This window comes from Zhenhengia sp. (genome assembly GCF_046966505.1).
Taxonomy (GTDB): domain Bacteria; phylum Bacillota; class Clostridia; order Lachnospirales; family Cellulosilyticaceae; genus Zhenhengia; species Zhenhengia yiwuensis.
In genome coordinates this window covers 230,687-288,357 of sequence record NZ_JBKVCH010000004.1, presented here as the reverse complement: position 1 = coordinate 288,357, position 57,671 = coordinate 230,687, and the positions used below count along the sequence as shown (strand labels likewise).

57 protein-coding genes, 1 riboswitch and 1 other annotated feature (2 of these 59 running past the window's edge) are annotated in these 57,671 nt (G+C 32.9%); of the genes, 49 read left to right on the top strand and 8 right to left on the bottom strand.

Annotated elements, in window-relative coordinates; translation table 11 throughout:
* The 5 genes from ACLTBU_RS06975 to hemZ all read left to right on the top strand — a co-directional run.
* A protein-coding gene (locus tag ACLTBU_RS06975) for a RelA/SpoT family protein (RefSeq protein ID WP_412218352.1) crosses the window boundary here: on the top strand, positions 1-1,174 show its 3' portion. It extends 1,061 nt beyond the left edge of the window; only the last 1,174 of its 2,235 coding nucleotides appear in the window; the start codon falls outside the window, past its left edge; the stop codon is at positions 1,172-1,174.
* Between the two features lie 9 nt (positions 1,175-1,183).
* Positions 1,184-1,633 carry a D-aminoacyl-tRNA deacylase gene (gene dtd / locus ACLTBU_RS06970; RefSeq protein WP_177668842.1) on the top strand — a complete coding sequence of 150 codons (450 nt, stop codon included), beginning with the start codon at positions 1,184-1,186 and terminating at the stop codon, positions 1,631-1,633.
* A gap of 72 nt (positions 1,634-1,705) precedes the next feature.
* Complete coding sequence (locus ACLTBU_RS06965; protein WP_412218350.1) at positions 1,706-2,134, top strand: hypothetical protein; 429 nt, start codon at positions 1,706-1,708, stop codon at positions 2,132-2,134.
* Positions 2,131-2,772 carry an MBL fold metallo-hydrolase gene (locus ACLTBU_RS06960; RefSeq protein WP_320649965.1) on the top strand — a complete coding sequence of 214 codons (642 nt, stop codon included), beginning with the start codon at positions 2,131-2,133 and terminating at the stop codon, positions 2,770-2,772. Before ACLTBU_RS06965 ends, ACLTBU_RS06960 begins: the two co-directional genes overlap by 4 nt.
* A 14-nt stretch (positions 2,773-2,786) precedes the next feature.
* Positions 2,787-4,232 (top strand): coproporphyrinogen dehydrogenase HemZ, encoded by a 1,446-nt coding sequence (gene hemZ, locus ACLTBU_RS06955; RefSeq protein ID WP_412218348.1) that lies wholly within the window; start codon positions 2,787-2,789, stop codon positions 4,230-4,232.
* Between the two features lie 73 nt (positions 4,233-4,305).
* Here the strand turns inward: hemZ and ACLTBU_RS06950 are convergent, their stop codons facing one another.
* On the bottom strand, positions 4,306-4,800 hold the full coding sequence (locus ACLTBU_RS06950) for a GNAT family N-acetyltransferase (RefSeq protein WP_177668835.1): 495 nt from the start codon (positions 4,798-4,800) through the stop codon (positions 4,306-4,308).
* Positions 4,801-4,958: 158 nt separating this feature from the next.
* Positions 4,959-5,165: a binding site (T-box leader), on the top strand.
* Between the two features lie 132 nt (positions 5,166-5,297).
* Between ACLTBU_RS06950 and hisS the strand changes: the two genes are divergently transcribed.
* The 5 genes from hisS to rlmH all read left to right on the top strand — a co-directional run bounded on the left by hisS (position 5,298) and on the right by rlmH (position 12,818).
* The gene (gene hisS / locus ACLTBU_RS06945) at positions 5,298-6,563 is read left to right on the top strand and encodes a histidine--tRNA ligase (RefSeq protein WP_177668833.1); all 1,266 of its coding nucleotides are present in this window, start codon (positions 5,298-5,300) and stop codon (positions 6,561-6,563) included.
* Positions 6,564-6,582: 19 nt separating this feature from the next.
* On the top strand, positions 6,583-8,388 hold the full coding sequence (aspS, locus tag ACLTBU_RS06940) for an aspartate--tRNA ligase (RefSeq protein ID WP_412218346.1): 1,806 nt from the start codon (positions 6,583-6,585) through the stop codon (positions 8,386-8,388).
* Between the two features lie 625 nt (positions 8,389-9,013).
* The gene (locus tag ACLTBU_RS06935; RefSeq protein ID WP_412218345.1) at positions 9,014-10,660 is read left to right on the top strand and encodes an ABC transporter ATP-binding protein; all 1,647 of its coding nucleotides are present in this window, start codon (positions 9,014-9,016) and stop codon (positions 10,658-10,660) included.
* The gene (locus ACLTBU_RS06930) at positions 10,654-12,300 is read left to right on the top strand and encodes an ABC transporter ATP-binding protein (RefSeq protein WP_412218342.1); all 1,647 of its coding nucleotides are present in this window, start codon (positions 10,654-10,656) and stop codon (positions 12,298-12,300) included. Before ACLTBU_RS06935 ends, ACLTBU_RS06930 begins: the two co-directional genes overlap by 7 nt.
* Positions 12,301-12,347: 47 nt before the next feature.
* On the top strand, positions 12,348-12,818 hold the full coding sequence (rlmH, locus tag ACLTBU_RS06925) for a 23S rRNA (pseudouridine(1915)-N(3))-methyltransferase RlmH (RefSeq protein ID WP_412218341.1): 471 nt from the start codon (positions 12,348-12,350) through the stop codon (positions 12,816-12,818).
* A gap of 132 nt (positions 12,819-12,950) precedes the next feature.
* Here the strand turns inward: rlmH and ACLTBU_RS06920 are convergent, their stop codons facing one another.
* Positions 12,951-13,352 carry a 23S rRNA (pseudouridine(1915)-N(3))-methyltransferase RlmH gene (locus ACLTBU_RS06920; RefSeq protein WP_412218339.1) on the bottom strand — a complete coding sequence of 134 codons (402 nt, stop codon included), beginning with the start codon at positions 13,350-13,352 and terminating at the stop codon, positions 12,951-12,953.
* Positions 13,353-13,860: 508 nt separating this feature from the next.
* Here ACLTBU_RS06920 and ACLTBU_RS06915 point away from each other — a divergent pair.
* From ACLTBU_RS06915 to ACLTBU_RS06905, 3 genes are all read left to right on the top strand, one after another.
* On the top strand, positions 13,861-14,538 hold the full coding sequence (locus tag ACLTBU_RS06915; protein WP_412218338.1) for a hypothetical protein: 678 nt from the start codon (positions 13,861-13,863) through the stop codon (positions 14,536-14,538).
* Positions 14,531-15,421, top strand: coding sequence for a DNA adenine methylase (locus tag ACLTBU_RS06910; protein ID WP_412218336.1), 891 nt, complete (start codon positions 14,531-14,533; stop codon positions 15,419-15,421). The genes ACLTBU_RS06915 and ACLTBU_RS06910 overlap by 8 nt, the downstream gene beginning before the upstream one ends.
* Before the next feature lie 80 nt (positions 15,422-15,501).
* Positions 15,502-16,107 (top strand): hypothetical protein, encoded by a 606-nt coding sequence (locus tag ACLTBU_RS06905; protein ID WP_412218335.1) that lies wholly within the window; start codon positions 15,502-15,504, stop codon positions 16,105-16,107.
* A gap of 607 nt (positions 16,108-16,714) precedes the next feature.
* Here the strand turns inward: ACLTBU_RS06905 and ACLTBU_RS06900 are convergent.
* Positions 16,715-17,035: a helix-turn-helix domain-containing protein gene (locus ACLTBU_RS06900; protein ID WP_412218333.1), complete on the bottom strand. Its 321-nt coding sequence runs from the start codon at positions 17,033-17,035 to the stop codon at positions 16,715-16,717.
* Positions 17,036-17,175: 140 nt separating this feature from the next.
* Between ACLTBU_RS06900 and ACLTBU_RS06895 the strand changes: the two genes are divergently transcribed.
* The 26 genes from ACLTBU_RS06895 (at position 17,176) to ACLTBU_RS06770 (ending at position 43,393) form a co-directional block, all read left to right on the top strand.
* The gene (locus ACLTBU_RS06895; protein ID WP_412218332.1) at positions 17,176-18,555 is read left to right on the top strand and encodes an S-layer homology domain-containing protein; all 1,380 of its coding nucleotides are present in this window, start codon (positions 17,176-17,178) and stop codon (positions 18,553-18,555) included.
* A 67-nt stretch (positions 18,556-18,622) separates the two neighbouring features.
* Complete coding sequence (locus ACLTBU_RS06890) at positions 18,623-18,958, top strand: hypothetical protein (protein ID WP_271013601.1); 336 nt, start codon at positions 18,623-18,625, stop codon at positions 18,956-18,958.
* 49 nt (positions 18,959-19,007) lie between these two features.
* Entirely contained in the window at positions 19,008-20,465 is a 1,458-nt protein-coding gene (locus ACLTBU_RS06885; protein WP_412218330.1) for a hypothetical protein, read from the top strand.
* 646 nt (positions 20,466-21,111) lie between these two features.
* Positions 21,112-21,648, top strand: a complete 537-nt coding sequence (locus tag ACLTBU_RS06880; protein ID WP_412218328.1) for an RNA polymerase sigma factor — start codon at positions 21,112-21,114, stop codon at positions 21,646-21,648.
* Positions 21,648-22,307 carry a DUF4367 domain-containing protein gene (locus ACLTBU_RS06875; protein WP_412218327.1) on the top strand — a complete coding sequence of 220 codons (660 nt, stop codon included), beginning with the start codon at positions 21,648-21,650 and terminating at the stop codon, positions 22,305-22,307. Before ACLTBU_RS06880 ends, ACLTBU_RS06875 begins: the two co-directional genes overlap by 1 nt.
* 86 nt (positions 22,308-22,393) lie before the next feature.
* The gene (locus ACLTBU_RS06870; protein WP_412218326.1) at positions 22,394-22,825 is read left to right on the top strand and encodes a hypothetical protein; all 432 of its coding nucleotides are present in this window, start codon (positions 22,394-22,396) and stop codon (positions 22,823-22,825) included.
* Positions 22,826-22,856: 31 nt separating this feature from the next.
* Complete coding sequence (locus ACLTBU_RS06865) at positions 22,857-23,384, top strand: hypothetical protein (RefSeq protein ID WP_412218323.1); 528 nt, start codon at positions 22,857-22,859, stop codon at positions 23,382-23,384.
* 251 nt (positions 23,385-23,635) lie between these two features.
* Entirely contained in the window at positions 23,636-24,538 is a 903-nt protein-coding gene (locus ACLTBU_RS06860; protein WP_412218322.1) for a hypothetical protein, read from the top strand.
* 6 nt (positions 24,539-24,544) lie between these two features.
* On the top strand, positions 24,545-25,048 hold the full coding sequence (locus ACLTBU_RS06855) for a hypothetical protein (protein WP_412218321.1): 504 nt from the start codon (positions 24,545-24,547) through the stop codon (positions 25,046-25,048).
* Between the two features lie 375 nt (positions 25,049-25,423).
* Complete coding sequence (locus tag ACLTBU_RS06850; RefSeq protein WP_412218320.1) at positions 25,424-25,609, top strand: hypothetical protein; 186 nt, start codon at positions 25,424-25,426, stop codon at positions 25,607-25,609.
* Positions 25,610-26,218: 609 nt separating this feature from the next.
* The gene (locus ACLTBU_RS06845; RefSeq protein WP_412218319.1) at positions 26,219-27,142 is read left to right on the top strand and encodes an amidoligase family protein; all 924 of its coding nucleotides are present in this window, start codon (positions 26,219-26,221) and stop codon (positions 27,140-27,142) included.
* A gap of 25 nt (positions 27,143-27,167) precedes the next feature.
* On the top strand, positions 27,168-27,665 hold the full coding sequence (locus ACLTBU_RS06840; RefSeq protein ID WP_412218318.1) for a gamma-glutamylcyclotransferase family protein: 498 nt from the start codon (positions 27,168-27,170) through the stop codon (positions 27,663-27,665).
* A gap of 131 nt (positions 27,666-27,796) precedes the next feature.
* Positions 27,797-28,672 carry a hypothetical protein gene (locus tag ACLTBU_RS06835; protein WP_412218317.1) on the top strand — a complete coding sequence of 292 codons (876 nt, stop codon included), beginning with the start codon at positions 27,797-27,799 and terminating at the stop codon, positions 28,670-28,672.
* A 336-nt stretch (positions 28,673-29,008) separates the two neighbouring features.
* On the top strand, positions 29,009-29,608 hold the full coding sequence (locus ACLTBU_RS06830) for a recombinase family protein (RefSeq protein WP_412218316.1): 600 nt from the start codon (positions 29,009-29,011) through the stop codon (positions 29,606-29,608).
* 237 nt (positions 29,609-29,845) lie between these two features.
* Complete coding sequence (locus ACLTBU_RS06825; RefSeq protein ID WP_412218314.1) at positions 29,846-30,685, top strand: hypothetical protein; 840 nt, start codon at positions 29,846-29,848, stop codon at positions 30,683-30,685.
* 5 nt (positions 30,686-30,690) lie between these two features.
* Positions 30,691-31,164 carry a hypothetical protein gene (locus ACLTBU_RS06820; RefSeq protein WP_412218313.1) on the top strand — a complete coding sequence of 158 codons (474 nt, stop codon included), beginning with the start codon at positions 30,691-30,693 and terminating at the stop codon, positions 31,162-31,164.
* A gap of 62 nt (positions 31,165-31,226) precedes the next feature.
* Positions 31,227-31,916: a TIR domain-containing protein gene (locus ACLTBU_RS06815; protein ID WP_412218312.1), complete on the top strand. Its 690-nt coding sequence runs from the start codon at positions 31,227-31,229 to the stop codon at positions 31,914-31,916.
* Positions 31,917-32,722: 806 nt separating this feature from the next.
* On the top strand, positions 32,723-34,336 hold the full coding sequence (locus ACLTBU_RS06810) for a recombinase family protein (RefSeq protein WP_412218311.1): 1,614 nt from the start codon (positions 32,723-32,725) through the stop codon (positions 34,334-34,336).
* 350 nt (positions 34,337-34,686) lie between these two features.
* Complete coding sequence (locus ACLTBU_RS06805) at positions 34,687-35,046, top strand: helix-turn-helix domain-containing protein (protein ID WP_412218308.1); 360 nt, start codon at positions 34,687-34,689, stop codon at positions 35,044-35,046.
* A gap of 122 nt (positions 35,047-35,168) precedes the next feature.
* Complete coding sequence (locus ACLTBU_RS06800) at positions 35,169-36,356, top strand: erythromycin esterase family protein (protein WP_412218306.1); 1,188 nt, start codon at positions 35,169-35,171, stop codon at positions 36,354-36,356.
* A gap of 197 nt (positions 36,357-36,553) precedes the next feature.
* A complete protein-coding gene (locus ACLTBU_RS06795) occupies positions 36,554-36,928 on the top strand; it encodes a DUF4440 domain-containing protein (RefSeq protein ID WP_412218303.1) in 375 nt (124 codons plus the stop codon).
* A gap of 384 nt (positions 36,929-37,312) precedes the next feature.
* Positions 37,313-38,248, top strand: coding sequence for an RluA family pseudouridine synthase (locus ACLTBU_RS06790; protein ID WP_412218301.1), 936 nt, complete (start codon positions 37,313-37,315; stop codon positions 38,246-38,248).
* 83 nt (positions 38,249-38,331) lie between these two features.
* A complete protein-coding gene (locus ACLTBU_RS06785) occupies positions 38,332-38,685 on the top strand; it encodes a hypothetical protein (protein WP_177668808.1) in 354 nt (117 codons plus the stop codon).
* A 230-nt stretch (positions 38,686-38,915) separates the two neighbouring features.
* A complete protein-coding gene (locus ACLTBU_RS06780) occupies positions 38,916-39,971 on the top strand; it encodes an ABC transporter substrate-binding protein (RefSeq protein WP_412218299.1) in 1,056 nt (351 codons plus the stop codon).
* Between the two features lie 206 nt (positions 39,972-40,177).
* Complete coding sequence (locus ACLTBU_RS06775; protein ID WP_412218297.1) at positions 40,178-41,416, top strand: NAD(P)-dependent oxidoreductase; 1,239 nt, start codon at positions 40,178-40,180, stop codon at positions 41,414-41,416.
* 119 nt (positions 41,417-41,535) lie between these two features.
* Positions 41,536-41,712: riboswitch (Lysine riboswitch) on the top strand.
* A 133-nt stretch (positions 41,713-41,845) separates the two neighbouring features.
* Positions 41,846-43,393 (top strand): Na+/H+ antiporter NhaC family protein, encoded by a 1,548-nt coding sequence (locus tag ACLTBU_RS06770; protein WP_412218294.1) that lies wholly within the window; start codon positions 41,846-41,848, stop codon positions 43,391-43,393.
* Positions 43,394-43,544: 151 nt separating this feature from the next.
* On the opposite strand, the gene ACLTBU_RS06765 is transcribed toward ACLTBU_RS06770, so the two are convergent.
* The gene (locus tag ACLTBU_RS06765; RefSeq protein WP_412218292.1) at positions 43,545-44,309 is read right to left on the bottom strand and encodes a 4Fe-4S binding protein; all 765 of its coding nucleotides are present in this window, start codon (positions 44,307-44,309) and stop codon (positions 43,545-43,547) included.
* Between the two features lie 2 nt (positions 44,310-44,311).
* A complete protein-coding gene (locus tag ACLTBU_RS06760; RefSeq protein ID WP_412218290.1) occupies positions 44,312-44,680 on the bottom strand; it encodes an ArsR/SmtB family transcription factor in 369 nt (122 codons plus the stop codon).
* A 183-nt stretch (positions 44,681-44,863) separates the two neighbouring features.
* On the opposite strand from ACLTBU_RS06760, the gene mscL reads away from it, so the two are divergent.
* Complete coding sequence (mscL, locus tag ACLTBU_RS06755; protein ID WP_412218287.1) at positions 44,864-45,352, top strand: large-conductance mechanosensitive channel protein MscL; 489 nt, start codon at positions 44,864-44,866, stop codon at positions 45,350-45,352.
* A 41-nt stretch (positions 45,353-45,393) separates the two neighbouring features.
* Entirely contained in the window at positions 45,394-45,567 is a 174-nt protein-coding gene (locus tag ACLTBU_RS06750) for a DUF6472 family protein (protein ID WP_177668798.1), read from the top strand.
* Between the two features lie 47 nt (positions 45,568-45,614).
* Here ACLTBU_RS06750 and ACLTBU_RS06745 read toward each other — a convergent pair whose 3' ends face one another.
* Positions 45,615-46,370, bottom strand: a complete 756-nt coding sequence (locus ACLTBU_RS06745; RefSeq protein WP_412218284.1) for an acyl-[acyl-carrier-protein] thioesterase — start codon at positions 46,368-46,370, stop codon at positions 45,615-45,617.
* Positions 46,371-46,470: 100 nt separating this feature from the next.
* Complete coding sequence (locus ACLTBU_RS06740) at positions 46,471-47,445, bottom strand: alpha/beta hydrolase (RefSeq protein WP_412218281.1); 975 nt, start codon at positions 47,443-47,445, stop codon at positions 46,471-46,473.
* 124 nt (positions 47,446-47,569) lie between these two features.
* Between ACLTBU_RS06740 and ACLTBU_RS06735 the strand changes: the two genes are divergently transcribed.
* The 7 genes from ACLTBU_RS06735 (at position 47,570) to ACLTBU_RS06705 (ending at position 55,596) form a co-directional block, all read left to right on the top strand.
* Positions 47,570-48,445, top strand: a complete 876-nt coding sequence (locus tag ACLTBU_RS06735) for a DMT family transporter (protein WP_412218279.1) — start codon at positions 47,570-47,572, stop codon at positions 48,443-48,445.
* Between the two features lie 184 nt (positions 48,446-48,629).
* Positions 48,630-48,854 carry a hypothetical protein gene (locus tag ACLTBU_RS06730; RefSeq protein ID WP_412218277.1) on the top strand — a complete coding sequence of 75 codons (225 nt, stop codon included), beginning with the start codon at positions 48,630-48,632 and terminating at the stop codon, positions 48,852-48,854.
* Between the two features lie 475 nt (positions 48,855-49,329).
* Positions 49,330-50,622: a hypothetical protein gene (locus ACLTBU_RS06725; RefSeq protein ID WP_177668789.1), complete on the top strand. Its 1,293-nt coding sequence runs from the start codon at positions 49,330-49,332 to the stop codon at positions 50,620-50,622.
* Positions 50,623-50,665: 43 nt separating this feature from the next.
* Positions 50,666-51,841, top strand: a complete 1,176-nt coding sequence (locus tag ACLTBU_RS06720; protein ID WP_177668787.1) for a BMP family lipoprotein — start codon at positions 50,666-50,668, stop codon at positions 51,839-51,841.
* Positions 51,842-51,955: 114 nt separating this feature from the next.
* Positions 51,956-53,485 carry an ABC transporter ATP-binding protein gene (locus ACLTBU_RS06715; protein ID WP_412218274.1) on the top strand — a complete coding sequence of 510 codons (1,530 nt, stop codon included), beginning with the start codon at positions 51,956-51,958 and terminating at the stop codon, positions 53,483-53,485.
* Positions 53,486-54,637 (top strand): ABC transporter permease, encoded by a 1,152-nt coding sequence (locus ACLTBU_RS06710; protein ID WP_412218272.1) that lies wholly within the window; start codon positions 53,486-53,488, stop codon positions 54,635-54,637.
* Entirely contained in the window at positions 54,637-55,596 is a 960-nt protein-coding gene (locus ACLTBU_RS06705; RefSeq protein WP_177668766.1) for an ABC transporter permease, read from the top strand. The genes ACLTBU_RS06710 and ACLTBU_RS06705 overlap by 1 nt, the downstream gene beginning before the upstream one ends.
* A gap of 46 nt (positions 55,597-55,642) precedes the next feature.
* Here ACLTBU_RS06705 and ACLTBU_RS06700 read toward each other — a convergent pair whose 3' ends face one another.
* Complete coding sequence (locus ACLTBU_RS06700) at positions 55,643-56,377, bottom strand: 5'-methylthioadenosine/adenosylhomocysteine nucleosidase (protein WP_412218270.1); 735 nt, start codon at positions 56,375-56,377, stop codon at positions 55,643-55,645.
* Between the two features lie 210 nt (positions 56,378-56,587).
* On the opposite strand from ACLTBU_RS06700, the gene ACLTBU_RS06695 reads away from it, so the two are divergent.
* Positions 56,588-57,671, top strand: partial view of an MATE family efflux transporter gene (locus tag ACLTBU_RS06695; RefSeq protein WP_412218268.1) — the 5' portion only. Its footprint extends 287 nt past the window's final position; 1,084 of the gene's 1,371 nt are visible here — the first part of the coding sequence; it begins with the start codon at positions 56,588-56,590; the stop codon falls past the right edge of the window.

Genomic DNA, 57,671 nt, shown 5'->3' with positions numbered 1-57,671 from the left:
TACAGAAGCTGTTGGTAGCGCTAAAGCTGAGGAAAAGCTTGCTTGGCTTAAGCAGATTCTTGAGTGGCAAAGGGATATGGATGATAATACAGAGTTCATGAATGCCCTTAAGCTAGACCTTGATATATATACAGATCAGGTATATGTATTCACACCAAAAGGTGAGCTGTTAACCTTACCAAAAGGTTCCACACCAATTGATTATGCATACTATATCCATAGTGATATTGGTAATAAGATGGTGGGGGCTAAGGTTAATAGCAAAATTGTCAAAGTTGACTATATTATTAAAAATGGTGATAGAGTAGAGATTTTAACTTCTCAAAATTCTAGAGGCCCTAGCCGTGACTGGCTTAACATTGTTAAGAGCACACAAGCTAGAAATAAGATTAACCAATGGTTTAGAAAGCAGTTTAAACAAGAAGATATTATAAGAGGTAAAGAACTTCTTGAAACATGTGCAAGACAAAGAGGTTATAGCTTATCAGCACTTTCTGACACGCAGTGTATAGAGAATGTTTACAAACGCTATGGACTAAAAAATTGGGATGCTGTATGTGCGTCTATAGGATATGGTAGCATTAAAGAAAAGCAGATTATACAGCGTCTTATTGATGAAAATATCAAGCTTAAGAAAATGCCAATTACACCACAGCAGATTTTAGATGCACATAGTGATAAAGACGGCTTTGTAGAAGAGAAGCAGCCTAAGAAGAGTAAGAGTGGTATTGTCGTAAGAGGAGTAGGCGATGTAGCTGTTAGATTCTCTAAATGCTGTAGACCACTTCCTGGTGATGATATTGTTGGTTATATTACAAGAGGACGAGGAGTATCCATTCACCGTCAGGATTGTACAAATATTGTGCATATGTGTGAAGAAGAGAAAGAGCGTCTTATCGAAGCACAGTGGTTTAATGAAGAAGAGAGCCACCGTACGTATATTACTGAAATTCAAATTACAGGTAGTGACCGTCTGGGTATTATTGTAGATATTTCAAAAATCCTAACGGATATGAAAGTACCTGTTAAATCACTCAACGCAAGAACAACTAAAAATCATGAAGCAATCTTCAATATTCGTATTGAAATTACGCATACGTATCAGCTTGATGAGCTTACACGTAAAGTTATGCAGATACCAGATGTTGTAGAGATTGAACGTGTTTCATCGTAAGGAGATAATATGAGAGCAGTTGTGCAACGTGTATTAGAAGCTTCCGTTACAATAGAAGGTGAAGTTGTAGGACAAATCAATAAAGGCCTTATGGTACTTGTTGGGATTAAGGCAGATGATACAGAAGTAGATATGGATTATATCCTCAATAAAATAAGCGGTTTACGTATTTTTGAAGATGAACAAGGCAAGATGAATTTGTCTGTTCAAGATGTAGAAGGTAAGCTTCTTATCGTACCTAACTTTACGCTTTATGGCAATGCTATTAAAGGGATGAGACCAAGCTTTACAGCTTCAGGTAGTGTGGAGGAAGCTAGAAAAAAATATGAGTGCTTTATGAGTAAGCTTGAGGAAAAAGGTGTGCCTTTTGAGGCAGGGCAGTTCCAAGCAGATATGAAAGTGGCACTTATTAATGATGGTCCTGTTACCATCTTATTAGATAGTAGTAAAACATTTTAGAAAGAAGAAGGATAGCGCCATAAAAGCTGCTATCCTCTTTTTTAAAGTATGAGTAGATAAAGGGGTGAAATTATGATTATTCGTCGTAGAAATACATGGAGTGATAAAGGGGTATCTTTTGTATGTATTATGACATCGGTATTGCTTATGAGTAATAATATTAAGATGTATCAAGTATTAGGGCATATGAATAGTGTGGATTTAATTTGTAGTATAGGGGGGATACTTTTTGGAGCGCTTTTCCTTTATACTTCAAGAATGAAGTACTTAGAATTGGAACATAACTACATAAGTTGGTATACTTGGTTTTTTGTAAAACATACGTTAAAACGGGAAGAAATTAAAGATATTAAGATGAAAACGTATTATATCATTGTGGTGAAACAAAATAATAAAGAAGTATGGATTCCTACAAGATGTGTGAAATTAAACGACTTAGAAGAAGGTAAGAAAGTTCTTAGAACTTATGCCATATCAGATTTAGAAGAGGTGGAAAAATGAAAATAGAACGTGTAACAGTAGGTATGCTTCAGGAGCAGACATACTTTGCTATTGATGAAAAAACAAAACAAGCTTTTATTATAGATCCAGGTGCAGATGAGTATGCACTCATTCATAAAATTGATACAGATGGACTTAAAGTAGAGAAGATTCTTCTTACACATGGTCATTTTGATCATATAGGAGCAGCTGCAGCTATTAAAGCGCACACAAACTGTGAAATTGTTATTCATGAAGAAGGTAAGCGTTACTTAGAAGATCCTCGCTATAACTTGTCTACAGCATTTGGTGATGGAGCTATGACTCTTCAAGCTGACCAATATGTGAAAGATGGTGATGTCGTACAAGTAGAAGGTACTGACCTTAAGTTTGAAGTTATTCATGCTCCAGGGCATACATTAGATGGTGTAGCTTACTACAATGATGCACATAAAGCAGCCTTTGTAGGGGATATTATTTTCAAAGGTTCTATTGGTCGTACTGATTTTATAGGTGGGGATATGGCTACACTTATAAGAAGTATTAGGGCAGGAATTTTCACACTTGAAAGAGAAGTGACACTTTATCCAGGACATGGAGACCCAACGACAGTAGGCTTTGAAGTACTCAATAACCCATACTTTAATATGTTTGAATAGATAGGAAAGTTAAAATGATAAATTTAAAATGTATAAATCATGATACAGAATATGAGATTAATAATATTATCCATCTCTTTGAGCCTTATATAGAAGGTGACTATGAGCTTGAAAGCGTTTATGAAAAAAATCTTGCCACAGCCAAGCTCATTAAAGAAGACAATGTGATTTTTGAAAAACAAAGCCCTATAGATGAGGCCGATACAGAGCTTAAAGCTAAGAAAAATATGAAACTTATGCTTAAAGAGACGGTTTATGAAGTCCTTTACCAACTTACAGGCAAAGCTATGCCGTGGGGGATGCTGACAGGAATTAGACCGACTAAGATTGTCCATGATTATCAAAAACAGGGTATAAATGAAGCTACTCTTAGAGAGAAGTTTGATAAAGTCTATCATATTTCACAGGATAAAGTAGACCTGATGATAGAGGTAGCTAAGGCAGAAGAAGAGATTTTAAGTAAGAACAAGCAAGATGAAATCAGTATTTATATTGGGATTCCATTCTGCCCAACACGATGCGTATACTGTTCCTTTACAGCTTATTCTTTAGAAGCTAAGAAAAATCATGTAGAAACTTATTTAGATGCCCTTTGCAAAGAAATTAGCTTTATTGCAGAGGCTCAAAAAGGTAAACCAATTCGTAGCCTTTACATTGGTGGGGGGACACCTACAAGCTTAAATGAAGCGCAGCTTGAAAGACTCCTTAATCATATTCAAAATGTATTTGAACTTGAACAGATTGAAGAATATACAATTGAAGCGGGTAGACCAGATACTATTACAAGAGAAAAACTTGAGATTATGAAACGTATGAATGTAGGACGTATTTCAATTAATCCTCAAAGTATGAATCAAAAAACATTAGATGCTATTGGGCGTCACCATACTATAGAAGAAATTAAAGAAGTCTTTAAAATAGCTAGAGAGTTAGGGCATGACAATATTAATATGGATATTATTTTAGGTCTCCCAGGTGAAGAGGTAGAAGATGTAGCCCATACATTAGAAGAGCTTAAAAAATTAAATCCAGAGAATATTACAGTGCATACAATGGCTATTAAGCGTGCGTCTCGATTAAAGGAAGAGCTTAGAAAGTCTGATGAAATGGCTTACCAACTTGCACAAGCTAAGAAAATTGAAGCCATGCTAGACTTAAGTCAACAAGCATGCAGAAGCATGGGTCTTAATCCTTATTATATGTACAGACAAAAAAATATGTTAGGTAATTTTGAGAATGTAGGCTATGCTAAGCCAGGTTATGAATGTATTTACAATGTAGAAATCATGGAAGAAAGTGAAAGCATTATTGCTGCAGGGGCAGGTGCAATCACAAAGATGGTTTACCAAAATGGTGAGCGCATTGACCGTATTGCTAATGTAAAAAGTTTAGAAGACTATATTACACGCATTGATGAAATGATAGAACGCAAACGCGAAGGATTTATGAAATATAGATAATAAAAATAAAAAAGTTGGAAATAAAAAGGGGGAGTACTGGCAATAGGCTGTCAGTGCTACCCCTTATTTATCATTAAATTGTTTTATGGAAGCAACAGAATGGTTCATTTTTTCTTGGGAACATTACATCTCCAATATACTCGAAGCCAGCTTTTTTAAATAAAGCCTGTGCACGGTGATTTTGGTAGAAAGTATCAATACGAAGGTCGTGGATACCTTCTTTTAATGCAAGTTCTTCTGCAAAGTTAATCATTTGAGAAGCATACCCACGTCCACCACATTCAGGATGAATGGCAAGGCGATGGATTACATAAGCATCATCTGGACTATGCCAGTCTAAGTTTTTATATTCAGGAGCTTGCTTTTGATCGATGCAAGCAAAGCCACAAATCATATTATTTTCTTCAATTACATATAAAGTCCCGTTCTCTATATCTTGCTCGAAATGCACAGCAGTAGGATATGCATGATCCCACTGAAAGATATTGTACTTAGCCATATCTGTAATAACAAGGTCTTTTATCATTAATAAACTTTCAAGGTCAGTTAACATAGCACGTCGAATCATAAAATCCCTCTTTCTGTAAAAAATTAATGTTTTTGTAAAGTACGAGCGATAGAGGTATTATAGCATAGGTTAATTAAATTGCAATAGACTTGAATTTATTCCAAAATGCATCCTTGACAAAATACAAAAGCAGCTATAAAATAACAAATAATTGATAAAATAAAGCGAAGATGAGAAGGAGTACGATCTATCCCCGCAGAGAGAAGGCCTTGGCTGAAAGCCTTCACTAGATCTGAAGACATCTCGGAGTGTGTATCTGAACCCTAAGTAGGATACAACGGGTGGCTACGTTATAGGCTCTTAAGGTGCAAAGTTTAGGTTTTAAACTTTGAATCAGGGTGGCAACGCGACATATCGTCCCTGGCATTATGCTAGGGGCGTTTTTTATTGCTAATCGTATAGACAATTCACATACTTGTGTGTAATATTTGAGTAATTGTGTATAATTTAAAGAAATAAAATAAAAAATGTGTACAATTTTAGAAAAGGAGATGCTTATGGAGATTCGTGCATTAAAAGGTACCAAAGATATCTTTGGTGAAGAAATGAGAAAATGGCTCGATATGGAAGAGACCATTAGAAACTTATGTAATGACTTTGGATTTAGCCAAATTCGTACACCAATCTTTGAGTTTACAAATTTATTTCAAAGAGGTGTAGGAGAGACTACAGATATTGTTCAAAAAGAAATGTACTCTTTTGTGGATAAAGGGGATAATGCTATTACCCTTAAACCAGAAAGTACAGCGCCAGTAGTACGTAGTTACCTTGAACACAATATGGGAGCAGACGTACAGCCTATTAAGCTTTACTATATGTCTCCAACCTTCAGATATGAAAGACCACAAGCAGGGAGACAAAGACAGTTCCACCAATTTGGTGTAGAAATGTTTGGTACAGATTCACCTACAGCAGATGCTGAAATTATCAGTATTGGCTATGAACTTTTAAGACGTATCGGCCTAAATAAAGTAGAACTTCATATTAACTCATTAGGGGATACAGAGTGTCGTAAAAAATATAATGAAACACTTAAGGCTTTTCTTGAAAGTAAAAAAGAGGGTCTTTGCCCACTTTGTAATGAACGTCGTGAGAAAAATCCACTTCGTGTACTTGACTGTAAAAATGAAGCATGCCAAGAAATGTTCAAAGATGCGCCAACTGTACTTGATACATTAGGGGATGAGTGTAAAGCTCACTTTGAAAAAGTACAAGAACTTTTAACAGCTATGGAAATTCCATTTGTAGTAGATCCTAAGATTGTACGTGGACTTGACTACTATACAAAAACAGTATTCGAATTTGTATCGAATGAAATTGGTGCACAAGGTACTGTATGTGGTGGTGGTAGATATAACCGCTTAGTAGAAGAAATTGGTGGCAAACCAACTCCAGCTGTTGGGTTTGGTGCAGGTATGGAACGTCTTATTCTTGCGAAGGAAGCAGAAAATGGTAATACACTTCCACCAGCAACAAGAGATTTATTTTTAGGTTACAGAGGTGAAGGTGCTACTGTATGGGCTTACAAACTTGTAAATGAATTAAGAAAAGAAGGCGTTAGTGCAGAAAGTGATCACCTTCAAAGAAGTGTTAAAGCACAAATGAAATATGCTAATAAAATTGGGGCCAAATACTCAGCAATTATTGGTGAGAGTGAGCTCGAAAACAAAGTGATTAATCTTAAAAACATGCAGACAGGTGAAGAAAAAGAAGTAGCTTTTGACGCGCTTGTAACTGTTATGAAACAAGAATTAAATAAATAATCTACAGGAGGGATATACAATGTCAGAATCAATGCAAGGTTTAAAAAGAACACATTACTGTACAGAACTTAGCGCTGCAAATGTAGGGGAAACTGTTACAGTAACAGGTTGGGTACAAAGAAGAAGAAACTTAGGTCAATTACTTTTTGTCACATTAAGAGATAGAAGTGGCCTTCTTCAATTAGCCTTTGGTGAAGAAACAGATAAAGCTTTATTTGAAAAAGCAGAAACACTTAGAAGTGAATATGTTATTGCAGCAGTAGGGACTGTTCGTTCACGTGGTGAAGATGCTAACAAAACAATGAAAACAGGTGATATTGAAATCGAAGTAAAAGAACTTCGTATTTTATCGGAAGCAGCAACAACACCTTTTGAAATCGTAGAAAACAGCGATGTAAGAGAAGAGTTACGTTTAAAATACCGTTACCTTGACCTTCGTCGTCCAGATATGCAAAACACAATTATGCTTCGTAGCAAAACAACAGGAGCTGTAAGACGTTTCTTAGAAGCAAATAACTTCCTTGAAATCGAAACACCAATGCTTACAAAATCTACTCCAGAAGGTGCGCGTGACTACCTTGTACCATCTCGTGTACACCCAGGTAACTTCTATGCGCTTCCTCAATCACCACAGATTTTCAAACAACTTCTTATGGTGTCAGGCTATGACCGTTACTTCCAAATCGTAAAATGCTTCCGTGATGAGGACCTTCGTGCTGACCGTCAGCCAGAGTTCACTCAAATCGATATGGAGCTTAGCTTCGTAGATGTAGATGATGTAATCGGTATTAACGAAAAACTTATCCAAACAGTATTTAAAGAAGTTCTCGATGTAGATGTTCAGCTTCCTATTCAAAGATTAACATATCAGGAAGCTATGGACCGTTTCGGTAGTGATAAACCAGATATGCGTTATGGTGTAGAACTTACTGACCTTTCAGATGTTGTAGCAGGTAGTGGCTTTGCTGTATTTGAAAATGCTTTAGCAAATGGTGGCTCAGTACGTGCAATCAATGCAAAAGGTATGGGAGATATCGGCCGTAAACAAATCGATAGCTTAGTAAAAGTAGGTCAAGACTTTGGTGCTAAAGGTGTAGCTTGGCTGCAAGTTAGACCAGATGGTGAAGAAAAATCTTCATTCACTAAGTTCTTAAATGAAGAAACAATTGCTGCAATCAAAGAGCGTATGGACGTAACAGATAACGATCTTATCTTAGTCGTAGCAGATAAACCATCTGTTGTTTACGCAGCACTTGGAGCACTTCGTCAAGAAGTTGCAAAACGTCTTGAACTTGTTAATAAAGATGAATTCAGATTTGTATGGGTTACAGAATTCCCACTTCTTGAGTATGATGAGGAAGCTGGTAGATACGTTGCAATGCACCATCCATTTACAATGCCAATGGATGAAGATATTGCCCTTATGGAAACAGAGCCAGGTAAAGTACGTGCAAAAGCTTATGACCTTTGCCTTAACGGTTATGAACTTGGTGGTGGTAGTATCCGTATTTATCAACAAGATGTTCAAGAAAAAATGTTCAACCTTCTTGGATTTACACAAGAAGAAGCTTACGAACGTTTTGGATTCTTACTTAATGCATTCAAATATGGTGTGCCACCACATGGCGGTTTAGCATTCGGCCTTGATAGACTTGTAATGCTTATGGCAAAACGTGATAACATCCGTGACGTTATAGCATTCCCTAAAGTAAAAGATGCGAGCTGTCTCATGACAGAAGCACCAAACGTTGTAGACCAGAAACAATTAGATGAGTTAGCTCTTATTATTTCTGAAGCTGCAAAACAAGAAGAAACTGAAAACTAATTCAAATAAAAAAGAGCTATTGCAAGAGCAGTAGCTCTTTTTTTATGCAAATGAAGAAGCGCATAAAAAAGAACTACCATTAAAGGTGATCACATTTAATGGTAGTTTTTCTCACATATAATCTAGAGAGGATATAAGTTGAAGAAATTCATCAGAGTAGCTCCCATACCTGATGATAGATACATTGTAAAAGAAGTATGTAAAATGTAGAGGTGTATTACGTTAAAAATAGGTTAAAAATAAAAAAGTTAGAGGTAAGTAAAAATGAATATAGATATAACAGTTTACAGAAATATAAAATTGTGATACAATTCTATCAAATGAAAAATAGGAGGAAAGTGCGAATATGAGTAGAATACTATACTGCTAAATAATACTTCGAAAGTATTGTTAGTGAAAAAACACATTTCAAACAAGATAAGATAATTGGAAGCCTAGGGGAAGTCTATATAGAGAGCCTCAAGGGGTGTGTTTTTCATGCAGATAGTAGAATAAGCTCATATTCGTGCTTTCCTATACGGTTAAATGATTTAAAGCTATAGGGAAGAACTACCTATGGCTTTTTTTGTGCGCGCCAAAACGCTATTTGCAGGAGGAATTCCAGTTAGGTTGTAAGGAGGGAATTATGAAAGCGTTATTATTAAAGAGAAAATGGGCTTTTATGGTCTATATTTTAGCAAGTTGTTTATTTATCATAAGTGATTTACTCTATATGAGTTTATCCTCTATGATTTTTGATGCTTTAGAGAAGGGGAGTCTTACATTATTTATTAATCGTATTGTACTGGGCATTCTGATTCTAGGAACTATGAGTGCTTTGTACTTTACATCACGTTTCTTACGTATTGGATATATGCGTAATGTGGTTTTAGATATTCGTATGGAGGCTTTTAAGACGATACTTAAAATGTCACCGAGACAGTTTGGTAAGATTTCAAAAGAGAACTATGTATCACGTTTAACGAATGATATTAATTTAATTGAAGAAAATTTCTTTAGAAGCCTTTTAAATTTCATTTCAGGGCTTGGCCTATATGTTTTAGGATTAATCATTTTACTTGTTATGGATAGAACTTTAGCTGTAGGGATTTTTATTATTTCCCTAATCGTTTACTTTGTCTGCAAGCTTTTCTTAAAGCGTACAGAGCAGCTTCAAGAAGAAGTCTCTACAGAAAACGAAAAGTTTACTTTAAATATGAGTAATACTTTTAATGGTCTTGAAATCATTAAACTAGGTAATATTGAAGATAAATTCCTAGATAAAAATAAGCAGGAAGTTTCTCGTGTAGAACATAGGAAATTTGTTTTTAATAACTTTTCAGAAGTTCAGCAAAATGTACTACTTTTTGCAAGTTACCTTGTTATGGTAGGCGTAGTATGGCATTTAGGTTTATGTATTGCAGAAGGCATGGCCCTTGGGAGTGCAGTCTTTTTATTCCAACTTAGTAATCAGGTAGTCTTTAGAACTATGGATACTTTTCCTCTCTTAAATGTCATTCGTTCTTCAAGTAAGATTTATGATAAGCTTACACAAATTGAAGAGCAGGTAGAGTTAGAAGGGCAACAACCATTTCATTTTAATCAGTCTATGATGCTAATGAATGTAAGTTTTGGCTATGAACAAGATAAGCCACTTCTAAAAAATATTTCTTTAAGAATAGACAAGGGCAAGAAGTATTTGATTAAAGGAGCAAGTGGGAGTGGTAAGTCTACTTTACTAAAAATGTTAGAGATGATCTATGATGACTATGAGGGGACTATACAGGTAGATGGGGTAGATTATAAGAGTATTAGCAGTAAGGATTTCAATGATAAAGTTGCCGTTATCGACCAGGATGTCTTCTTATTTGAAGATACTATAGAGAATAATATTAGTCTTTACAAGCCATTAAATGACGAGATTATGGAAAAGGCTATTACAGGAGCTGGTTTAGAAGATTTTATTGGAGAAAAAGAAGAAGGGCTTCAGACAGCTATTTTAGAAAATGGCAAAAACTTATCAGGGGGGCAAAGGCAGCGAATTGCCATTGCACGTGCCATTGCCAAGGAAGCAGAACTTTTATTTGTAGATGAAGGTACGGCAAGCCTGAATGAGAAGCTTGGAAGGGAAATTGAAAAGGTATTTTTATCACTTCCTCAAACTGTTATTGCCATTAGCCATAGATATTATGAAGGCGTGAGTGAAAGGTATGATTATGTATTAGAGCTTCAAGGTGGGCATGTTAAAGTTCATGAAGCGAAAACCTATTTTGAGGGGGTGGGTGTATGCTAAAAAAATTAATGAAAACATGGCCTTACTTACTTATAACTGTAATACTTACAGGGACATTAGGTATGCTAGAAGGCTATATGATGATTAGGCTTATGAATTTATTTGATTTGGCTTTGAGTAAACAGATGCATATGTTTAAGACCTATAGTTTAGAATTATTAAGCTATGCATTAATGCTAGTGCCACTCGCTATTGCAGCGACACTTGCAAAAAACTTATTTAAGAAAAAAGCCAACGAAAGTATGAAATATTATTATTTAGAAGGTATATATGGTAAGAATATCAATGAATTTCATGCACAGAACAATGCTAAGTATTTATCTACTTTAACGAATGATTTTAATACAATAGAGATGAAACTCATTGATTCACTTTATATGATTATTGATTTTGGAACAGTTTTTGTAGCAGGATTATGGATGATTTGGACAGTTAATCCTTGGTTTGCACTTATAGGATTAGGCTTGGTGACCGTTAATACGACCATTACTGTATTATCCAATAAACCTATTAATAAGCAGACTAAACTTAGAAGTGATCTGTTTGAAACTTATACAGGCTATATTAAAGAAGTATTATCTGCTTTTCATATTATTAAGAATAACAATCTGTACAGCCGCATCAAAGATAATTTTAGAAAACAAAGTGAGACGTTGCAGCATAAGGGGTATCTTATTGATAGGATGCTTACCTATGTATATGGCGCTCAAAATCTTTCTTCTGACTTAATGGTCTTGATTGTTATAGGGATAGCAGGTTATTTTGCACTAACAGGACGTGGCACAGTAGGAAGTGTGCTACTTGCTGTAGAGGGAATGTACCGTATCTTAGGGCCTATTAATAGAATTAGTGAAGTTATGCCAGGTTTACTTAGCACTAAAGGGATTATAGAAAAGATTGAAGAGACACTAAAAAATACTGTAGAGTATGAAGAATATGAAGAAGAAGGAAGTTTAAAAGAAGCCATCCACTTTGAGCGGGTAACTTTTGCCTATGAAGGTCAAGATGCGATTTTAGATGAAGTAGATGTAACCTTTAAGAAAGGAGGCAAGTATCTTATTATTGGGCCAAGTGGTGGAGGTAAATCTACTTTGCTAAAGCTATTAAGAAAATATTTCAACCCTATAAAAGGGATCATTTGGATTGATCATAAGCCTCTTAAGGGGATTAAGAAAGAGGCTTACTTTAGGAAGATTACAAATGTGGAGCAGAAAGTATTTTTGTTTGAAGATACACTAAGAAACAACCTGACCCTTTATAAAGATTATAGCGAGGAGGAAATATGGGCAGCGCTGACAAAGGCTGGGCTTAAAGAGTTTGTAAAAACTCATGAGGGAGGCCTAGATTATATGATTTATGAGGATGGTAAGAATGTATCAGGAGGGGAGAAAAGTCGTATTGCCATAGCAAGGGGGCTTTTAGAACATGCAGATTTGATTTTATTAGATGAAGCTTTTTCTAATTTAGATTACGATAAGGCACGTGAAATAGAACAAAGTCTCTTAGAATTGGAGGATGTGACCGTCATTCACATAAGCCATGTTCTCTTTAAAGAACATGAGGAGCAGTATGATGGCATCTATATGGTTAAAAACAAAAAGGTTTACCCTTATAAGAAAACACCCATGATAGCAAGCTAAAGACATGATATAATAAGGCTATTAAATGGACTCATAAGGAGATTGACATGAAGATAGATATTGTATGCGTAGGAAAACTAAAAGAAAAATACTTAGTGCAGGCTATAGATGAATACAGCAAACGCCTAAGCAGATACTGCAAGCTTAATATTATTGAGTTAGCTGATGAAAAAACACCTGATAACGCTTCAGAAAAAGAAGAACTTCAAATTAAAGATAAAGAGGGGGATAAAATCCTTGCTCAAATTAAAGACACTGCCTATGTAATCACTTTAGACTTAGGCGGAAAAATGGTTACCTCAGAAGCCTTCGCCCAAATGATTTCAAACTGCGGAATACAAGGTAACAGCCACCTTGTGTTCGTTATCGGTGGTTCATTAGGATTAGCCGATAAGGTATTAAAAAGAGCAAACGGAAGCTTATCTTTTTCTAAGATGACCTTCCCCCACCAGCTCTTTAGAGTAATGTTATTAGAGCAGATTTACAGGGGGTATAGAATTATTAATGGTGAAGCATAGCACACCAGTTGGTAAAACTATTTTTCAAGATGTAGCACCAAGCATACAGTTTATTTTATATCTTTCTAATAATAAATTTGAAAAGGTTAAGTTATATAAAAAAAGGTGATTCCATAATGTGGAATCACCTTTTTACTTATGGTAGGGCTGATTGTTTAGTATGCGATAGGCACGATAAATCTGTTCGAAGGTAACAGTCGTAGTAAGACCTAAGTCCATATCCATGGAACTAATAGCAATTTGTTCATCGGAGTCTAGGTCAGTAGAACCAATAATGATAGAAATATCAGAAGTACCAGAAACACCCCAAGAGTTTATTTTGTGAGCCAGCTCTTCTGATGTGAGATGGTTACCTTTAGGGGTAATAAGTATACGATAGGATTTATTTGTAAGTTTCTTTTGAAGTTGTTCGTGAGACTTTAAATGAATAAAAGAAGTCTTACAGTATCGGTTAAGGCGTTTTGTATATTCTTTTATTGCTTGTAAGTAAAATTTATCTGGTTTATCTAATATGGTATAAATTTTAAAATTCATAGGCACCTCATTTAAGTAAAATACTAAATTACATTATAACTTAAATAGTTATAGTAAGATAGATTTAAGAGCTAGGGAATCAGAGAAAAGTAAAAATAGATATTGGTAAAAATTGTAAAAACTTTAGTTATATTAGGTAGCAAAAGCTATTTTAATAGAATTAGAGTTTTATTTTTTGTACAGTATAAAAAAATTGGCAGTTAAGAAATGATAAATATAAAAATAGTCATTTAGAAAAATAAAAAAGTGGTTTTTATCAAAAAAATAAAGGTAATTAATTAAATAGGACGGTTTGAAAAACGGTATGAAAAATATATTGGTATGTAGTTGAAAATATAAAGTAAGGTGGTGAAATTTATATGATGGGGTTATTACATTAAAAGTAAGGTAATGCACAATGTATGTACTGTATGGAAAACTATAGCATTAAGTAACATTGCTTATTGTGTAATTTAGATTTAGAAAATCTTATAACAGAACAAAATACAATTTAAGGAAGGGGAAAATAATGAAGATATTTGCTAAAGAAGTATGGGATGTAAATGTGATACAAATTCAGGAAGATGAGGTCTACGTAGTAGAACTAAGGTGGAAGAAGTCAGGCTCTTCAGTAAGATACTTTAAGGTAAGTGATTTTAGGACTAAGCCTAAAGAAGTAGACTATGTACTAAATGAAATAGGATATTTTGATGTAGGGATGTATGGAGAGGTATTAAAATCTATAAAAGAATTGATTGTTAATGACCAGATAGAGCAAGTTGAAGGTCGAGTAAGTGACTATATAGAGTGTAAGAATAGCAGACGCATGGCGGAGCAAGTCTATCAAGGGATTAAAGAGTATGTGCAAAATAATCAAGAACTGTTTCCGCTAAGAAGTCATAATAGCTATCAAGAAGGAAAGAGTAAAGGGGTAATCCTAGACAGAGAAAAAGACTTAAAAGAACATAAGGAAAAAGTATTGGTTATCAATTCGGAAAAATTTAAAGATATCCTAAAAGAGCTCTTTGATGAGACAGTAGTCTTACATAAAAATCAAATACTAAGAGAATGGCAAAAGCAAGACGTTTTAATTAAGAAAAGAATAGGGGGGTATACAGCAAAAATAGCCTATACAGATGAAACTAAAAATGAAGACCGTGGGTATGGGTATTTCTTAAGATTCGAGGCTAGTGATATAAATGAGTAAGATGTCGGTAATAGCACGCATGGGTGGTAAACATGAACTTATCCAAGAAATAGTATCCATTATAGACGATTGTAAAGATAACTACTGTATAAATACATATGCAGAGCTTTGTGGGGGTGGGGCAAGAATGCTCCTTAATCTTCCAGAAGGTGAGTTTAGGCATAGGATTTATAATGAAATCAATAGAGGGATATACAATATATTTAAAACGCTAACAGATTATCATCTTACATGTGAATTTCTTGAGAAAGTCGAAGCATTAGGGTATAGTAGAGAAGTTTTTGAACAAGCAAAAGAACTTATAAACTTTGATGAGAAGACATCTCGACAAACAGGAAAGTATGTGTTAAGCGATATGGATTCAGCAGTATATACTTATATATTAAGTACACAAAGTAGAGCTGCTAATATGCAAACATATAATCAGAGCAGAGAGTGGGGCAATCAATTTGTTAGACTTTCTAAATTACTTCGTATACAAGAGATATTAGAAGGTGTTGAAATGTATAATGAAGATTGCTTACTCTTACTACAAAAATTTAAAAAGGAATCTAAGATGCTTATATATTTAGACCCACCTTATCTTCCTTCCACTATGCAAAGTCCAAAGACATATGGGGAGGACTCATGGACATTAGAAAAGCATAAAAAGTTAGTAAAACAGTTAATAGATACACAAGCTAAAGTGATTTTAAGTGGTTATGATGATGGTAAAACCTATACAGTACTTGAACAAAATGGCTGGACAAAACTTTTCCTTAAACGAATGAAATTAAGAAGTTCGTGTCAGAAAACATTGAAGAATGAGTATGTGTGGGTGAATTTTGAAATAAGTTCATATGTAAAAGAAAATATAACTATAAAAAATTATGAAGAGTGGTAGTTAGGCTCAAAGACTCAAAGACTCATTAAGCAGACTAACAGTGTAATGGATAGAGAGTGATAGAAAAGAGGAGGATGAACATGGAGAATCAAGAGAAAAGGATAAAAGAATTAGAAAAACGATGTAATAGCCTTGAAATATTAAATAAGAACTACTGGACTGAGAATATAAAGCTTAGAGAAGAGAATGCACTCAATCAAGAGATGCTAAAATTACTTAATCAAAATGAAGATGTGCAACAAATGAAAAAACTACATTTAGAAAATGAGCAGTTAAGGAATAGAATAGTAGGGTTAGAAAAGCAAGTAAATGGCTTACATAAAAAATATAATTATCTTGAGAGATTGGACTTAGGGAGAGGAAAGTTTGATAAATCCCATAAGAGACACTATGATGATGAATTCTATAGGATAATTATTAGAGCAGTAAAAAAACATGAAGTAAATGGAAGGGTTGAAAGGCAACTCGCTATAAAAGAGATCAAAAATATGGCTGAGGTAAAGGAATACTTAGAGGTATCCAAAACACAGCTTAATGGAACTACTTTAATTAATTTATTTGACCAAGCAATACTTTATGTAGGAGAAGAATTTGGGCTTACAATAGAGGCTACAAAAAATAAGGTAACAAGGCATAGAAGAGGTTTGGATGAGAAGATAAAAAGCGAACTGGCTGAGGATAGATAAAGAGCTTAGAAGAGCGAAAAATATCCATATTTTTATTAAAAAGACAAAAAAGAGAAAACAGACTGAAAAAAATATGCATATTTTTAGGGGAGGGATAAATTTTTAGAGAAATATAAGTTCAATCAGAAAAAAGTTGGGAAAATCCATAAAAAGAATAAAGGAGGATTAGGCGGGTAAATCTAGCAAAATAAAGCGTTTTGTACTCAATTAGGGTATAATGAAAAATTGGGCAGAAATTTTTTTGCATTTCAAAAATTAATAGAGATAATTAAACGGATATTTACTTATTATGAATAGGGGGTAGGGGGTAAGGGAATAAGGAAATAATTACGAAATGTAACAAGTTGAAGAAGTCGAACAAAGAAGAAGTTGAACAAAGAAGAAGTTGAACAAAGAATCAACTGGAATAATGTAAACCTAGCTAGGTCTTTAGAGGGGGGATTAAAGAATCCTAGGTAGAAACAATTTCGTATACATCATTTCAATTCACCAATAGAGCAATTAGATATAGAAAAGAAAATATATTACTCTATATAATAAAAAAGAACAAATAAAGAGCTACTAACTTTCAACAAGAGAGTGAGTAGCTCTTTATCTATATAATACATTATTTACATTTATATTTAGATGCGAGGAAAGACAAAAATTCATCCATAGAAGCTTGTCCAGCAGTAGGAAGAGAATTATAAGTAGCGATGATTTGAGAATTTTTATAAGGGTCTTTTGTATTAGATAGACCAAGTAAGTAGTCAGTAGTTACATTAAAGTATTTAGCGAGTTTAATAAGAGAGTCAGCATCACGAAGAAAGTGTTTATCATTTTCATAGAAACTTACCATACGAGCACTAATATTAAGAAGGGTTGCAATATCAGCTTGAGTAACATCATTTTCCTCCCGAAGAGAGCGTAATCTTTCGCCGAATGTCATATATATCACCTCTTCTATAATTGTACAGAGTAGAGAGTAAACATAGACAAAAGAGAAATATAATTACTTAAAACTATTGAAAAAGAAGATATACTACTATAAAATAAAATCAGAATTTAAAAATAAAGGAGAAGATAGAAATGTGTAAAAACAAGTTAAGACAAGTACTCATGTCAGGGGTAGTAGCAGTTTCAGTAGTTCTAGTTGGGGCATCTCCTACATATGCAGATACAAATAAGATGATATCTCATCACTTCACTGCAGTAAGTGAATATAAAAATAATACATTTAGCGATGTAGCTTTAAAAGACTGGTTCTCTAGTAGTGTTCAATCCGTTTACGAGTTAGGACTAATGGCAGGAGAATCCGAAGATAAGTTTAAGCCTAATAGTTCGATTACCATAGCACAAAGTATAGCAATAGCATCACGTATTCATGCAACTTATCATACAGGTTCACAAGATGTACTTAATCAATATAGTGGTGACAAGTGGTATTCAGGGGTAGAACAATATGCAATTGAAAATGGTCTTATTAAACAAGGTGATTTTACGAGTGAGAGTATGAATAGACCTGCTACAAGAGCAGAACTTATTTACATTTTAGATGGTGCAGTTCCAGATACTATGCTAGAACCTATCAATTCAGTAAATAATATTAAAGATATGAACATGAGTAGTAAGTATAGTAGTGAAATGTATAAAATGCTTAATGCAGGGGTAATTAGTGGTTACCAAGATAATACCATTAAACCTAATAATAAGATTACAAGAGCAGAGGTAAGTGCAATTGTAAGCAGACTTATTAAACCTTCTGAAAGGTTAAAGGTAGAACAACTACAAAATGTTCAGCAATATGATTCAACTTTCCATGTGCAAGTCAATGGAGCGATAATGAAAAATATTGATATGGTAAGTGCAACATTTGAACTTACTGATAGTAAGGGGAATTCATTTGGGACGCTAACTACCAGTAAGGATAATGCAACAGAATGGTATTCCAATATCTTAAAGTTTAATGTACCTAAATATAAAGAAGGCGATGTATTCAGACTCTATTTACGAAATTATGATGCGAATGTAGAAGGGGTCTATTTTAACTTGATTGAGGAGTTGGAATTAAAGAAAGATCATTATGTTGAAATTAAAGTGACACAAGGAATAAGTGAAGACACAAATAAACCCATACTTTACGGAGCAAGTGAAACAGAGTACATACCTGAAATAAATATATTTGCAACAAACCCTAATAACATAGGTATTGCTTTTGAATTAGATGGACAATACAAAGAAGGAATTTATTTTTATGTAAAAGATTTAGTAACAGGGCAGGAAACGGGGTATTCAAGCATAGATACTTATATTCCTTACCTAAAGGAGAGTAACTCTCAATTAGAGGTTACCTTAGAAAGTGAGCATTTTGTGATGGTTATAGATGGAAAAGAAACGAAAAGTACTTTAATAGATTTTAGTGAGTATGAAGATGGACTTATTAAGTTGAAAGTTAAAAAGATTAAGTAGATAAGTAGGCTATTCAGCTCGTAATAGTCAAGAGTGATAGATGTAAAGAATTAAAGGAGGATTCAAGATGTGGAGTCAAATTAGAGATGGATTACACGCATATGAAGTGAGTAAGCGATTTGGTGCAGTAATGTTTTGGGAGACAGTGGTAGCAAGTTGTATTATAGGAGGGATTAATGAGTCCTTATGGGCAGGGGTTATAGCATTTCTTGGAATATTAATAGCATGGAGCTTACCACTTATAGGAACAATTATGATGGTAACAGTATCAGGGCTATATGGTTATCTTGTATGGGAAATATTACGTCTATTTGGAGTACATAGTGCACTTTGTTTTTTAGGATTGGCACTAACCTTTTTGGTGGCATTTGGAAGTCATGTGATGACAGCAGGTAATGGCTGATAATGAAGTGAAAGAAAAAGGTTTAGCATTATATCAAGAGGTGGTTTAAGTGAGTAACAAATTATTAAATGTGGTTAAATCTATAGGTGTAGGAGCATTGCTTATAGGAGTAAGTGGAATAAGTAATCTTTTATATGCAACTACAGTAGATACAGTTCTAGCTAAGGGGTATTATAATGTTTTAACAAATGTTATTAAGATGCATGGTATCTATAAAGATTTAGGAGAGGTAAGAGGGAATGGTTTAGTCTATGCAAATCTTCAAGATTTTGAAGGGGATGGCATTCCAGAACTCTATATGATACGTTCACAAAATGATGAAAACAGTATAGGTGGATATGTAGAATCCATATGGGGGTATAAGTCAGGCAAGGCTTATCCTATCTCATCAGAATATAATAATATAAGACATCGTAGAGATAGTCGAGACATCTATATGATTAAAATAGAAGGCAAAGATTACTTGGTACATAGAACACAATTATCTCATGGTCATGGAAAGTCTCCTTATGATAATGTAAGTATAGACGATATAGCAATCTATACAGTAAAAAGTGGAAAATTAGTAAAGATTGAAGAAGTAAAAGGTTTATGGGAATCAACAGTTGATGATTCTTTAAAGGAACGCAAATCATTCACTCAGATACAAGGTGGTAAAACTAAAACAATCACTGAAAATACTTATAATAATCTAATGAAGAAGTACACAGCAGGAACACTCATTTGTTATGGTGAAGCAGGTTCACCTGCATTTAGTATTGATACTTCAAATGGCAATGAGCAACTCATGAAGTTCTATAAGGAACTAGATAATAAGGCAAATAAGGCGAATGCTTCTATTAAAGATGTTTACTCTACTAAATCTAAAGAAGAAAAAGAACAAATAGGAAGATTTTTATCAAACTTTCCTTATGCACTTACAGACTTTAATATTGCAAAGTATAATGACCATGAGTTAATTAAAGTAGGACAAATCAATCAATGGCATGGATTTGTAGATTTGACAAATGGAGAGCAGGTAACGAGTACAATTATTAATGAAAGATATTATGCTGGATTCCCAGTGAGTACCGTAGATAAATATGTATATAGTCTATTTGGGGTAAATCCAGATATAAATAGAACAACTGCTAAAGATGTTTGTCATTATTATAAAGCAAAAGACAAATATTATTTTCCAAGTTTAGAATATGGAGCAGGGATGTTAAAGTATGGAACAAATATTAAAAATATGTATCAATTAAATAACACGACTTATTGTATAACATTTGATTTATATAAAGTTGATTTAACACGTTTAGAGAGTTGGGAGGATGATTGGACGAAACCTTATAGCAATTGGACTAGTAAACAAAAGCAATATGAAGAACTAGAAGAAACAGGATATGCAGTCGTTAAACAAGTTTCTCAAAATGGCAAGCTAGGATGGAATCTTGTAGAGTATCATAAAGATGGTGGTATTCTGTCAAACAAACAATTAGAAGCACTTCAGAAAAAATATAAATAGTCAGGATTGAAAGTATATAGAATGCATCTCTTGTTAAGTAAGGGGTGCATTTTTTATTGATTATTTTATAATCATTTAAATACTCATAGATGAAACTTTATATGGTATGAGTTACAAATATTATTTAATGAATCTTGAAATGAGAAATATACAAAAATTCTTTTTCTGATTTCATATTAAGTAGAACCCAAAGAATAGCATACTGCTTAGAGGATTAGGGAGATAATATAACTATAAGTATGGGGTAGGGTTAACTAGAAAATGAAAAGACATAGTCGAAATTATAATATAGATAAAAAATATAAATAAAGAAGATGAATAGATTGGACTGAAATCATTGATAGAAAAATTTTCAAAACAGATTTAAAGAAAAAGAAATTTTGAAGGTAGGTTACATTATCTCAAATGGACAAGTGGACAGGTGAAGGATGAGCAGTGAAGAAGAGATATTACTAGGCTGTATCAATTAACAAGGGGAAAGAAAATTAGATTACTAGAGAATGGTGAATAAGCATAAATCAATATAAAGAGTCTTGGGTAAAATATTTAAATAAAGATAAGGACTCTTATATAAGACATATAATTATTTGAATAGTATAATAAGGGAGAGTGGAAATACACAAAAGAAGTATTGGGGGGCTAGAAAATGTTCATCTATTTAATGATGCTAGATACAGAAGAAGAGAAAAGTAAGTTTGAAAAAATTTATTTTGAGTATAGGCAACTTATGTTTCATATAGCAAATGATATCTTAAGTGATGAGTACTTAGCTGAAGATGCAGTGCATAAGTCGTTTATAAAAATAATGAAGCATTTAAATAAAATTAATGATATAGAGTGTCCCAAAACGAAGGGGTTTATCGTTATAATAGTAAAGCATACTGCTATTGATTTATATAGAAAGAGAAAAAGAGAAAAGATAGTTCAAATTGATGAGGAAATGTTAATAGAACATAGGGGAACAACTGTTGAGCAAGAGATTATAGATAAGATAGAAAACCCACTGACAGCTACAATTCTATCATTACCTCACCATTATTCGGAAATTATATTATTGAAATATAGCCATAATTATACAGATAAGCAAATAGCAAAATTATTAGGTCTATCAGAAGATAATGTAAAGAAAAGATTACAGAGAGCTAAGAAAAAATTAAAAGAAGTCTTAAAGGAGGTGGGGTAGTGAAAGTGGTTGATGAATTAGATATTGCAAAAGCAGCTAAAGAAGCAGAAATGATTATTTTAGAGCAACTTGAGAATATAGATAGAGAAGAACATATATTTACAAAAGAGTTTGAAAATAAGATGAGCCAACTTATTAAAAATGAAAGACAACTTAAAGTTACAGGGTTAACTAGGAAAATAGGTGTAGCTATTTTGATAATAGGCATCGTAGGAAGTTTAAGTATGAGTGTAGAAGCAGTTAGAATAAGAGTTATAGAGTTCATTACAGAGGTATTTGAGAAGTTTACAAGTATTTCATACCAAAAACATGAAGGAGAACATAGTGATAAGATAGAAGTATCTTATTTACCACGGTATATTCCAGAAGGATTTGAAGTAATAGAAGAAGAGCAAATTTTTAATGATGTGCATATTAATTATCGGAACGGGTTAGGCGAGGAAATTTTATTTAGACAAATAGAGATAAATACAAATAATTCAATAGTAGATACAGAGGGTACAATATTAGAAAAGATACTTTTAGAAGATAGAGAGTATTATTATTATGAAAATAAAGGGGTAAAAAATATAATATGGATACAAGGAGAGTATCAGATAAGTATATCGTCAGAAATAGATAAAGATGAACTGATAAAAATGTGTTTAAGCGTTAAATAAAAAATAAGATTTTTTAAGAAAAAGTGTCCCTAATCGCCTTTTTCATTCGTTGTATAAGTGTATAACAAATGAAGGAGGTGATTTTTATGTGGAAAAAAAGTATTTTAATGGTACTAGTAGGCGTATTAAGTGTAACTGGAGCATCAAGTATTTATGCTAAGGATGTAGTAAATACGAATGAAAGTAATATTGTAGTTCCTTATATGGATTATATCAATGATGCAACTGTAGGCTTAAAAATAACAAGTGACGGTGAAGCACAGGTAAGAAGTTCAATTGTTGGTTATAGTAGTTCTGTAGATAAGGTTAAAATCGAAGCTACATTACAACAGTGCAAAAATGGACGATGGGTAGACCTAAAAACTTGGTCAAAGTCTTATAGTAGCCATAAAGGAAATTTGGGTGAAACGTACCAAGTAAGTAAGGGATATTCTTATCGAGTAGTTACCAAATTTACTGCATACAGTGGCAGTAAAACAGAAACTCAAACAGTAACAGGTAGTGAAGTGAAGTATTAGTCAATTCAATATATACCATATAGAGGTTATTATGTCAAAAAAGTTAATTTTTACAATTTTAGCACTAAGTACTTTATCTTTGGGTAGTACTATATTTGCGTCATCTAGTATTGTTGAAAAAGAATCAAAGTTTATTGTATCAAAACATGAAAAAGAGACAGTCTATGATTTGCAAGATTTATCTTATGAAATCGTTGACCCACAAGGGAATATTGTTAAGTCAGGGCCTATAATTGACAATAATGGAAATATATCAACTTATGCTTTTGATGTAGCTAAAGCAACTATTACTGCTGGTAATACTACTAATTGGTATCCTACAAATTCACCAAGTGGATTCTATTTACAGAAAGATGATGTTGTTGAAATTAGTTTAAAACTTAGTAAAGCAGTTCGAATTAAAATAGCGCTAACTAATGGGAATTCAAAAGAAACAACTGATAAAAACCCTAGTGTATCATTAATTCAAAGCAAAACGGGTTATAGCAAAATGTCTGTAACTAATTTGTCCTCTGCATCAATAACTGTTAATGGGGGCTCTATTTCATACAATGAATAAGTGTACTTAATTGTATAATGGAAAAGGTAGTGCTTCTATTTTTCGTAATAAGTAGTAATACTGCTATATTTAATAATACATGTTGTATTACATAGAAAATAATTTACTTAAAGTATTTGTTCAGCTAAAATATTTGGGGTATTCTTATGGGCTAGTTATTAAGTTTATAGCAGAGAGAGGCAGTAAGGCTGAAACATAAATGTAACAGATTATGAAACAAGATATTAATAAAAGTATAAGGAGACGATGTAATGAAAAAACAAATTAGTATTATAATAATGTGTATAATTTTTAGTGTATTCTCAGTGAGTGTATTTGGAGCAGTAGAACAGCGATCAATAGATGAATTGTCAGAAAAATTATCATTTTTAGAGATGGATGGTAGAAGTCTATATAGCGATACAAAAAATGATATTATAAATCAAATTGAAGAAATGGGAAGTGAAGTATATGATTTTAATGACTTGCCAAATAATGACCCACTAAAAAAGCATATACTCAATACTTTTGCACAAAAAGCTGAACCTAGTTGGTCTACTACTAATAAAACGACAGTTATAAAAACAAGAAATACTTATAATGGTAAAGAGTTTTTAACATATGAATTTATACCTAAAAATGGTCACTCTTGGATTAAAAATTATCCTAATTTAAAGGTAGAGGCATCTAAAATAGGAATTAATGATATATTTGAAATCTATGTAAATAAAGCTGTTGGAGAAGTAATAGGTGCAGTAACAGGACCTTATAGATGGCTACCATATGAGTTATTAGGATTTAAAAAAGATGAAGTAACATCGTATAATTCAGCCCATGTTACATTAACTCAAAGTACCCATATTAAATTTGTATTTAGAAAAAGAGGAACTAATGACTGGGATCTATTAGGTGCTACAAACAAAATGTTAGTCTCATATAATATGACAGCACAAGGAGTAAAGTCTAATGGGCAAACATTTGTAAAAAGCTCAGATACAAAAAATGTAACATATACAGCTAATAGATATAGTGATATGTATAAAACATTGGTCACAACTAATACTATGAATACAAGTTCTCTACCTTCAGTAACTTTGCTAAATACTAAGAATAACTATAAGATTAAAACATTGTCACCCAATTTTACACAAGTACCAGCATCAGCATTGGAGTAAAGATATATGAAAAAAAGGATTTCAATAGTAATATTAGCGATAATAGTAGCATTAGTAGGTGTTTCATGTACAAAAAATTCTAGAGAAAATGATAATATAAATGATCCATTTGAACCTAATTCATATACTGATATTTCTGCGGTTGAAGTAATTAAAGATTTAATGAATTATGAGGGATTCAAAGAAGAGGAAATAAGTATAATAACGGATATAAATGAATTAGGACTAGGTGAAATAAATGATTTGATAAAAGATATAGCACTGATAAGTAAAGATAATGAGTACATAATAGTGGCTAAAGCAAAACAGGAAAATTATACTCCAGAAATTTATAAAAAAGTAAATGAAGTACTAGATTTAAAAGGAGAAATTGGAATTCTGGGAAGTCAGTGGAAGTATGTATATGGTATAAATATGGAAAGTGAAGAACAAGAAGAAAAAATTAAAGAAAAAATATATATATGCATTATAGATGATAAGGAGTGGATAGATATGTATATTGCTAAATAAGATAGTTCTTTATACAGTACATTTTAACATAAGAAATAGTTTTATTAAATTTAATGATTACATAATACTATAAATATAAGGTAAATAAAAAGTACATTTCTCAAAGTTAGAAGTGTACTTTTTTATTGCCTACACTTCAAATTATAAGGGTATCCATAAAGAAGATAGAAGCTAAAAGAAAGTAGTTTTATGAGTTATTGCATGTAGAATTACAATACTTAAACTTTTAACTTAAGATAAAAGTTTTCTATATTCTTTTTTATTAAGTAGCTTTTTGGAATCCTTGTATTTTAGGGGGATTTCTAAGAGGTTTCAAAAAATAAACAAGGCAAAATAGCAAAATTAAATGTTTTTATTAAGGAGGACTTAAAGTTTATGTTTATCAAAGAACTTTACAATGCAGAACGCACAATAAGGAATAACCTTTCACTTTTTGAACAGGGGTCACCTGAGTGGATCTTAGAAAAAAGTAAGATGCAGGTTTTAAGAAGAATCATTCATTACATAAGAACGGACGGTGTAAAAAGTGGAACGGTCTTAATAAGGAACCCATATTTTTAAAAAGGGGAATGTAACCTTAATATTATCATTACTGTACTGAGAGAAGAATACAATACAGCTACTTCGCAACATCGAATATAAGGAAAGAACCAAAAAACACAATTAGAGAAAGAATTAATTGGTAATGGATATAAAAAATTAGTTAAAATAAAAAGTTAGGATAATAGCTGTCAAGTTATTTTATCCTAACTTTTTTATAGTTTTTAGGGGTTAAAAAGAGTTTTATTCTAATTTTCTTTACTAAGAATACGTTTTGTTAGAATAAGTTTTGTCTTAGGTTGTGTAGTTATGAAAAGAGATAACACAATATTTTTGGCACCTATATTTTCTAATGTGATAAAAAGTAGCTCTGATAAAGTAAGAGCAGTAAATTCATCTAAAAAAGAAGGATTTTAGAGCAAATTTTCTTGAAAGGCGTAAAAATAGCTTACTCATAATGTAAATAAACCTGTGAATAGTGTCTTATAAAAAGCATATAAACTAGACTGATAAACTCTCAGAGAAATTAGAGTTGACAACCTTGAAGAAGAGAGTAAGAATAGACAACACCAGATAAATTCTAAGACCATTTTTTAAACTTCTCAAATGTAAAAGAAGGGAAGTGAAAAAATGGATTATCATGACTTGAGGTTCGGAATTGAAATTGAATGTACAGGAGCTACAAGGTTTACGGTTGCTAAAACAATAGCTCAGTTTTTTGGAACAGGCTTAGAGAATGTTAACCGCACACTTGATAATTATGATACGTATGAGATAAAAGACCCTCAACATAGAACTTGGAAAGTCATGCGTGATGCATCTATTCTTACACAGCAAATTCAAGGTAACACACGAGTAAGTGCTGATGCGAGCTACTCTATAGAAATTGTATCACCTATATTGAGGTATGATGACATAGTCAGTTTACAAGAAATGATTAGAGTTATTAGAAAGGTAGGAGCATTTGTAAATAGTAGCTGTGGGATACACATTCATGTTTCAGCAGATGCATTTGATGCAAAACACCTAAGATTTCTTTGTAATATAGTATATAGCAAACAAAATCTAATCTATAAGGCTCTTGGGGTAAAACAGTTAAGAAGTAGATACTGTAAAAAACTCGATGAAAAATTTATTGATAAATTGTATCAAAAGAAACCTACAAGTTTATTTAATATGGCAGAGATATGGTATGCACAAGCTTCAGATGATGACTGGCAAAGAAGATATAATGAATCACGCTATCATATTTTAAATTTACATCCTTTGTTAAGTGGCAGACAACAATCTATAGAGTATAGATGTTTCAATGGCACATTGCATGCAGGGGAAATAAAGTCTTATATTCAATTCTCTTTACTTCTTACAGCAAGTGCACTTAATGCAAAGAGCGCTTCTAGAAAGGTAACCGTTCCAGTTACTGAGAATGATAAGTATGCTTTTAGGGTTTGGCTTTTAAAGCTTGGGATGATAGGGGATGAATTTAAGACAGCAAGATTACATTTATTGAAAAATTTGACAGGAAATATTGCATGGAGAGATAGATTATCTTAATTAAATTAAAATGGAGGAAATGATAATGAAAAAAAGAAGACTGTATGCAGCCTATGGTTCAAATATGAATCTTGAACAGATGGCAAGAAGATGTCCAACTGCAAAAGTGGTTAAGTGTGGTTTTATTGAAGGATATAAATTCATATTTCGAGGTACACCCAATAATGCATATGCTACTATAGAACCTACAGAAGTAGAAGATAGGTATGGGGCAACAAAGGTAGTGGTGTGGGAGGTTCAAGAGTCTGATGAGCAAGCTTTAGATAAATATGAGGGGTATCCAGTTTTTTATAGAAAAGAATACATGCAAGTACATACCTTTGAAGATGAATATATAGATGATGTGATGGTCTATGTCATGAATGAAGATTTGCGTAAAGAAGTAAATCTTCCAAGTCAGCAATACTATGAAATAATACGTAAAGGTTATGCTCAAAATAATCTTGGAGTAAATTTATTAACGTTAGCATATAGTAGAACAGTAGAAATAGTGGAAGCAAGGGAAAGAGATACTAAAAAATAAGAGAATTAGAGGTATGAGTTTCTTAATAGGAGGCTCATGCCTTTTAATTATTTAAGAGTTTATTTTGGAATTACAGAGAAATTTTTAGATGGAAGAATATATTCATTAAACAACGAAAGGAGACATCAAATATGGTTGAAAAATTTGATAAGAAGATATTCCTAGAATATAGACAATGTAAGCTTACAGAAGGTTATTATTGTAACAATGGATTTCTTAATTATTTATGTAAAGCAGTACAGCAATCAGGAAAGTTTATTACCCTACTTCCTTATTCTACTATGAAGTGGATTGGTGATATGAAGTGGGTTCAATCAGTGAATCTCTATGATGAAGTTGCACTTATGGAGTATAAACAATTAGTGAGATTAGGTTTGGATTTACAAACAGACTCATTTCGAACACATACCAAAGAGTTAGTAGCAAGTTATTTGCTCAATACGGGGTTATGCTATATTAGGATACTTCATGAGGGTTCTTGGGGAAATTATTCCGAATCATTTTTTGCTACTAAAAATGAATGCATCCTAGAAGATTTAGAAACTTATTTAGAGGAGTCATTTGATAATAAAAAATGGGCACAGCAACTTCAGGTTACAGAGGTAGAGGTAGAAAGAGGTTTGTTTCAAACAGTTAGACTAGATACTTCCAATAAAGGTTTAAAAATACGCACGATGGAACTCGATATAAAGGATAAAAAGATTATCATTTTACCGATGTTTGTGGTAGATGGGGTAGTTACCTATCTTGTGAATTTACTAAAGTCAAGAGAGGTTTTAATTACTTATCAAATAGGGACTTCTTATGAAATCTTACATACAAGTTTAAGAGAAGATTTATTGCTGAAGTGGGTGCATCAAAAAGAGAAGGTTGTAGCGTTTCAAGAAAATACAAGTGACGGAAAGGATTTAGGTAATGTAGTGTTGCCTAAGCTAGGTATATGGGGGTGTGAAACACAGATTATTTCAATTTTTGATATTCTAGATATCAAAATTCTTAATGAGTAGAGTAAAAATATTACTTTTTTATAGGGCGTTCAAATTTAAGCCACGTTAAAGCTTAAAGAGTAGGGGGTATTTACTATAAGGCTAAGGGGCTAAAGGCTTACCAAAGGCTTTTACGTTTGTAAAAAATCGTATAAATCCACTAGGAGCTTTTATAGTCTGTCTAGTGGGTTTTTATTAGGGAATGAGGTTAAGACAAACATTTGGTTTCGCTTACATTCTAGTAGGGGTCAAAAATAAAGGTTTCAGTAGTGAAAATGAGTAGAAAATGTTAAATAAATTCTAATTACCCTTTTGTTTACCAAAGGGGTAATTGAGTAAATGGAAGGAGTGAGAATTATGGAAATATATGGGTATGCAAGATGCTCGACAGATGAAACTAGGCAAGACATCAATCGGCAAAAGAGAGAGCTTAAAAAACTTGGTGTACATAGTGAGCAAAATATGTATTGGGAGTATGAAAGTGGTACAAAGGATGATAGAGTTGAACTTAATAAACTTTTAAATAAAGTTAAACAAGGCGATACTATTGCAACTACAGAAGTTTCACGTATTACAAGAAGCACAAAGCAATTATGTGAGATTATAGAATTAGTACAACGTAAGAAGATTAAACTAATCATTGGGGCATTTGTAGTTGATTGCACAAAAGGTGAGTTAGACCCTATGACAGAAGGGATGCTTAAAATGATGGGAGTTTTTGCAGAGATGGAAAGGAATATGATTTCACAACGTGTTAAAAGTGGTATGGCTCATGCTAAGGCAAAAGGTAAGTCAATAGGTAGACCAAGGCTTACAGTTGAAAAATTACCTACGAGCTTTATTAGGCATTATCCAAAGTATTTAGCAAAAGAAATTAATCAAGTAGAATTAGCTAGACTTTGTAATTGTAGTAGACAGTCTATTAGTAAATACATAAAAATCTATAATACATTATAAGGCAATAATAACTACATGATACAAAGAAAAACAAATTTGAATACATATGATTATATTGATATAGGGGAGTATAGTGACTAGATATGTTTTTTACTTGTTTTTCTAGGGGTATTAATAGAAAAAGCAGTCTTAAAGCACAGAGAATTAGAAGGAGTTTAATAAAAATTTATTTAAATAATTGTGTTTATTTTTATTTATTAATATAATAAGTTTAAAGAATTGTTATAGGAGGCTAAAATGTTTGCAGGATTTCAAATAAAGGAAAAGATAGAATTTAATCAAGAATACTATGATATTGGATTGGGTATATATAAAAAGGATGAAGAATTGGCTAAACAAGAATTAGAAAAATACCTATTTAATGATATTATTGATGGAAGTAAATTGAAGAATACATGGTTTCCGAAGGTAAATGCGAATATTTTTATTTCACATTCTCATGCAGATGAAAAAGAAGCAATTGTTTTAGCAGGATGGTTAAAAAAAGAGTTAGGGTTAACTGCCTTTATTGATTCCTGTGTTTGGGGAAATATAAAAGATTTACAAAAAAAGATTGATAAAAATTATTGTTATGATGAAAAAACTAAGATGTACGACTATTATAGTAGAAATATTACAACTAGCCATGTACATATAATGTTAGTAACTGCTCTATATGAAATGATTGATAATACTGAAACTGTATTGCTATTAAATACAGGGAATTCAGTAACATCACTAGAAAATTTAATGAAAGATAGTAATAAGACATTTTCGCCATGGATTTATTCAGAATTAATAGCTACTGATTTAATTAGAAAACAGGAATTAAGTAAATATAGGCGAGAAACAATAGAATTTGCTACTGAAAGTGCAAATAAAGAGGTAAAAATAAGTTATAATGTTAATTTGGAGGAACTGATAGAGCTAGATAGTGATATATTAGAGTCTTGGGAAGAAGATTGGAGAAAAAATGGCAAAAAATATAGTTGTGAGCAGAAATATTTAGAAGGTCATCATCCTTTAGATTATCTATATAAAAAAGTTCCAATGAAATTAGTAAAAAAAGTACCTATTAAAAGCGAAAAAAGGCAGTGATTGAGATGAGTCAAAATAGTACTAGAATTATAGAAATAGAGGAAATTCATAAAGAAATAGATTTGATACAAGGTTGCATAAATCGAATGGCTAGCAATTCCTTTTTGTTAAAAGGATGGCTAATAAGTTTATATGCTGTAGTTCTAGCATTGCTACCTGAGAAGATTAATTTATTTATAGTAATGGGGATTTTATTAGTAGTTACAATTTCTTTTTGGTATCTAGATGCATTTTTTTTATGTACTGAAAAGATGTATAGAAAGATGTATACATGGGTTTTACAAGAAAGACCAAAAGGAAATGATAAATTATTATATGATTTAAATCCACATAGATTTAAAAATGAAGTAGAAAGTATTGCAAAGGTTATGTTTTCTAAGACTTTAGGATGTTTTTATGGGGTTCCAATGCTTTTTATTATTTTATTAAGTATATATAGTATAGCACCAATAATATGCAAAATAGTGTGTAGACATTAATTTTAAGTGATGACACTAGCTTAGAGGGTGCCCCTTTAGATATATAATATAAGGAGGATTAGATGGGAAGAAAAATATTTATTTCATATAAGTATGGAGATACAGATGTAAATCATATTGTAGGAGAATGGTATGAAACTAATAGAGTTAGAGATTATGTTGATAAATTAGAAGAGTATTTGAAAGATAAAAGTGAACATATTTATAAGGGGGAGTCAGAGGGAGAGGATTTATCACATTTAAGTGATGAGGCTATTTGGAATCAACTTAAGGATAGAATACGAGATAGTAGTTTAACTATAGTCTTAATATCAAAGAATATGAAGGACATTTTTGTTGCAGATAGAGAACAATGGATTCCGTGGGAGATTTCTTATTCATTAAAAGAAGTTTCAAGAAAAAATAGTAGTGGTCAGTCTATAACAAGTAAAACAAATGCAATGTTAGCTATTGTCATTCCTGATAGAAGTAATGATTATTCTTACTATACATATAATAAAAGTTGTTGTGATAGCGGGTGTAGAGTGTTAGATACCTATAAGTTATTTGATATTATAAAAGCTAATATGTTTAATATAAAGACACCAAATACGAGTGATTGTAATGATGGATCAAAGGTGTATTATGGTGAAAGTTCTTATATTATATCAGTAAAATGGGATGATTTTATTAGTACTCCAGAATATTATATTGATAAAGCTTATGAAATCCAAGATAATATAGACTTATATAAAATTTGTAAAGAAGTATAAGACTGAAGAGTCTAAAATGTACATATCTTATAAAGGATAACAAGTTAGAGCAATAATTATTAATTTTAAAAGCTATATAGTTTTAGTATAAGATATCATCACATAGATAAGTATTAGTTTATAATATCAACATGTTAACAACAAATATAGAAAATGGCGATAAAATAGCATTTACTAGGCTAAGAGATTCTAGTAAGTGCTATTTCTATTTGTTTAAATTTACCTATAAGTAAAAAAAAGCATTCTAAATTTAGGCTACTTTTAGAAGCCATTAGCAGGAGCAAAAACCACAGCATCTAGACTACCGATGTAGTACAATTACTTGTTGTAATGTATTGGGATGTTTTAAAGTATATAAACGTATGTAAAAAATACTAAAACACATAAATCGTTAAAAATAGCAGTTTAAGATTTTTGATTCGTATAAGTATACGAGGTTTGAAAACTTAAACTGCTTTTTTTCATGTTTTTAACTGTATGTAAAAGTGCGTTAACTGTAGTGAAAAATAAAATTAGGTAATGAAACAAGAGATTGCTTATAAGGGGTATCAGAAATTTATTCTGAAATTCTTAGATAAGCAGGTGGGGTATGCTAAAAAAATTACTGTTGTCCGATGAAGAGATACAAGAGGAAAAGATGAAAGAATTTATAAAAGAATTAGGTAAAGGCATTCAGGTTCTATTAGATACATACGGCAAACAGGAGTTACTAAAAGAGTTAGAAAAGTAATGCATCAATACGACACTTCTAAAAAGAAGTACGGTATAATACCAACACTAAAAATAGAAAAGAAAGGTAAGATAAAATGGAAAAAGAGAAACAAGAGATTAAAAAGGTGGTTGTGTATACAAGGGTCTCTACGGAAGAACAAGCAAGAGAAGGGTATAGCTTGGAAAATCAAACTTATGAGGCTGTAAATGAGTGTAAAATTAGGGGGTTAGAGGTAATTGATATATGTTCAGATGAAGGAATATCAGGAAAAGATATTGAAGGAAGGCCAGGTCTAAAAAAAGCATTAAGGTATATAAGAAATAAGGAGGCACAAGGTATTGTTGTTTGGAAATTGAGCAGGCTCAGTAGAAATACAGCAGATACAGTAAATATTGTTGATTTGCTAAAAAAGAATGAAGGGGTTTTAATTAGCATTAAAGAATCAATAGATACAAGTGTTGTTACTGGGGAACTTATGGCTTTTTTGTTAGGCATAATAGCGCAAAATGAAAGAGAAACTATTGTAAGTAATGTTAAGGGGGGAATGGAACAAAAAGCTAGATTAGGACAATGGAATGGAGGGGTAGTACCTTTAGGATATAGTTTAAAGGATAAAAAACTTATTGTTAATGAACAGCAGAGAGAAATAGTAGAATTTATCTTTCGAGAATACCTTAAAGGCAATGGCTATAAAACAATTGCTAAGCAATTAAATGAAAATGGGTATAAAACTGCAAAAGGAAAGGAGTTTAGTGGAAATAGCGTTAAGGGCATCTTAATGAATGTGACCTATAAAGGTAAGATAAGATGGGGTAAATTAAAAAATTGGTCTTACCTAGACGATGATAGACGTAGAAAAAGACAGTATAATGAAAATGTTATAGAGGTTGATGGAGTACATGAGGCAATTATAGACCCGCAAACATTTGATAAAGTGCAGGAAATGATTGAAAATAATCCAAGACATAATGTAAAACAATTTACTGGAGATCACATGTTAAGTGGGGTATTAAGATGTCCTAAGTGTGGTTATGGCATGTCTGCTCAGCGAATGACAAGCAAAGGCAAAGAGTATTGGTACTACGGATGCAATCAGTATCATAATAAAAAGGCAGGGTGTCGAGCTCATTTAATACGCAAAGATAAAATAGAGGAAGAATTCTGCGATATTTTTGAAAGAATAGTAAATGAAGAAAACTTTAGAAATAAAATATTAAGAGGGCTGAATGATACACAGGAGCAAGTAGAATCACTTTTAAAAGTGAGTAAACGCAAAAAAGATGAGGCAGATAATTTAAAATCCAAACAAAATAAGCTCATAGATGAATTAATTGAAGGTGATGAAGGATATAAAAAAATTATTAGAGGTAGGATTCAAGAAGTATCAGACCAAATTAATAATGTAGAAAATCAGATAAGAGAAATAGAAGAAAATATAATAAAATTCCAAGCTCAAACTATTAATACAGAGGAAGTTTCTAAGATATTACAATCAATAGGTAAAGCATTTAAATTGATGCCAGAAGTAAATCAAAAAGAGATTGTCAGAAAACTAATATATCAAATTCAAGTGGAGGAAAAGCATATCAAGTCAATCCACTTTAATTTTGAACTTGGTTTTCCCAAATGGTGTGATAAGCAGAACCTTACCACAAATAAATGTGCCCCTTTTTTAGGTTTAATGAGTGTAAGGAATAAAAGTGGTTAGTAGTAGTGAGATGTAAAAAAGGTTGGAGCATAGACCATATCATACAGCGAAAATATTTTTAAATGCAAGTTCATATTCAGAGGAAGTGTCCAATAAGGATGCTTCTTCTTTTTATTTGCGACAAAATTTATGGGGGAGAAAGATAAGATTGAAAGTTGTGATATAATTAGGGAAAAGTTTAAAACAGATATTTGTTGAGTGGAAATTATTTATATATTCTTTATGTTCTTTTAATCATAAAATAGTGCTATTTCACCTTTGCAACCGAAGTGCAACTGAAAATAGCGTTATAGTTGGTGGTGTCAACCAAAAAATATTAGTATAGTAAATCCAAGAAAGGAGTTGATAGTATGAAACTTGATTTTTTAGGAGTAGTCATTTTTGGTGGAATACTTCTTATTGGACTGACAGTGATAATATGTTTTATCGGTGTAGGTATACTTATCATGAAAGCACTAATTAAATATATCAAATCAGGAGATGTTAGAAAAGAAAAGTCAAGCATCAGAAAATCTCTTGGTGAAGTTTTAAAACAGCATCGATCAGACTGTAATATGACTCAAGAGTTTGTTGCAGAGGCAATAGGTGTAAGCAGGCAAGCAGTATCCAAATGGGAGAATGGAACATCTGACCCAAGCACCTCTAATTTAATTGCACTTGCCAAATTATTCGAAATTTCTGCTGAAGAACTATTACACGAAGTGCAATAAATATGATAGGCGTGACGTAGGGAAATTTATATCAAATATAAGAGGAAATATCATTTATGAAAAAAAGAACAAAACATTCTAAGATATGGTGTATAGTGTTTGGACTATTAGGAGTAATAGTTTTGATAGTACTTATATTTATGCACTTCGGTGGTTTTAGTACAGGAGAAAATGCAAATCCAGAAGAGTTTGTGAAATATGCACAGTCGGTGGAAGATATAACCGTACCAGAAAATGCAAAAATAATAGCTTTGGGAGAGGCTACACATGGTAATGTAGAATTCCAACAGCTTAAGCTTGATGTATTCAAGCAGATGGTGGAAAATTATGGCGTAAGAGCATTTGTGCTTGAGGGCGACTATGGTGGCTGTGAGCAAGTAAATCGATACATACATGGTGGCGAAGGAACTGCTCAAGAGGCAGCGGCAGCTATTGGTTTTGACATATACCGCACAGATGAGATGGCTGAGCTTATTTCGTATATGCGACAGTATAATGACAATGTCTCGGATGATTTAGATTTGCGTTTCTATGGTTTTGATATGCAAAGATATGCATATAATTTTCAATTCTTAAATGAAGCCTGCAAGGAACAGGGAATAGATACTAAGATTTTACAACAACTTATGGATGGTGAAGACTGGAATAGTGAATTTGATTACCCGACTCGAATAGAAATCATAACACAAATTAAAAATGAACTTAAGAGTAAGAAAGATTCTGCTCAAGCAATACATTTTGCAGATATGCTATTGCAATATTGTGAACTTCAAGTCATAACAGACACAGAGGGCAGTACATTAAGAGATAGATTCATGGCTGAGAATGTCCAATGGATCTTACAGCAAGAGCAACAGAGGGGTTGCGAACGTATCTTTGTTACGGGGCATAACAGTCATGTAGCTAAATGGGGTAGCTTTGATTCTATGGGCAAGTTGCTTTCAAGTGAAATAGACAATGATTACTATGTAATAGGCACAGATTTTTATAGAACTCGTTGTAATATGCCAACCAACTCCTCTACAAAGCGTACAAATCAAGTATTTTACTCCCATAATCCATTGGCTAAAACAGCAAAAATGGCTGGGTTAGATATTTGTTGGTTAGATTTTGCAGATATACCTGAGAATTCAGAGCTATATGAACTGATTTCGCAATACACCTATATGGGTACTCTTGGAGAAGGTTATTCTTGGTTTATGCGTCTTCTTCCTCCAAGTTACCGAATGTTTCAACCACCTGCTGTACTTTACGATAGTATGATATTTGTAGCAGATGCAACCCCCACTAAAATAATCACAGAAAAATAAAGAGGTATGAGCCTAATGCAAAGTTAGTAGTGGAGGATTAAATCAATAAAATCGTTAATCTTTTGATTGAAATAGGACTTAGAGTAGTGTTATATGGTAGTGATATGTTTGCAACAGTGCTTTACATATAAAAGGTCACATATGCAATTAGCACGGCGAACCGTAACCTAAATAAGTGATAGAAGAGAGGGATTAATATGAATGATGGTATAGAAGTAGAAGAACTTATACTCACATTAGAAGAAAGACTACTTAATCCTGAAGTACGATGTTCAAAGCAGCAACTAGAAGAACTACTAGATGGAGAATTTGTAGAATTCTGTAGTTCAGGCAATATATATATTTATGATAAAGATAAAGTAATAGATACTCAAATAAATTTAGAAGTGGATAATTGGAGGATATTAGATTTTAAAATAAAATGGATTAGTAAAGAATGTATTTTAGCAACTTATATGCTTGTTAAATATAGTATGGAAACCAAGAAATATTCTTTACGAAGCTCTATATGGAGAAACCAAGACCTACAATGGAAGATGATTTTTCATCAAGGAACAAAAATAAATGAATAAATATTTGATATAGTGGGGGTAAAATTCTACTAAGGATGTATACTATAACTATATAAAAAATACTTAGGATCTGTTAACTACTAAGCATTTCTAAAATGAGACGTTTGTTTTATTTTAGAGTTATTGGAATGAATAACTATTTAGAAAAGACGCTACTTCTTGGAGGATGGAGTGTCTTTTTTTATTTTTTTCAAAATGAAGTTTACAAACTTTTAAACGTGAGTTTGGATGTAGAAGAATAAAGAACGCTGTTTAATGACTAGGCAAAGAATTACGTTAGGGCTAACGAGTGAGGTATTTGAGGTAGGTTATTTCAAGCTTATGCTATAATAAAAGCATTAAATGATTATACTTCAACTAGAATGAAAAGAGTAGGGAAAACAGATGACAAGAAGGATACAATATAAGATAGAAGAGCAACATAATGGTAAATGTATTAGTATGTTTTTAAAGGAGAAGGAATATTCAAGAGCAGTTATTATAGAATTAAAGAAAACAAAAACAGGGATTCAGAAAAATGGTACTTGGGCAGGTGTAAATGAAATCTTAAACACAGGAGATATCTTAGAGATATGTTTAACAGAGCAGGGATCTTCTGAAAATATTGTTCCAAAGGAATTGCAGTTAGATATTTTATATGAAGATGAAGATATCTTGGTATTAAATAAACCCTATGATATGCCTATTCATCCATCTGTTAATAATTATAATAATACCTTGGCCAATGGTGTTGTACACTATTATCAGCAACAGAATAAACCTTATATATTTCGATGTATTAATCGATTAGACCGAGATACCACAGGGGTAACGATTCTTGCAAAGAACTTGATAAGTGCAAGTATCTTATCAAAGAGAATGAAAGAGAGGGGATTAAGCAGGACCTACGTAGCTTTTGTAGAAGGGATTACAAAAGAAGAAGGAACGATTGATCTACCTATTGGGCGAGAGGAAGGAACGATTATTAAACGGAAAATAGATGAAAAAGAAGGCAAGCATGCAATAACGCATTATTGTAAGCTTGAAGAGCTTCAAGTAGAAGGAAAGGCAGTATCAGTTGTCGCATTACAATTAGAGACGGGGCGCACCCATCAGATACGTGTTCATATGGCTTCTATTGGGCACCCTCTTCTTGGAGATTTTTTATACAATGAAAGTAATCATATGTTAACAAGACAGGCATTACATGCCGCATCATGTTCTTTTTACCATCCAATTACTGGAGAGTATAAGAGGATAACAGCACCTCTTCCTAAGGATATGGCAATACTGATGCAAAGATCAAGTAATGAATCATGTGATTTAGTCGCTAAGTTGTAATAGGATAATTGAAGGTTTTTGTTTTGAAATAGAACATTTTGTTTATAAATTAATATTATAGTATAGAAAGGAGTTGGTAAAAATTGAGATTAGAAGCAAATAATAGTACAAATGTACAGAGTCTATATAATCAATGTAAACAAATGATGTCTTATCATGTTATATTAAAAATGAAAGATGGAAGTGAAGTTGACGGTATTATTGAAAGTGTAGAGCCAGATAAGGTTAATGTTCTTGTTGGTGAGGACGTAATGGTTGGAGGAAGTGGGAATGAATATAGTGCCCAGAGGCAATATGGGAATCCTACAAGATATAGAAGATTTAACCGCAGAAATTATTTACTTGCTAATTTGTTAGCATTAACATTATTACCATATCCATATTATGCTCCACCATATCCATACTATGCCCCTTCATATCCTTATTCGCCTTACTAAAATCTGAAAAGTACAATTGAGTCCTGGGGCATAAATTGAGAGATGCTCTAGGATTTTTTGTATGAAAAGAACTATCATACTGGAAAATGAAGAGAAAAATAACTAAGTGATAAAAATTATCCTTTTCGTATTAAGCAAGATATATTATAATAATCAAGTTAGACTATAAAGTACTATAAGAAAGACCTACTTTAATATAGGAAACATAAATGAAAGGATAAATAATCAATATGAGTAAATTAATGAAATTACTAAGTTTAGCAGGTTCTGTGCTCGTAGCAGCTATATTATTGGTAGGATGTAGTGGCCAGAGTTCAGAATCTATTACCTTCTTTAATTACGGGGAAAATATAGATAAAGAAACCTTAAAACAATTTGAAGAAGAATATGGCATAAAGGTAAAAATGAGTACTTTTGATGATATGGATACAATGTATCTAAAAATTGCGGAGAGTAATGCTCAATATGATGTCATTTTAGTTTCAGATGCCTTAATGCCAAAAATGATTGATGGAGGGCTTCTTCAGGAGCTTAACAAGGAGAATATACCTAATATAGCTCAGATGGATGAAGAGTATTTAAACTTAGAGATAGACCCAGGTAATAAATATTCAGTGCCCTATATGTTTGGGACAATAGGTATTATTTATGATAAGAATGTGGTAACAGAAGAAGTAGACAGTTGGGATATTCTATGGGATGAGAAGTACAAAAATAAGGTTTTCATGTTTGATACCTATAGAGATACCATTGGAGCAGCTTTAAAGAAGCTAGGTTATTCACTGAACTCAGAGAATCCTGGAGAGCTTGAAGAAGCTAAGCAACTATTATTAGAACAAAGAAAATTAGTAGATCCTATCTATGGCGTTGATAATGGAACATCCATGATAGCTACAGGAGAGACTGCACTCAATATGATTTGGTCTGGAGAAGGACTCAATCTTCAAGATGAGTATCCAAACCTAGTGTATACGATACCAAAAGAAGGAGTAAACTTCTGGATTGATAGCTTATGTATCCCTGCTAATGCCAAAAATGTTGAGGGAGCTGAGAAGTTTATTAATTTCGTTAGTGATAAAGAAAGTGCATTAAGAATAGCTGATGAAATTGGATACACTACACCTAATAAAGAAGCAAGACTTGAGCAACCAGAACATGTGAGAAATAATCCTAATGCTTATATGACAAAGGAAATGATGGACTTAAGTGAATTATATGTACCGTTCTCACTTGATGTGAAGAAAATGTATGATGGTATATGGACAGAAATTAAGGTAAGTGAATAATACTATAAAAGGGAAATATCCTAGAGCCTAATCATCAATGATTAGGTTCTAGGATATTTTTGGTCTTATTATAAAACAAAGTTTGAAAAATAAATAACCCATGGTATAATAAAATGGCAATTATAGGATAACTATTATTTATTAGTAAAAATAATAGTTATGTAAGTGAAAAGTAGATTTGAATAAAAAGAAGGTAAAAGTCAGAGATGGAAAAGTTATTATTAGAATCAGAAAGATGTTATTTATGTAAAAAGCCTAAATGTAAGAGTCATTGCCCAATTTCAACTTCAGTTCCAGAAGTTATTCAATTATTTAAAGAGCAAAAGCTTATAGAAGCAGGGAAAATATTATTTGAGAATAATCCACTGTCTGTTGTCTGTGCCATTGTATGTCCACATGAGAGTCAATGTGTAGGAAACTGTATAAGAGGGATTAAAGATGATCCTGTAGAATTTTGCAGTATAGAAGAGTATGTTTCAAATTATTACTTAGACCATGTTCAATTTGAAGTTCCGAAGAAAGAAAAGGAAAGAGTTGCAATTATAGGTGGAGGGCCAGCAGGTATTACAATAGCCTTTATATTAGCACTTAAAGGTTATAAAGTGACAATATTTGAGGCACATGAAAAAATAGGTGGCGTACTTAGATACGGCATTCCTGAATATAGATTATCAAATAGTTTGATAGATAAATATGAGAAAAAGCTTAAAGAATTAGGTGTTAAGATACGTCCCAATATTGTAATAGGACCTGTTGTAACCTTAGAGAAACTTTTTAATGATGGCTATGAAGCTATTTTCATAGGGACAGGTGTATGGAATCCTAGAACGCTAGATATTAAAGGAGAGACACTAGGACATGTTCATTATGCAATTGACTATTTAAAAGCACCTCATGTCTATGATCTTGGGCGTAAAGTTTGTGTAATAGGTGCAGGAGATGTTGCTATGGATGCAGCAAGAACAGCAAAGAGAAATGGTGCAGATGAAGTTCATATCATTTATAGAAGTGTACCTGAAACAATGACTTGTACAAAGGCTGAAAGAGATGGAGCCATTAAAGATGGTGTACAATTTGAGTATCTTAAGCAGCCGGTTGAATTAATAGATGAAGGCATTATTTATGTAGATACAAAGAGTGAAATTGATGAAAATGGAGTGGAAACATTAACTTATCTTGAAGGAACAGAAAAGTTATATGAATGTGATTCAATCATAGTAGCTGTAAGTCAGTCTCCTAAAAATAATATTGTTATGAATACTAGAGGGCTAGAGACAAATACAATAGGCTTATTAAAAGCAGATGAAACAGGGCATACAACAAGAGAAGGTGTATTTGCATCAGGTGATGTTGTTCTTGGGGCAAGAACTGTTGTAGAAGCAGTAGCACATTCAAAGGTGGTTGCTGAAAGTATTGAAACATACATAAAAAATAAAGGTAAATAAGCTTAAATAGAAGATAGTACTAGCAAAAAAATGTCATATTATACGAGTTTATGTAAAAATTGTACTTTACAAGATTAATTTTATAGTATATAGTATGAAAAGAAATAACAATTAAATAAAAAGTAGATAGAGGTTGCGATATCTAAGAGTATGTTTGTGGAGTTAAGCACGTTGAAGCAAACAAAAAGGAGAAGTCGCCGAAGCGTATAGTTAATGCTTTAATACTATAACGTTGGGGTTATGTAGAAGATACATAACACTGTCACAAATTTAATTTGTGGGGAGCTATCACGAAAGTCTATTTGTTAAATGAGAGTAATAACCAGTGTTTGGGTATTTACTAATCGGAGATAAAAAAGTCTTGAGTGATTTGCTCAAGACTTTTTTATTTGAATTAAATACATTACAAGAAATTGAAGGGAGATAAATATGGAGGCAATTGATATTGGGTGGTTATCAATTTTACCACCAATTATAGCGATCGCGTTAGCGTTAATGACAAAAGAGGTTATTTCTTCATTAATCGTAGGAATTTTATCAGGAACACTTATTTATGCTTTTAATACTGGTGGTGGTATAGTTAAGGCTGTAGATGTAACTTTTACATTAATGGCTGAGAAATTAGGGGCTAATGCATCAATCATTTTATTCTTAGGATTCTTAGGTGCACTTGTTGCTGTTATTACAATGGCAGGTGGTTCCAAAGCTTATGGAGATTGGGCAGGAAATAAAATTAAATCAAAAAGAGGCGCACAATTTGGTACAGCATTATTAGGTGGCCTGATCTTTATAGATGACTATTTTAACTGTTTAACAATTGGTACAGTTATGAGACCGGTAGCAGATAAACATCAAATTTCAAGAGCTAAACTTGCTTATATTATTGATGCTACAGCAGCACCAATTTGTATTATAGCACCGATTTCATCATGGGCAGCTTCAGTTGTTTCACAAATGAGTGGATTAGATGTAAACGGGGTACCTCTTAATGGGATGGAAACTTTCATGGCAACTATCCCATATAACCTTTATGCTATTTTAACTTTAATTATGGTTATTGTACTTTGTGTAACAAATATTGAGTTTGGCCCAATGGCCAAATTTGAAAAAGCAGCTAGAGAAGGTAAGGAGCATAAAGGGATGGCAGCTTCAGAAGGCGAAGAGGATGAGCTTTCTAGAGTGAAAATTTCTTCTAAAGGGAAAGTATATGATTTAATTATTCCTATTCTTGCTCTTATTATCTTTGCAGTATTTTCTATGCTTTATGTAGGTGGATACTTTGAAGGGGGGATGACCATAGCAGAAGGCTTTGGAAATACAGATGCAGGTAGTGCTCTTGCACTTGCAGGATTTGGTGCACTTATCGTAGCATTCCTTCTTTTTGTACCACGTAAAGTTATTACATTTAAAGAATTTATGGATGGTATAGGCATTGGTGTAAAATCAATGGTAGGTGCCTTCATTATTCTAACACTAGCATGGACAATCAGTGGTGTATGTAGGGAACTTTTAAATACAGGAGAATTTGTAGGTGGTTTAGTAGCAGCATCTAATATGCCACCAGCAATTATACCAGCTATTGTATTCCTTGTAGCAGGTGGACTTGCTTTCGCGATGGGAACATCTTGGGGAACATTTGGAATCCTTATTCCAATTGTAACAATGATTTGTGCAGCAGTAGCACCAGAGCTTCTCACGGCAACACTTGCAGCAACACTCGCTGGAGCAGTATTTGGAGATCACTGTTCACCGATTTCAGATACAACTATTCTTTCATCCACTGGAGCAGGATGTAATCACATTGATCACGTATCCTCACAGATTCCATATACTTTAGTAGTAGCAGGATGTTGTTTCATAGGTTATCTTATTGCTGGTGTTACAGCCAATGTATGGATTACACTTGGTAGCTCAATTGTATTATTACTAGGTACACTTGTTGTATTAAATAAAATAAGTAAAAAACACCAAGGGTAAAATAAATAGAGTAGAATTTAATACTTATATAAGGATATAAATGAAAAAGAGAGCTTAGGCTCTCTTTTTTATTGCTACAAAAAATATGTATTGATAAGACTATGATAGTAGATTAGAAGAGGAGAGCGTATCAACCACTACACCTAGCTATCTAAAGGAAAAGTTCATTTGACTTAGGAGTAGCACATACTTTTTGCATCTTCTTTGATGCAATCAATAAGGCTAATTTATTAAGATTACGAGCGTGCTGTGGGCAAAGAGAAGTACAGCGCATACAGGAAATACATTTAGATTTATTGATGGATGAGGGATTAGCTTTAGAAATAGCTTGAGTAGGACAGTTTGTAGCACATAATCCACATTTGCTACATTTTTTATTTGCTTTCGGTTTTAAAGGAAGTCCTTTATAGACTCTATATGAAGTATTACCAGGGACTTGAATTTCTTTTAAATTACAGTTTTGCTCAAGCTTTTTTCTAATTCTATCTGTAAATCTAATGAGTTCGCTCTCATCATCAGCATTTGGTCGTCCTTCACCAAATTGATGCATAATAGAGTGTTCTGTAACAGCAGCAATTGCAGCAATACAGTGGAAGCTTCTGGCTTTTAAAGTATTTGTAAGTTCAATTAAGGTATCTTCATAGGCACGATTACCGTAAGTTACTACTATAATGGTCTGTGCATTTCCACCTGTCATCTGATTAATGCGAGATAAAGATACAGCTGGAACACGTCCACCAAAGCAAGGAACAGATACAATACAAAGATCATCAGTAGAGAAGGTAAACTGGGAAAAATCTATATCTGGGTTAGATAAATCGATTTCTATCTTAGGACAATTCCATGTTTTACTCATAATATCTGCAACTTTTTTTGTGCCGCCTGTAGGGCTGAAATAAATTTGATAAAGATTCATGCTTAAGTTGCCTCCTTTTTTGTTATAGGGCATAGTTGAGCTATTTGCTCTGCTTCTTTCCAAAATTCAGTGACTAGTTTTAAGCTACTACTTTTGGGGTCAAGAAAGTAAAAGTTCATTGTGCCACATTGATGGACATTAATAATGCCAGCATTCATTAAAATTTTTAGATGATGTGAAACTGTTGTACGAGAGATATTTGTACTCTTTTGTATTTCACCAACACGAATGCCACCTTCGCCACAGTGCTCAATTAAAGTTTTAATAATAAGCTGTCTAGTTTCATCTCCTATAGCTGAAAGTGCAGGTTGGCATTTGATAAATTTTTCTTGGAATAATATACGTTGTTTTTCAAAGTCTGTTTTATGCATATGGAGCTCCTATAATGGTCGATAGATATTGACTATTATAATTTGAAGTTTTTTATTATTCAACATTGGTAAAGAAAATCGGGTTCAATATTAAATGAATATTGATACTTCAATTAAAGATATTTGATTAAAGATGAAAGTATGTTATAAGTAATAAAGAGAATATAAAAGAAAGGTGATAGAATGAATATATTAAAGGAATTCAAAGCATTTGCAATGAAAGGAAATGTAGTCGATATGGCAATAGGGGTTGTCATTGGGGGTGCATTTGGAAAAATTGTAACATCATTAGTTAATGACATGATTATGCCAGTATTTAGTTTATTAACCGGAAGAGTAAGTTTTACTAACTGGAAATGGGTTGTGGATCCACCAAGAGAGGGATTAGAACCTATTATAATAAACTATGGTTCATTTTTACAGAATGTATTTGACTTTTTAATTATAGCTTTTTCAATCTTTATTACAATTAAGTTCATCACAAGAATGGCTAATAAAATGAAACAACAAAAGGAAGATGAAATAAAAGAAGAGATTAAGGAAGAACCTAAAGTATCTGCTGAAGAATTATTATTAAGAGAAATTAGGGATTTACTTAAAGAACAGCGAGAAAATAAGGAAGAAGCTTTAATAAATGAGGTAAGCTTAGCCATAGAAAATCAAAAGGAATAAAGTTATACTAAATAAGAAAGTAGAGGCAAAGGAATAATAAAATGTGTGAGAGTTGTATGCATTTAGAATATGATGAAGGAAGTCAACAATATGTGTGCAGTATTGACTTTATCATGGATGAGGATGATTTAGCAAAAATGAACTATCATCAAAGCAACCGTTGTCCCTATTATAAAATAGGTGATGAGTATACTTTAGTTCGTAAACAAAATTAATAACAGTAATAAAGAGCCTAATGGGCTCTCTATTTTTATGCATTACTTTATAGTAGCGACTTCTTCCATTTGAATTCTAATTTCGTAATAGGTTTATCATGGTTTTTATCAAATATAGTATGAATGGTAATAAGGTCACTTGCATCGTGATTTATAACATCACTGAAAAGATGTAAGGAACTTCCGTCCATGGCCTCCTGTTTAAATAGAACTTTCAGAGTTGAAATTTCATAGTTATTTAAAAGATTTCTAGGTAAAGTATCTACTGCCATTTCAATATATTTGACATTATTTACGTGTTTATTTGCATCAATATCACTGTGTCTTATGGTATAATTCTTCGAATACGTAGGATTTTCAAGCTTTATAAAATCATCTAGCGGAAAGGCTTCTTCTAATTCTTTTTCTATGCCATAGATTTTAACTTGTTCAGGTGACATTTTTACAGGGCGTCTTTTATCAAAATCAATAAGTATGGCGGTAGAAAGGCCAGAAACAATAACATGACCTTTTGAATTTCTTATTGTAAAGCTTCTATAGCCATAGAGTTTCTTAATGCCTACAATATCGGTTTCAACGGTAATTGTATCACGAAACTTTGGGTATTCTAAAATATTTAAATCATATTTAAGTAAGACCCAAACACAATTATTGACAAAACCATTATGCGTTTCACCTAAAGCATCACTTTGTGAGACAACCACATCCCATAAATAATTCATAAGAGATGAATATTTACATTTATAATTTGAATCTACATCATAAATATTAATGGTATATTGCTTGCTAAACTTATTACTCATGTACAAATCCTTCTTTCGTATGGAATTTATTTATTTTAATTACCGTAATTTTATTAATCAATAAAATGCACTCCAGTTAAATACTGAGGTGCATTTTTGTTTAGTCATTCATGTACTTATTCAAAAATTGAGTAATAGTTGACCAGTACAAGTCTGGATTAACTTCTCTTGACTTAGCATGGCCAGCCCCCTTGATAACTAACTTTTCTTTTGGAGCAGTTGAAGCTTCATAGAGTTCTTCAAGCATAGAGTATGGAACAAAATCATCTTCATCACCGTGGATAAATAGAGTTGGTGTTTTAGACTTTTTAACTTGCTCGATAACAGAGGCTTCACCTAACCAATAACCAGCACGGAGCCTAGTAACTAGGCTGGCACTATGCATCATTGGGAAAGCTGGAAGTCCAAATAATTCATTAAGTTGATAAGAGAATTGGTCCCAAACAGAAGTATAACCACAGTCTTCGATAATGGCTTTAACATTACTTGGAAGTTCTTCACCTGAAACATTCATAACTGTTGCAGCACCCATAGAAACACCAAATAGAGTAATTTGGCTATTATGATCGTTTTCTATAATATAATTAATTAAATCGATTATATCAAGGCGCTCATCCCAGCCCATACCAATATAGTCACCTTGGCTTTTTCCATGGGCTCTTAAATCTGGAATAATAACATTATAGCCCATCTCATAGAATGTTCTGGCATAGGAAGCCATGGATAGACCTTCTGATGTATAGCCGTGTACTGTAATAATCCATTTGTTTGAATCAGGTCTGTTAATAACATAATTGTGAAGATTCAAGCCATCTTGGGAGGTTATGTATAAATCTTGATAACCACTATGTTCAAGTAACCATGTTTTATCATCTATAGTTACAGCACCGCTTGTTTCATTTTGCTTCACGGAATCTTTAGTAGCTTCATCATCTGAACTAAATATTAAATCCTTTGGTGTAGTAGGATTTAAGGCTAAATTGTATAAGTAATTGGCACCAAAACCTATGATTGTTACACCACTAAGTAAAATGAAAATTAAAACTCCAATTAAAACTATTTTGATTTTTTTCATTAGGATACTCCTTGTAGTCATTTGGTGGGACCTATTATAGCATGGAACTTGATGAAAATAAATATTTGATAATCAAAATAATTAAAGATATATGGTATAATACTATATTATTGGAGGTATAAAAATGAATCAAAAATATAAAGGAATATTATACATTGTGTTATCTGCATTTAGTTTTGCTTTTATGAATGCTTTTGTAAGATTGGCAGGTGATTTGCCTTCCATTCAAAAGAGTTTCTTCCGTAATTTAGTGGCACTTATTTTTGCAGCTATTGTTTTAAAGAGAAGTAAGATAGGATTTTCTTATAAAAAAGAGAATTTAAAACCATTAATTTTACGCTCCACATTTGGGACATTAGGTATTTTATGTAATTTTTATGCTATAGACAAGTTGGTTTTAGCAGATGCATCTATGCTCAATAAGATGTCACCATTTTTTGCAATCTTATTTAGTTATCTCTTGTTAAAGGAGAAGATTGATTGGGTACAGGCTATTTCTGTAGCAGGGGCATTCGTAGGTAGCTTGTTCATTATTAAACCTAGCTTTCATAATGTAGAACTTATACCTGCTTTAGCTGGATTTGCAGGAGGTATGGCAGCAGGTGCAGCTTACACATTCGTAAGAATCCTAGGACAAAGAGGAGAAAAGGGACCGTTTATTGTATTCTTCTTTTCAAGCTTTTCATGTGTAACCACTTTACCTTTCCTCATTTTCCAATATCATGCTATGTCTTTAACTCAGGTTATTTATCTACTATTAGCAGGACTTGCAGCGGCAGGTGGGCAATTTGCTATTACAGCAGCATATTGTTATGCACCTGCTAAAGAAATTTCAATCTATGATTATTCACAGATTATTTTTTCAGCAATATTAGGTTTCTTCTTATTTGGCCAGATTCCTGATTTTTATAGCGATTTAGGTTATGTAATCATTTGTGGAATGGCTATTTTTATGTTTTTATATAATACAGGTAAACTAAAGATAGGCGTCAATAAGTAAAGAGGCAATATTGTATCTTTAGTTTGCTGGAATTTATCCTATAATAAGTTCTAAAGTAAGAGGTTTTATCAAAAGAAGTATAAACATAAAAGTGATGGAACCCAATGAAAATGCCTAGAAAAAGTTTGAGCAGATTATAGAGGTAAGTATATTTATAAGTTGATCGAATAAGGAGATAGTAACTATGTATTTCAAACAAGATAATACGTACAATGAAATGAGAAAAAATTCTACTATGCAGTGGCTTACGGAACTTTTAGAGAGTGAGGATGTTGTTAATAAAAATGGGGCTAAGCTAACTATAGAGTATATTGAATATCTTAATCATAAAATTAAAGAGCTTGAAGATAAGAATACACTCAAAGACGAATTCCTAAAGAAATTAAAAAGTAAAGTAAATAATAAGTAATAAAGGTCCTGCAATGTCTTAACAATACGAGGCATTGCAGGATTTTTGAATATAGTATGTTTTTTATAGTTAATTTAACGATGGTACGAAAAAGGGACAAACATTAGAACAGGCAGGATAAAACGAATTATATTTATCTTTTTTATAAAAATGTTCGATTTGTGAAAAGGTTACATATGGGTGAGTGAATAAAATAAAATTAGACTAGGTATTTAACTTTTTTTATAGTTTTAAAGAAGTAAATAAGGTATAAGAGTGAGCTTTTTTTAAAATAAAAGATTATTATTGTTAATTTGCTGAATATTTTAATGGAAAAAGTGTATAAAATGGAGTATAAATAAAGGGCTAAAAATAGGTATGAAAAATTGACAATATCCTAAAAGAATATAAAATAAAGTTCGTAAGTGATGAGCAAAAGCATCAAAATAGACAAGATAGTTACTAGAAAATTTAACGTAAAAGGATTGAGAAAATAATGTCTAGAAAGTTTAAATTAACACAAAGATATGCAGCATTTTTATTATCAGCTTTTATAGGAATTCAAGCATGTAATTATGCAGAAGTTTTTGCAAAACCAATCAGTGTAGTACAAAATACTTCAGAAACTGAAGTGGAAAATAAAGAAACACAAAATAATGCAAGATACTTAGAGGTTTATTTTGAAATTAATAATATACCAGAAGTGATTTCAGGGGAATTCTTCATGAATGCCATGGAAAAAGTTTCTGATCATAAATTTAGCGACTTAAAAGACTCAGATACAGTAAAGTTTGTAGAAGCTGTAAGACTTGCGGTTATAGGTGCTAACTTTGAGGAATTAGCGCTTGGGTATAAACAAGATAAAATCACTGATAAAGTAACAGTTCAAATAAATAATCAATATGCACCATACATAGCATGTGCGTTAGATACAGGTCTTATAAATGAAGTGGCATTAGAAAATATGACTTCAAATAGCATTATGAGCAAAGAACAAGCTATTAACTTATTAATGGCAGTCGCTGATGCAAATGGTAAAACACGTAATTTTATCGGATACACAAATGAATCTGATATTTACGGAAAACTTATTAAAGCACGTGAAGAAGCAGTACTCTTTGAAAATGAAAAGCTTCAAAAGATTGGAGAAGAGGCAGTGCTAAATGGTGTAACGACAGGTTACAACTTATTAAACAGCAAATATAGTGCTAACTTTATTCCAGAATTAACACTTCGCTACGGACATAGTACAACAACTCATGCATTGCAGCTTATTGGATTACTTAACAGTGAAGGTATTGTTGCAAAAGTTCAATTAGAACCTAAAACATCTGTATTTCAGTATCTTCCTGAGTGGGGAGATGTACCACCAGCAACACCAGATTACCGTGTAGAAGTTATAAGTGAAGAGTTTATGTTAGCAAATTCTTTAGAATATGATTTAGTTTTTGAATTTGAGACTGAAGATGATAAAGTAAGATTTAATGAGCTTGTTGAAGCATATGCAAAGAAAGATGATAATAACAAAGAAGGAGAAGGACTACTATTCGCATCTTGGTGGCAACCACTTTACGTTTCAAGCGTAGAAATGGGTGAAGGTTACAAAGAGATTTATAATAACGTAATCACAGATGGAGATTACTCATTAAATCCTTTCTGCTTACCTCAAGATAAAGAAGCGGTACTAAAAGGATTTGAAGCGATTGATGAAACACTAGAAGTAGAACAAGTGAAAATATGGTGTAATGATGCATTCTATCGTTATTTAACAGGAGAGAGTCACCAATAATAGACCACACCACAACAGGTAGAGGATTGAAGGAGATTAAATCATGAAAAAGAAATTAATAGGTTTAGTAGTTGCGGGAATCTTAACAATGACAGGGCTAGTAGGATGTTCAGGGGCAGGTGCAGAGCAGACAGAAGCGCCAAAACAAGAAGCACAAGTAGAAGTAACAGAAGGTAAAGACGGTTTAAAAATTGCTATCGTAACAAGTATTACAGGCGTAGACGATGGTAACTTTAATGAAAATAACTACAATGGGATTTTAAAATTCATTGAAAATAACCCAGCAAGTACAGTAACAGCTATCCAAGAACCAACAGGTGATACATCAGCTGCTGTACAAGCAGTAAGTGATATCGTAGCAGATTATGATGTTATTGTAACACCAGGTTTCCAATTTGCAGGTATTTCAACAATTGCTAATGAAAACCCAGATAAAAAGTTTATCCTTGTAGATTCAGAACCAGCAGCTGTAGATGATCAAACAGTATTTGATAATGTATACTCTATGCTATTTGCAGAGCAAGAAGGTGGATTTTTTGCAGGGGTCGCAGCAGCACTTGAAACACAAACAAATAAAGTTGCAGTTGTAAATGGTATCGCTTTTCCATCAAATGTTAACTACCAATATGGTTTCGAAAGTGGTGTAAACTACGTAAATGAAGTGTTTGGTAAAAATGTAGAACTTGTAGAACTTCCTTCTTATGCAGGAACAGATGTAACAGGTGCAAATGTTGGCGGTAACTATGTAGGAGATTTTGCAGATGAATCTACAGGTAAAGTAATCGGTTCAACTTTAATTAAAGAAGGCTGTGACATTATCTTTGTAGCAGCAGGTGGTGCAGGTAATGGTGTATTTACAGCGGCAAAAGAAGCAGGTAATGTAAAAGTTATAGGTTGTGATGTTGACCAATTTGATGATGGACAAAATGGTGATGCAAACATTATCTTAACATCAGCGTTAAAAGTAATGGATGCAAACGTAGAAAGAGTACTTCAATCAGTAGTGGATGGAACTTTCAAAGGGGCAAATGAATTACGTCAAGCAGATACAGACTCAACAGGATATGTGAAAGAAGAGGGACGTCATCAGCTTTCAGAAGATACATTAGCAAAAATGGAAGAGATTTATGCTCTTGTAAAAGAAGGCGAAGTTGTTCCAGCAGCGAACTTCAATGGTGTGACACCAGAAAGTTTCCCAGGACTTCCAAGCTATAAATAAGTAGAATAAATAAATAGGTAATAGGGGAGCTATCTTAATAGATTTTTATTCAGATAGCTCCCCTATTTGGTAGATAGAATAAAACGGTTTATAAGAAGTGAAGGAGGAAGGATTATGAGTGAATACATTGTAGAGATGCGACATATTACTAAGAAATTTCCGGGGATTATAGCTAATGATGACGTAACACTCAAGATAAAAAAAGGTGAAATATTGGCTATACTTGGGGAAAATGGTGCTGGTAAGTCTACACTTATGAGTATGCTTTTTGGAATGTATGAACCTGATGAAGGGGAGATCTTTATACGTGGAGAAAAAGTGAATATTACATCACCGAATGAAGCAACAAAACTTAATATAGGGATGGTGCACCAGCACTTTAAGTTAGTAGAAGATTATACAATCACACAAAATATTATATTAGGTATTGAACCAAAGAAAAAAAGATGGGGGTTTTTACCTTATGTAGATATAAAGGAAGCCAATCAAAAGGTTGCAGAGCTTTCCAAACAATATGGATTAGAGGTTAATCCTACAAGTATTATTAAAGATATTACAGTATCTGTTCAGCAACGTGTAGAAATTCTTAAAATGCTTTATAGAGATGCAGAGATTCTCATTTTTGATGAGCCAACAGCTGTACTTACGCCTCAAGAGATTGAATTTTTACTCCAAGTTATTAAAAATTTAAGAGATAATGGTAAAACAATTATCCTAATTACACATAAGTTAGAAGAGATTAAGAAGATTGCAGACCGCTGTGCTGTTTTATGCCGAGGAAAGCTCGTAGAGATGTGTGAAGTAGCTACTACCTCTACTAAAGAAATGGCAAGACTTATGGTAGGACGAGAAGTAACCTTTGAATTGGCAAAAAAAGTGCCAAAGTACGGTAAAGAAGTGCTTAAAGTAGAGCACTTAACAGTGAAAGATAAAAATAACTTTGAAGTTGTCAAAGATGTTTCTTTTTCTATACGTAGTGGTGAAGTTTTTGCTATTGCAGGGGTATCAGGCAATGGACAGGTAGAAATTGCGGATGCTATTGCAGGACTTATGCCTGTAACAGAGGGAAAAATACTTCTTAATAATGAAGATATTACGCATATGAGCATACGTAAACGTACAGAAGTAGGCATAGGTTATATTCCAGAAGATAGACAAACTTATGGTCTTCTACTTGACTTCACAGTAGCAGAAAATGCAGTTTTAAAAGACTATTTCAAATCAGAATTTTGTGAAAAAGGCATTTTAAAAAGAGAAAAGTTTGATACATATGGCAATCAGATGATAGAGAAGTACGATATTAGAAGTGGACAGGGTGTTAAGACGCAAGTACGTAGTATGAGTGGTGGTAATCAACAAAAAATTATCATTGCACGTGAGATTGAACGAGATGTACCACTCATTATTTTTGTTCAGCCTACTCGTGGATTAGATATTGGTGCTATTGAGAAGATTCATGAGCAAATTATTGCAGAGCGTGATAAAGGTAAGGCGATCTTGCTTATCTCTCTTGAGCTTGAAGAGGTAATGAACTGTGCAGACACTATTGGTGTTATTTACAATGGACAAATTAAGCAAATTGCGGATGCTAAGTCATTAACAACGAAACAAGTAGGAGAATACATGATGGGGGTACAGGCTTAAATGAAGACGAACATCAAACAAAAAATAGTAAAACTTTTAGGTAATGAAGAGCGTCAGGGTATACTCATTCCTATTTTTGCAATTCTAATGAGTTTAATTGTAGGTGCTATTGTTATTGCAGTAGTGGGAAAAAACCCGGTAAATGCTTATCATAACCTCTTACAAGGCACAGGTATACTGCCAAAAGAATCTTATGCGGCACATAAAGGTACGCTCACGGATTTTATGAGTTTCCTAAATGCTTTAACGCCTATGATTTTTGCGGCACTTGCTGTAACTGTAGCTTTTAAAGCAGGCCTTTTCAATATTGGAGTTTCTAGCCAGATGCTTTTAGCAGGTTTTGTGGCAACCATTATTGTTGGATATAGTAATATGGAGAGTTATATAGCCAAACCACTTGTTCTTTTAATTGGGGTGATATGTGGGGCTGCAGTAGGTGGGATTGTAGGTTATCTGAAATACCGTTTCAATATTAATGAAGTTGTTTCATGTATTATGGTGAACTATATTCTTCAATATGTCATTAGTTTCTTCATTAATATGTACTATGTAGATGTTGTATCACGTCAATCTAGAAAAATAGCAGATGCAGCTTCTTTAACCTTAAGAAACGTAGAATTTTTAGGTATGAAAATGGAAGTACCCCTAGGAATTATTTTAGCTATCATAGCGACTTTTGGACTAAAATTTATATTAGATAAAACAAAGCTTGGTTATGAGATGAAAGCAGTAGGAGCTAATCAAAAGGCAGCACGATATGCAGGGATTAATGTAGGACGTACAATCGTTATAGCAATGCTTATTTCAGGTGCTCTTTCAGGACTTGCAGGTGTAACTTTCTACTTAGGATATAATACATCTATTCAACCTAAAGTGCTTTCATCAGTAGGCTATGATGCCATTGCTGTATCTTTACTTGGAAATGCAAGCCCTATTGGTAGCATGTTCTCAGCTTTTCTTATCAGTATTATTAGTAAGGGAAGTACTTATATGAGCTCAACAGCGGGTGTACCACAAGAGATTGCAGCAGTTATTACAGCGCTTATTTTACTTTTTAGTGCATGTGGAGCTTATATCAAATATCGTATTAAACGTATGAAAGATGAAGTGACAGAAGAAAGTTTAAGACAGTATAAGAAGGAGGAGGTATAATGGAAACAATTATTATTGACGGGCTAGCCTTTGCATTACCATTATTTATTATAGCTATTGGGGGCATTTACTGCGAACGTAGTGGTATAACTAACCTAGCGCTTGAAGGTCTTATGGGAATGGGGGCTTTTACTGGTGCTTTAGCAGTTGTTTTAACACAAAATTTATTTCCAGCTCAATCCTCCATACCTTTTTATATTGCTATTTTCTTTGCAATGCTAGGCAGTATGATTTATGCCATGTTACATGGATTGGTATGTATAAAATTTAAAGCAAATCAAGTTATTAGTGGTGTTGTGATGAATATCTTAGCTATTGCTTTAACAGGCTTTTTAACAAGCCAGCTGAACACTGTAATATTTGGTAAGCCTTCTTCTAAATTCGTATTAGGTGTTTTAGAGCGTTTTTCTATTCCAGGTCTTTCAGAAATTCCTGTAATAGGTGGTTTCTTTAAAGATATTTATCCATTTCAAGGCATTATTATTGTGATTGCTATTATTGCTTGGTATGTTTTATATCAAACAAGATATGGTATGCGTTTACGTGCATGTGGGGACAATCCACATGCAGTTGATGCAGGGGGGGTAGATGTAGCTAAAATACGTTTTAGTGCGATTATGATCTCAGGCGCTTTAGCGGGACTTGGAGGTATTTGTTTTGCTTATTCTATTTCTGCAAACTTTTCTTCAAGTATTTATGTAGGATATGGCTATTTAGCAATTGCTGCACTTATTTTTGGAAACTGGAAAATTGTACCGACTCTTATTGCGTGTATTCTATTTGGTTTTGCAAGATCAGGTGGTTACATGGTAAGTAGTGTATTAGAGCTTCCGAGTAGTTTCTCAGATTTAATTATGACCTTACCTTATATTCTAACCATGATACTTCTTATCTTCTTCTCTAAAAATAATAATCCACCACGAGCGCTTGGTGAGATTTATGATAAAGGGAAGAGATAATAGGAGGTACAAAAAAAGAGCCGGTAGGCTCTTTTTTAATATCTGGTTATAGGGTGACTGAAAGCTTCACCATTTGTTCTAATAATAAACTTGCATGTTTAGCTGCTAGTGGTAAAAATTCTTCGTAAGATAGGTCAGCACTACCGTCTGCCTTATCAGAAATAGCACGGATAATAACGTATGGTACGCTGTTTAAATAAGCTACATGGGCAATAGCAGCGCCTTCCATTTCTACTGCAGAAGGTGCGAAGTTTGATTGGATACGGTCTTTTACTGAGCCACCAGCTATGAATTGGTCACCACTTGCAACACGTCCTTTAAAGATAGATACACCTTCAAAGTTTAAGCTCTTAGCAGCATTTTCAGCTAAATCAATAAGTGATTGGTTAGCTTCGAAGAAAGTTACGCCGAGGCGTGGAATAGCACCTAATGGGTCGCCAAACACTGTTGTGTCAACGTCATGTTGTACAGCATCAGTAGAGATGACGATATCTCCTTGGTTGATGTCTGCATGAAGTGTACCAGCTACACCAGAGTTAATGAGGTAGTTAATGTCAAAAAGAGTAATCATAAGCTGTGCGCATACAGCTGCATTTACTTTACCGATACCTGAGCGTGCAAGAACGATTTCTTGGCCATGGAGTATACCTTTATAGAAAGTCATGCCTGCTTTTGTAACTGTTTCAGTTACTTCCATCATTGATTTTAGGATTTCTACCTCTTCATCCATTGCACCAATGATTCCTATTGTTTTGCGAAGTGTTGCATTTATTTGTGTCATATTACTAACGCTCCTTTAATGAAATAAACATAAAGTTTGCTCTATTTATAGCATGTATCTGTTATAAAAGCAAGATATAGAGAGAATTTATAGGACTATAAGCACTTGTAAAAATTAATATATGCAATATAATAGTTTGTGGTGATATATAATATTTTACATTTGTTGAATTTTATTATAAAAGCTTAGAGCTACAGGGGGGATTAGAAGATGCAATCAAATGTAATGTTAATGACTGAAGGATCCATTTATAAGAAAATTATTAAATTTGCCTTGCCGATTTTTTGGGGGAATTTATTTCAGCAGTTATACAATACTGTAGACTCCTTAATCGTTGGTAATTTTTTAGGTAAAGAAGCACTTGCTGCGATCAGTTCAACTGGATCGCTTATATTTTTGCTTGTAGGTCTGGTTGGTGGTATATTCTCAGGTGCTGGTGTAGTCATTTCACGCTATTTTGGTGCGGGGGATATAAAGGAAGTACAAAGGGCTATTCATACAACTATTTGTTTTGGATTAATAGCTGGCCTTACATTAACTGTTCTTGGCTCAATACTTGCTCCTGAGATTTTAAAGCTGATGGGAACGCCGGAATCTGTATTTCCTAATGCAGTTCTATATGTAAGAATTTATTTTGGAGGTATACTGACTATTGTTATGTATAACACAGCTAGTGGCATATTCCAGGCAGTAGGGGATAGTAAACGTCCACTTTACTTCCTTATTATTTCATCTATTACAAATGTTGTTTTAGACTTATTATTTGTTGTAGTTTTTAATATGGGTATAGGCGGGGCAGCTATTGCTACAGTTATAGCTCAAGCTGTAAGTGCTTTTTTAGCATTCCGTCATTTAATATGTACAAAGGATGTATATAAAGTAAGTCTTAAGAAAGTTGCTTTGCATATAGATATGCTTAAACAGATTTTAAAGATGGGTATTCCATCTGGTATTCAAAACTCTGTCATTGCACTTGCTAATATTGTTGTGCAATCTAACATCAATTCTTTTGATGCAGTTGCTGTAGCGGGATGTGGGGCTTATTCTAAGATAGAGGGCTTTGTATTTATACCTATTACAAGTTTTGCTATGTCCATGACTATATTTATAGGACAAAACTTAGGAGCTGGTCAGTATAAGCGTGCTAAAAAAGGTACTTACTTTGGGATAGCTGTTTCTACATTACTTGCAGAGACTATAGGGATTATTTTCTTTATTATAGCACCAAAGCTCATCGCATTATTTAATGGTGATCCAGAGGTTATTCAGTATGGCACACTTCAAGCTAGAACCA

Coding starts and splice junctions, on each gene's coding strand:
- dtd (WP_177668842.1), top strand. CDS start 1,184: ATGAGAGCAGTTGTGCAACGTGTATTAGAAGCTTCCGTTACAATAGAA.
- ACLTBU_RS06965 (WP_412218350.1), top strand. CDS start 1,706: ATGATTATTCGTCGTAGAAATACATGGAGTGATAAAGGGGTATCTTTT.
- ACLTBU_RS06960 (WP_320649965.1), top strand. CDS start 2,131: ATGAAAATAGAACGTGTAACAGTAGGTATGCTTCAGGAGCAGACATAC.
- hemZ (WP_412218348.1), top strand. CDS start 2,787: ATGATAAATTTAAAATGTATAAATCATGATACAGAATATGAGATTAAT.
- ACLTBU_RS06950 (WP_177668835.1), bottom strand. CDS start 4,800: ATGATTCGACGTGCTATGTTAACTGACCTTGAAAGTTTATTAATGATA.
- hisS (WP_177668833.1), top strand. CDS start 5,298: ATGGAGATTCGTGCATTAAAAGGTACCAAAGATATCTTTGGTGAAGAA.
- aspS (WP_412218346.1), top strand. CDS start 6,583: ATGTCAGAATCAATGCAAGGTTTAAAAAGAACACATTACTGTACAGAA.
- ACLTBU_RS06935 (WP_412218345.1), top strand. CDS start 9,014: ATGAAAGCGTTATTATTAAAGAGAAAATGGGCTTTTATGGTCTATATT.
- ACLTBU_RS06930 (WP_412218342.1), top strand. CDS start 10,654: ATGCTAAAAAAATTAATGAAAACATGGCCTTACTTACTTATAACTGTA.
- rlmH (WP_412218341.1), top strand. CDS start 12,348: ATGAAGATAGATATTGTATGCGTAGGAAAACTAAAAGAAAAATACTTA.
- ACLTBU_RS06920 (WP_412218339.1), bottom strand. CDS start 13,352: ATGAATTTTAAAATTTATACCATATTAGATAAACCAGATAAATTTTAC.
- ACLTBU_RS06915 (WP_412218338.1), top strand. CDS start 13,861: ATGAAGATATTTGCTAAAGAAGTATGGGATGTAAATGTGATACAAATT.
- ACLTBU_RS06910 (WP_412218336.1), top strand. CDS start 14,531: ATGAGTAAGATGTCGGTAATAGCACGCATGGGTGGTAAACATGAACTT.
- ACLTBU_RS06905 (WP_412218335.1), top strand. CDS start 15,502: ATGGAGAATCAAGAGAAAAGGATAAAAGAATTAGAAAAACGATGTAAT.
- ACLTBU_RS06900 (WP_412218333.1), bottom strand. CDS start 17,035: ATGACATTCGGCGAAAGATTACGCTCTCTTCGGGAGGAAAATGATGTT.
- ACLTBU_RS06895 (WP_412218332.1), top strand. CDS start 17,176: ATGTGTAAAAACAAGTTAAGACAAGTACTCATGTCAGGGGTAGTAGCA.
- ACLTBU_RS06890 (WP_271013601.1), top strand. CDS start 18,623: ATGTGGAGTCAAATTAGAGATGGATTACACGCATATGAAGTGAGTAAG.
- ACLTBU_RS06880 (WP_412218328.1), top strand. CDS start 21,112: ATGTTCATCTATTTAATGATGCTAGATACAGAAGAAGAGAAAAGTAAG.
- ACLTBU_RS06870 (WP_412218326.1), top strand. CDS start 22,394: ATGTGGAAAAAAAGTATTTTAATGGTACTAGTAGGCGTATTAAGTGTA.
- ACLTBU_RS06865 (WP_412218323.1), top strand. CDS start 22,857: ATGTCAAAAAAGTTAATTTTTACAATTTTAGCACTAAGTACTTTATCT.
- ACLTBU_RS06860 (WP_412218322.1), top strand. CDS start 23,636: ATGAAAAAACAAATTAGTATTATAATAATGTGTATAATTTTTAGTGTA.
- ACLTBU_RS06855 (WP_412218321.1), top strand. CDS start 24,545: ATGAAAAAAAGGATTTCAATAGTAATATTAGCGATAATAGTAGCATTA.
- ACLTBU_RS06850 (WP_412218320.1), top strand. CDS start 25,424: ATGTTTATCAAAGAACTTTACAATGCAGAACGCACAATAAGGAATAAC.
- ACLTBU_RS06845 (WP_412218319.1), top strand. CDS start 26,219: ATGGATTATCATGACTTGAGGTTCGGAATTGAAATTGAATGTACAGGA.
- ACLTBU_RS06840 (WP_412218318.1), top strand. CDS start 27,168: ATGAAAAAAAGAAGACTGTATGCAGCCTATGGTTCAAATATGAATCTT.
- ACLTBU_RS06835 (WP_412218317.1), top strand. CDS start 27,797: ATGGTTGAAAAATTTGATAAGAAGATATTCCTAGAATATAGACAATGT.
- ACLTBU_RS06830 (WP_412218316.1), top strand. CDS start 29,009: ATGGAAATATATGGGTATGCAAGATGCTCGACAGATGAAACTAGGCAA.
- ACLTBU_RS06825 (WP_412218314.1), top strand. CDS start 29,846: ATGTTTGCAGGATTTCAAATAAAGGAAAAGATAGAATTTAATCAAGAA.
- ACLTBU_RS06820 (WP_412218313.1), top strand. CDS start 30,691: ATGAGTCAAAATAGTACTAGAATTATAGAAATAGAGGAAATTCATAAA.
- ACLTBU_RS06815 (WP_412218312.1), top strand. CDS start 31,227: ATGGGAAGAAAAATATTTATTTCATATAAGTATGGAGATACAGATGTA.
- ACLTBU_RS06810 (WP_412218311.1), top strand. CDS start 32,723: ATGGAAAAAGAGAAACAAGAGATTAAAAAGGTGGTTGTGTATACAAGG.
- ACLTBU_RS06805 (WP_412218308.1), top strand. CDS start 34,687: ATGAAACTTGATTTTTTAGGAGTAGTCATTTTTGGTGGAATACTTCTT.
- ACLTBU_RS06795 (WP_412218303.1), top strand. CDS start 36,554: ATGAATGATGGTATAGAAGTAGAAGAACTTATACTCACATTAGAAGAA.
- ACLTBU_RS06790 (WP_412218301.1), top strand. CDS start 37,313: ATGACAAGAAGGATACAATATAAGATAGAAGAGCAACATAATGGTAAA.
- ACLTBU_RS06780 (WP_412218299.1), top strand. CDS start 38,916: ATGAGTAAATTAATGAAATTACTAAGTTTAGCAGGTTCTGTGCTCGTA.
- ACLTBU_RS06775 (WP_412218297.1), top strand. CDS start 40,178: ATGGAAAAGTTATTATTAGAATCAGAAAGATGTTATTTATGTAAAAAG.
- ACLTBU_RS06770 (WP_412218294.1), top strand. CDS start 41,846: ATGGAGGCAATTGATATTGGGTGGTTATCAATTTTACCACCAATTATA.
- ACLTBU_RS06765 (WP_412218292.1), bottom strand. CDS start 44,309: ATGAATCTTTATCAAATTTATTTCAGCCCTACAGGCGGCACAAAAAAA.
- ACLTBU_RS06760 (WP_412218290.1), bottom strand. CDS start 44,680: ATGCATAAAACAGACTTTGAAAAACAACGTATATTATTCCAAGAAAAA.
- mscL (WP_412218287.1), top strand. CDS start 44,864: ATGAATATATTAAAGGAATTCAAAGCATTTGCAATGAAAGGAAATGTA.
- ACLTBU_RS06750 (WP_177668798.1), top strand. CDS start 45,394: ATGTGTGAGAGTTGTATGCATTTAGAATATGATGAAGGAAGTCAACAA.
- ACLTBU_RS06745 (WP_412218284.1), bottom strand. CDS start 46,370: ATGAGTAATAAGTTTAGCAAGCAATATACCATTAATATTTATGATGTA.
- ACLTBU_RS06740 (WP_412218281.1), bottom strand. CDS start 47,445: ATGAAAAAAATCAAAATAGTTTTAATTGGAGTTTTAATTTTCATTTTA.
- ACLTBU_RS06735 (WP_412218279.1), top strand. CDS start 47,570: ATGAATCAAAAATATAAAGGAATATTATACATTGTGTTATCTGCATTT.
- ACLTBU_RS06730 (WP_412218277.1), top strand. CDS start 48,630: ATGTATTTCAAACAAGATAATACGTACAATGAAATGAGAAAAAATTCT.
- ACLTBU_RS06725 (WP_177668789.1), top strand. CDS start 49,330: ATGTCTAGAAAGTTTAAATTAACACAAAGATATGCAGCATTTTTATTA.
- ACLTBU_RS06720 (WP_177668787.1), top strand. CDS start 50,666: ATGAAAAAGAAATTAATAGGTTTAGTAGTTGCGGGAATCTTAACAATG.
- ACLTBU_RS06715 (WP_412218274.1), top strand. CDS start 51,956: ATGAGTGAATACATTGTAGAGATGCGACATATTACTAAGAAATTTCCG.
- ACLTBU_RS06710 (WP_412218272.1), top strand. CDS start 53,486: ATGAAGACGAACATCAAACAAAAAATAGTAAAACTTTTAGGTAATGAA.
- ACLTBU_RS06705 (WP_177668766.1), top strand. CDS start 54,637: ATGGAAACAATTATTATTGACGGGCTAGCCTTTGCATTACCATTATTT.
- ACLTBU_RS06700 (WP_412218270.1), bottom strand. CDS start 56,377: ATGACACAAATAAATGCAACACTTCGCAAAACAATAGGAATCATTGGT.